The sequence below is a fragment of the Runella limosa DSM 17973 genome (assembly GCF_000482465.1).
Classification (GTDB): Bacteria; Bacteroidota; Bacteroidia; order Cytophagales; family Spirosomataceae; genus Runella; species Runella limosa.
The window spans coordinates 1-57531 of the sequence record NZ_AXVJ01000056.1 but is presented as its reverse complement, the minus strand read 5'-3'; the positions used below and the strand labels follow the sequence as shown (position 1 = coordinate 57531).

Sequence of the window (57531 nt, the reverse complement as noted above, 5' to 3'; positions counted from 1 at the left end):
GTGGCGCACGGTTGATTGATGACGTAGTCGGTGTTCGAGAAGACAAGCCGTTCAACAATCCTGTTATAAGAAACGAGCAAGATTTTGAAGATGAAGATGAAGGAAGCACCTACCAAGCTCAGGCTAACTATTCTCGCTCCACACGGTCGCGTTCCGATGATGAATTGCTACGCATGGCTAAAACCAATGGTGGCGTTCAATTCCTAATGATGAAGTCGGCCAGCGATATTGCCAAGGCGCTCATTAGCCGTATCCTTATCAATCGCTCCAGCGATGAAGAGACAATTGCGAGATTCGAGCGATTTAAGGACATGGCCAACGACGAGGGCGTCAGCGTATATCAGTTCCAACCTACTGAGCAACAACTGGAAGAACTAGGGATTGCCGACAAAACCGCTCTTGTGAATGAAGGTCGAAAAGCTGAGAAAAAGAACGACCTGTTGGAAAAGCTGGACAAAGAGCAACCTGATGTGGACGAAGTGTTCAAAGATGCCATCATCGAGGCGCTGTACCACAAGTACAAAGAGCAAGATGAACGTGGGGAGTTACAAGCTGACTCAGTGATGACCGTTGTAATGAACTACATGATGGTTCAAGTAGGGTCGGCTTTGACGGATTCGGGGTACTCTGTCGTAGATATGGTCATGGACTTGATTGGCAAAAAAAAACCAATAGGGCAAAAAATACCAATACCCAAGCCTTCGGTAAAAGATACCACTGACATTCCAATCCCTATTGTAACCGATGAAGAAAGAACCGACGATAAGCAAGAATTGGCTAGTAATTGGGGCGAAGAACACGGGTAAAACGCATCGGGCTATGTCAATAGCCCGAACTACCTTAAAAGGGACGCGACACCGCCGATTAATTGTCTATAACCATTCGCAAAACGATTCTTACAACGACCCGTCAAAGCGGGTAATGTACGTAAGTGAACGAGTTGATATTGCAGACTTTTTAGCGGGAGATTGGCCAGAAGTTCGGGAGTTCCAAGTCGAAGATTATCTGCGAAAAAGGTTTTCCGAATTTCTGGAATTGGCCATGCAGCTACGAAACACAGCACTTGTACTCGATGATGCAGGCGCTGCGTTCCATTCAAGTTGCACCGAATTGGAAGTAGATTTTATGGGAACGCCAAAAAACAACAATTGTGACATCTTTTACCAGATGCACCATTTTAACCAAGCGCCCCCGAAACTGCTCCTAGCAATGGACATGGTTGTTCTGAAAGAAACCGAAGATAACCTGCCGTTGCCAAAGAAAGTGCCCTACCAAGGCATTATGACAATGCTCCAGCGGGAAATTCGGGAGGAAAACGACCATTACCCCGATAACCAAAGATGGGCCGAACGTCTGATTGATTTGAAAAACAGCCGCGTTTATACCATTTCACCCAACGATGGTCATATCTCAGAAGTACGACAATTTAGAGAATTTTTACGCTAAACAACCACAATAATGGAATACCAAGCAAAGCCCCGCCTACGAATTGGACGGGTTATTTTAGGATTAACAATGGCCTTGTTGCTCATGTGTGTAGGCTACGTTGCAGGGAACTTCTTAGAAAAGTACCTAAAAAAGAAAATGGCCGAAAAACAAAATAAAGACGCCCCCCAAGAAATTGAAAGTCACGAAGATGAAGACGGAACAGACTGGGAAGAGCTGTTTAAAGATAAAGAAGATGTTGCCGTTGAGAAAGAGGAGGCAACAATGGGCTTTCAATTGACAGAAGAAGTCGAAGAAAAAAAGGAGGCCAAGATGCTCCCTTTAAAAGAGACTAAGAAGTTTACTAAAAAAGCGCCAAAACCTCAAAAATAGACCCCTATGACCCCGATTACTATGCCTACCCAACCTCAAAACAATGACCCTGTAGTTGAGACAAAATCATGGCCAGAGCTTGCACGTGAGTACAACGTAAGCACCCGAACGCTCCGAAGATGGCTCAGTCGCGAAGATTGGGTAAAATTGGTTGAGGCAGGGTATGTACCGTATTCGGGGCATCTTATCCCCCCAAATGTCCTAAAGAAGCTCTATCAAATTTTGGGCAGAGGAAATGACTAAATTGTTTAATCAAAATTTTACGCAAATGAGAAGTCTATCAAAATCGTTTTTCGTGTTGATTTGTTGCCTAGTCTTAAACCAAAAAGTTGTAGGCCAAGGAATAAATGCTGAAACCAGCAAAAAAGCAGAGAAAATTTTACTAGAAAGTGAAATTGAACGGGCGTTAATGAATGATAAAATAAGCAGGGATGATATTCAACACTGCTTTAAATTGATGCAAGCTTACGCTGATTTATCTGCGCCCCAAAATCGTGAACAACCAACACACCAACAAGTAATACCACTTGAGAAAGATTGGATTAATTGGGTGGAGTTTAATACGTTATTAGCAGCTTTTTTGGTTATTTTCCTGACATTAAAAGGCTTAGAGTCTATTGAGAAAAGAAAGAAACTTAAACGCCAAACATTTTCATTTGAACAGGAAATTGGGGAATCAGTTGATGAGTTATGGACAGCAGTAGTTCAAATCCAACACGACATAAGAGAAATAAAAGGAATCAAAGATTCGGACGATGATTAAACCTAATAGGAAAGGGATGCGGAATTGCATCCCTTTCCTGTTCTTAATACCCTATGAAAAAAAAACAGAAATATAGCCGCAAAGCTATTATAGAATTTTATGCGAAGCGCTTCAAACTTAAAGTTAGTTTAGTAAGGCAAAAAGCAAAATCACAAGCGTTTAATTGGTGGCGTAATAAAGCCTACAGGCGTGAATTAATAGCAAAGGATAAAGTGCGGGAAGTAAGAATTAAGAATAAATAAAACCCAATAATGCAAAACTGTGCAGAGCTATACAAGGTGGTGAAATGCTCAAAATAAAGAATTGTACCATTGTGAGTAATATCCTTTTTGGAAAGCATACGCACCATGAAAACAGCCCCTTTAAATATCGTTGAAATTCCTGCAACGGACTACAATAAAACGATTGAAACCATCTTGGCAATGGCTCATGCCTATGCCAAGCAAATGACACAAGTCGAGTTTAAGTACGACCGTAAACGCTTCAAAAACCTTGCTCAATACTGCGAATATCTGCACAATTGGTGCCGAACGCACATAAAATACACCCCTGACCCCTTCGGAATTGAGCGAATCCGCAGCCCTTACCAAACGCTACGCGACAAAAACCAAGGGGTTGATTGTGAAGACTACGTCATTCTACTGAGCTGCATCCTATCATCAAATCACGTCGCCCACAAACTACGCGTCACCGATTACGATGGAACGGGGTGGAGTCACATTTACATTGTTGTGACTGACAATATTGTGTTAGATGCCGTGTCTCCATTGTTCGGATTTGAAGAGCCATTCGTAAAGAAAAAAGACTATCCAATTCAAGTCGGATTAAGAGGGATAGAAGAAGGAGCAACCAAAGCCCAAATCAATCAAAAAATAGAACAATTGATTGATTTTAAAAATACATTCACAGAAGCCGACAAGGCATTAATGAGACTTTACACGGGCGCTGGCGGTAAAGCAAAAGAAGGAGCAACAGGCGAAGGGTTGTTGTATGAGTTCTACACGCCTGAGTGGTTGGCTGCCAAAATGTGGGAGTTAGCTCAGGCGCACGGTTATGACGGCGGGGCCGTGCTTGAGCCGTCGTGTGGAACTGGCGTGTTTTTTGAAACTGCCCCCGCCGACGTACCGTTGGTAGGATTTGAAAGCAGTCAGTATTCTAGCACCATTGCTAAAACATTGTATCCAGAAGCAGATATTTACCGTCAATATTTCGAGACGGCTTTTTTAGACCCCATGTACCGTCACCGCAAGAAACTATCTAAGGGCCTTACGTGGCTGACGGAATACCCATTTAGTCTCGTGATTGGCAATCCACCATACGGAATTTATCAAAATCAATACAGCACCTATTTCCCTGAACTCAAAAAGATGGGTTTTCGGCAAATCGAAACGGCCTTTATGTATTGGAGTTTGCTGTTGTTAAAACCCAAAGGACTTTTGGTGTTCGTCACAGCCTCGAATTTTATACGAACAGGCAACGCCTATCAAAAGGCGAAAGAAACCATTGGTAGCCTAGCAGATTTTGTAGATGGATACCGTCTCCCTGCGGTTTTTGAAAGTACACAAGCCCCTACTGACATTCTAATTTTTCGGAAAAAATGAGCAAGAAAAAACTGCCCTTAGAAGCAAGGCTACGCACCGCCATTGCCTCAGAACTAGCTAAAATCAACAAAAGTAGCTATCCCTATTTGTGGGAACAAACCCAAACGAAAGCGGGCTACGCAAAGGTAGAAGCCCAAGTCATTGAAATGATGATTCGTACAGGAGCTGGCCCCGCTGCGTGTATTCTAACCTTAGAAAGTGACAATGATAAATAATGGTTATTACCGTGCAAGGCTGGGAGTTTTGTATGACCTAATTGAAAAAGAAAAAGGGGAATCATCTAAAAAAAACACGAAAATTACCCCACGGGAGCTGCTCAAATTGGGGCACATTCCAACTGACTACCTATCAGTTGTAAATGCCCGAATTAAAGAACAAAAGGCCATACCCGACAACGCCCTAACCTTTGTTGAGCTGACCACCCTAAATACGTGGTTTGCGATGCACCCTGATAAAATTTTGGGTCAAGAAGTTGTCACCACTTCTTTAAACTTCCCATTGCAAATCAAAGGTAAACGGGAAGAAGTAGAACAACGCTTAACAGAAGCGATTGCACGAATAAAACAGCCAAACGACAAACAAAAACGGGCAAAACTGCTGAAGCTAAAAGCGAAGGCATTGTTGCTCTTAAAACTGTAAATTATGTCACAAAACAATCCACACTTTCTGAGAGGAATAGGCAAAAACCTGTCAGGATTAGGACGCCTGGGCGATGTTACTCAAAACAACATTACCCAAAATGCAAGCTTGATTGAAACCATTTTAAATCGAGAAGAAAGCAAAAAAGCGTATAAAGAAGGCGAACTCCTTTCTTTTGAGGAAATAGACCGTCTGTACAATTCAGGAATTTCAGATGATGAGAAACGAGCATGGGTTTGGTACAAACGTAGCTTAGGTATTACAATGGATGGCCGTTGGAGCAAGTACTACTTGACGCCAACAACAAAAAATCCAAGCTCATTTGAAGTGATTGTAACAACTGAGGATGTAGTCGTGAAAGACAATCGGTGGGAGGACATCACAACCGTTAAAAAAGGTACAATCCTTGGTAAACCTACAAAATACAAGCAAGAATACCGTGGTATTGTCTGGTGGGTATTCGTTGCTGAAGACGGGGCAAAACGATTTGTGGATGAAGCCAAAGTAAAAGTAGTCAAAGGGGGAAATGGTGTTAGCCAAAAAGAAGTCAATGAGCTTGTCAAAAAGCATTGCTTATTCTACATGAACGGCACCCTATTGCCATATCCAGTCTATGCTTACGGGAATATGTACGACAGGGAGTTAGCATTACGTCAAGATGAAGAATACATCAAAAGCGAATATGGCGAAACCGTGTTTGAGGTACAAAAAGCCATTATCCAACAGTCAAAGCCACGCTTCTTGAGTGTTCAAAACGTTGATGCAAAGGAGCGGCCTCGTATCCTTGCCATTTCTGATTTTGCGCGTAGTCGTATGAAGTCGGACAATTTTCGGATCACCAATCTGAGAGAAGAATCAGGGATTAATCTGCAAAAAATCATCAAAGATGCCCTAGAGGAACGCAAATTTAAGCGAAGCAAAGAAGCCGAGTCCTTTAAGAAGTACTGGGAATCACAACGAAGCGATGACGGTTACAGCTTTAGCCTTCAATCGGCCTTCCGCTTATGGATTAAGACCCTAGACCGTGACGACATTAGTGAGGTTTCGGCTGACCAAATCATTTATTATTACTTAGATGCAGGCCGTTACGGTGAAAAACTAACCGAGGCCGAGGTAGATACCCTACAAAAGTTTACGCCATTGGAAGGGGAGCGGTTATTTACGCGGTTTCTTCACGAGGCTTTGGCCTATGAAGACCAACAAAAGCTCGATTTTCTATGGAACCGTTTGTACAACGCTTACTCATCCATACCCTACCATAAAGTTCCAGTCGGGTTTGCTTGTTCTGCGTTCTTCAAAAAATCCTTGTTAGAGATTACACCCGCACAACGAGAAGCTATTGCCTTCATGGAAGTAGCTGGGTCAGGGATTATCGCCTATGATGTGGGCGTAGGAAAAACCATGTCTGCAATTGTCACCCTTGCCAACGTGCTATACAGCGGCAAGGCAAAACGAACCTTGGTTGTTGTACCCAATCCTACCTATAATAAGTGGAAACGGGAAATTTCGGGAGAAAAAGACCCCAAAACGGGCGTTTTTACGCATGGGGTTTTAAGCCATACCAAAGTGAAATTTTACGACTGGTACAACTTAGGTACTTCGGTCGTAAAGAACGGGCAAATCATGGGGCATGACCCCGAGCGAAGTGTCCAAGAAAATAGCGTTACGCTAATCACTTATGAAGGTTTAACGAAATTAGGGTACAGCCAAAAACTCATGGGAAAACTCTTTGAATCATTGGTGGATATTTTGGAACAAACCGAAGATAACAAAAAGTCAGCCCGTGACTTGGAAAAGCGTAACCAAAAGTACCGAGCCATGTTGGGAGCATCCAACAAAGGTTCAATGTTCGACATTGATTCACTTGGTTTTGATTACATCATCGTTGATGAAGCCCACAACTTCAAGAACATTTTCGATGGTGTTCCTGCCGATGACGATGGTAACAAGCGATACAAAATGGAGTCAAACACATCTGAGAGAGCTATCAAAGCTTTCTTCTTGTGTAACTATATCCAACGGACGTTCGGGAGTAATGTGTGCTTGCTAACGGCCACTCCGTTTACCAACTCACCGTTGGAAATTTTCTCTATGATGTCTCTGGTAGGGTATGATTCCATGAAAAAAATGGGGATATACAATCTCCAACAATTCATGCAAATGTTCATCCAACAGTCTTACGAGTTTGTGAACTCCTACGATGGCACCATCAAGCAAGCGCCCGTCGTAAAATCATTCAATAACCGTTTGATTTTGCAACGGCTATTGTACAACCACATTTCGTACAAAACAGGGGAAGAAGTGGGCGTAAAACGACCCATAAAAATTAACCTACCCAAAGTTAATGAAGTAAAAAATGGGGTAGTCGTTAGGCTTCCACAAAAAGACCAAGTACTTACCTACCTGCGGCCAACGGCAGTACAGCAAACGTGGCAAAAAAAGATTGAAAAATTGGCACAAGCAGGGGGACGCAAAGCCCTTGCAAACGTGGCTGAGGCATTGGGTAAAAATTTGGACAATGCACTTTCGCCCTACTTAATTGAGAAAGAGAAACCCGAATCAGCAGCAGACTTTATTGATTCTTCTCCAAAAATCTCTTATGTAATGGATTGCATTGCATCGGTGAAAGAGTGGCACGAAAAACGAGGGAAAGAATGTTCGGGCCAGGTTATCTATATGAACCGTGGGAAGGAGTTTTTCCCGTTGGTAAAAACATATTTGGAAGAAAACGTAGGGTTTCGACGCAACATAAAGTACAAAGGTCGAACCCTAGATGAAGTTGAGATTATTTCATCAGGCATTAGTCAAGAACGTAAAGAACTTATCAAGGATGCGTTTCTCGACAATGCAGTGAAGGTAATAATCGGAACGGCTACGATTCGGGAAGGAATTGACCTGCAAACTAACGGTACGTGCTTATATCTCTGTACCGTTGACTGGAATCCAACGGATATAAAACAATTAGAAGGGCGCATTTGGAGGCAAGGAAACCAATACGGGTATGTACGAGTGGTAATTCCGTTAGTCCAAGATTCAATGGATGTGTTCGTATTTCAGAAGCTGGAAGAAAAAACCGCACGAGTAAATGACATTTGGTACCGCTCTGACCGAGGGAACGTACTTGACCAAGAATCGCTAGACCCCGAAGAAATCAAGTTCGCATTGTTTTCTGACGTAGGCCAATTAGCACAAATCAAGTTTGATGCACGAATGAAGGAACTGACGAGACGTTCCGAAGTTTTGTCCGTAAGCATCGTTGTACTGGAAGAATTTAAAAGTACGCTCGACTACTTCAAACGCGTACAAACCACGACCATCAACGAGATTATTTTGAAAACGAAAGTGACTTTTGAGGACTTTGTAGCCCGACCCGATTACTATTACAAGAGTTATGAACTTTTGTATAAAATGAGTGAGGAAAAGCGAAAGACCTTCTACAATAATGTCATGGTACATTTAGACGCTGTTAACCTCATGTTACAACAATCCAACTATGACGACAAAGAGGTACTCAGACGTGGAGACAGAGCATTGGGGCTGTTATCACAAATAGGTGATTTGGGCAGTCAAAGATACTGGGGCGGTATTCTTAGTAATTACCGAGAGTTATTCTCAAAAGTTAGAAAAACGGAAAAGACGTTATTGAACCCAAAAGGTTTTTCAATCAATGACGATTTCAGTGGATTGGCGGCATCATACATCAACGAGCGAAATACCGTCAAGCGTGAGATAGCCTACTTAGAATCCAATGAAGGCAAGTCGGAACTTCTAAAAGAAGTAGCAGAAATTAAATCAAAACTTGCGGTATCTGGACGTACAGCAGCCGAGAGAGCGCAAGAATTTGCTAAGTTAAACTACTTGTTGGCTTACAAAGAAGGTCAAAACGAAGATAATTACACGCCTTATCGTGGAAATTTATTGCCACCATCCGAGTCAGCCAAACAGGCGCAACCGAAAAGTGATAAACAACGAAAAATCAAAATTTTGAAGCTAAAAGCAAAGGCATTATTGCTATTAAAACTGTAACCAAGCCATGAATACCGCACAAATTATCAAAGAGTTTCGGGGTTATCAAAAAGAAAACCCATCGGCTATCCAAAGCCTAATCAAAGCCGACAATGTTGCACGTCAATACTATGAAGGTATTTCCGAGGCAACTGAGGGCTTCACCGACTTCGATGAAGAAATCATTGAGGCCAGCGAGTTCAACAAAGTGATGGAACGATTCAACGCCAAGCTTAAAGCCACGCTAACAACCAAGGCTAAAAAATCGACCAAAGTGGCGAAAAAATTGGGGAAAAAAGATTTAAAACTCTCAAAAGCAAAAACTAGGAAAGTGAAACCGAGAGTCTTAAAGAAGAAAGAAGAAAAGCCCAAACAAGAAAAAAAGGCCAAGGCGACGCCACGCAAAACTAAGGCTAATCCCGAAACTAAAACCAAAAAAGTCGAGCTTGATAAAAATGTTGTTCGTACCCACATAGAAACGCCCGAACACAAACAAATCAGCCGTTTTTTAGCCATTCGTTCTAAAGAAACCTTGCAACTAGCCATGACGGCCTATAAATCGCTCCAGAAGGATATAACGGAGCGAAAAATACGAAAAACGTCTGAGCAAGCCGCGCTGATACAGGCAATTCAAAAGTCGTACTATGCCTATCTGACCCGAGAAACAACCTCGTTGGTATTGGGCGAGAAATGGCTAAAAGAGGCCAAAGAGTTTGTTGGTAGTCAAAAGCCGTTTGAATCGGTGGCGTTGGTTAAACGTTTTATCGGTTGGGGAGGCAAAGCCGTAAAAGAAAAGCAACTAGCCGACTTTACCAAAGACGCCGAAAAAGCGCTGAAAAGCGGAAAGGAATCAGACCCCTATGCGGATGAGCTGAAAGCCATCTTGTTAAAAATCAAAAAGGCAAAAGCAGGTGACAGCCTGTTAGCAGATGCCGTTGGGTTATCGGGTCTGAGAAAAAATACAATTAAGGTGCAAAAATAATTGTTAATAGGTTAGAGGGTTTAATGGAAAGGCGTAAAGCGGTTGCTTTACGCCTTTTTTGTGCTTGGGAATTATCAACAAACGTTTTGTAATGCGAAGTGGCGGTATGTTACGTAAGATAGTGCCTAGTGGTGCAATGTGGCGAAAGTATGTTTTGAAAGCGCTCCAACTTTGAGCGAAGCAACAGCAGAAAACTAACATTTTTTAAACTTAAACCACATTCCCAATGGCAGCGAATACAGCCACAGTGTCGGGTTTCCACGGAGATGGAGTTATCAAGGATGGTGACCCGCTATTTAGTTATTTGTTCAAAGACGCTAATGATGCGGATTATGAGCAATATAAAGTGATTGCCCGTAAGCATCCGTCATCGTCAAAAATTGCGATTGCAATTGTAAAATTAAAGGTAAACGGGGCCGCAGTAAGTGACAGTACTCAATACCTCAAAGGTGCTGAGTTCTTGAGAGATTTAAAACCCAAAATGGGAATCTCTGGCGTAAATGACGATGTTATTGAAAGCATTGCTGCATTGGCAATGACTTCGGCAGAATTGACGGCGGCGGGTACTCCTGTTGATAGCCAGCTACCTACAGTAGCCACAGGCATTGACATGAACTACGAGTCGTACACATCAAACACCAAAGCGGGTTTTGTTCGTGCAAAAACTGTAACCACAACGCTTGCACCTGCGGTTCTTACAGCGGCTGACCCTGAGACAACGACTGTGGATTGGAACAAAGTAATCCTTTATTTCGGTATCGGAACAGTTGTGACCATTGGCGGGATTTTGATTTTCAAAGCCTTCAAAAAAGGTCGTAAACGTAACGCGAAAGGCCAGTACAAAAAGTAGGCGTAGCTCTAAGATTTCACCAAATTAAAAAAAGCCGCAATCAGTCATTGTTGCGGCTTTTTTAAAACCTGACAAAAATGATTCAATTAACAGCAAATAACGCTAATTCGTATGTCGGGAAGTTGGTTAAAGTCACGGCAACTACCAAAGGATACGCGCACTTAAATACTGCCGTTACACCGCCCAATGTTCCATTCGTTGTAGGAACAGAAGTAGGAGTTTTGCAAAAAGTCGTGTTGGTTGGAAGTATCTACTGGGGTCTTGTAAAACTAAAATACCCCGCCGTGATTAAAACCACCGCAGGTACAACAACCTATTCTGACCTTTACATTGCAATCCCATCATTGGGGCATGACGAAGGGCAAGTCGTTCCACAAGCAACCAACATGACGCAGTCAGTATGGTGTAAGCAAGGCAGTGCGGTTTTTCTTCGTAAAAAGCCACAAGCCAGTGGTGACTATTACACCACCTACCGAGCTGGGCAGTACATTGGCAAAACGGATGCGGTCGCCCGTAAAGGAGGCAACTATGGGTACGGAGATACTTGGTACACTATACAATTGGCAGACGGGCGAATTGGTTACATGGCTACCTACTACTGTACATTAACTCAACCAGCGAGCCAAAGCACAACAAACCCAAGCCAAAAAGAACCCGCACCAACTGACACTAATCAGGGCAAGATACCGTCTTCTGGTTATAGCGACACCTTACGAAATGTCATACGTATAGGTGCTATCGTGGTACTAGGTATTGTGGCTGTAACCCTGTTTCGTAAAACCCGTAAACGTAATTAACGATGGTACCTATTACAGCAGCGGCAAAAGCAATGCGCGGCACCTCCGAGTTTGCGCAAACGGTGAAAACAGGGTTTACAAATGTTATCAGAAATCGGGTTTTTCAAGTCGTTTTTGTGGTGCTTTTAGTCTTGGGCGTTGTCTATTATCTAGGTGGCCAATCTCAACGAGAGAAAGCCAAGTACGATGAAGTTGATACATCAAAACTTCCGAGCAAAGATGACAAAATAGACAACATTACACGAGAGCAAGCCGATGAAGCGGTGAAACAGTGTAATTTCTACTTTGACTCATTTGGACTGATGGTCTATGATGCAGTTGGTAACAAAACGGCTTTTATGCGAAAACTATTAGCCCTGTCAGAGTACGAATTAGGCACTATCAACAACCTGTACAACGCGCGTTACGTCCCCGCTGGAGGTGAGAACCTGTACACCGAGATTGAGAATGATTGGGGTATTGGTGAGCTATCAAACCTTCAAGACCAACTCTTAGCCAAACTCCGCAAAATCGGCGCAGGCAAAAAAGCAAAATAATCATGGAGAAGATTCTGACGGATATTGTATCCGTGTTAAAAACAGCCCAAGATAAAGGGGGCTTGCCCGAAGTAAAAGTAAATACAAGCATCTCACTCGACAACCAAACGATTGTAAAAATAGCGGCGGGATTGTTCGTAGTTGGGGCGCTAACGGTTGGTGCATTGCTTTGGGGATTGAACGTGATTTTCAAAAACAAATAAAATGGACAGTCCGAACAATGACCTCCGACTTACGCGTATTGCTTCGCTCCTGAGCATAGGAAGCAGTATTCTTACCCTTGCTTGGGTGGGAGTAATGTTATATCGCTCTTGGGCCCGCAAAAATCAAACCTAAAGCAGCACAATGAAAAAGACAACCACAAAAAAAAAGACGGCGACCGCGAAAGCGAAACCCGCAAAAAAAACGGCGAAGAAAGCTGTTTCCAGTGCCAAAAGTGCAAGCGACAAAAAAAAGGTAACTGCGAAAAAAACAACAGCGAAAGCTAAAACGGCAGCCAAGACAAAGCCAAAAGCAAAAACAGCAACCAAGGCCACTGCGAAAACAAAAGCCAAAGCTGCTCCCAAAGCCAAAGCTCCTACAAAAGCTAAAGCGGTTTCCAAAGCAAAAGTGACCACAAAGGCAAAGCCAAAAGCCAAGGTGGCAACAAAAGCTTCCCCAAAAACTACTGCGGCCAAAAAAGGCAAAGTGATTGAAGTGGAATTGTTTACCGCCGAAAAGACGCGAAATGGAATCAAAGCCGCCGTTGCCTTTCACAGAAAAGGGAAAAGCTGGAAAGAAAGCCTTCGTCGTGGAATGAAAGCACAGTACAAAGGCGTGTAAAGTCGATCGATGAAACCGTGGATATATGCGGCTGTGGCCATAGTGGTAACAGCCGCAGGGTTTTGGTGGTACAAGACTTACCGAATACCCTCTGAAAAAACAACCAGAACGTTTAAAGTAGTTTGACCAATGGCAAAGAAAATTATTAAACGTCGCTACACCGATTTGTCTTATTATTCACCTCTTGAGATTAACGCTTTGTCGGAAAAAAGAGCTGAATTAAAAAGCCGTTTTGGCGCTTACATCACCCAAGCAGCAACACTTTCTAATTTGCCAGAATTTGTGATTGAGTCGGTGATTTTGATTGAAAACGGCCAGTTTCTCAATCCGTCGTTAGTAAATTCATCAGGAGCGGTTGGGTTAATGCAAATCAAAGCCGCAACTGTCACAGACGTGTTGATTCGAGAGAAAAAAACGCGATTGACGGGTACGGAGCGCAACGTTTTACGCCGTTTGGGCGTGGAAGTAACACGACTCGACGGCGCAGCGCCTAAGCTCAAAAATGGCAAAGCCCAAAAGTGGTACTCGTCGGCAGAAGGCTTGTTGGTATCTACGGAACAGCTCAAAAACCCTGAATTGAACATCCTACTAGGAACAATATACCTATCTCAACTTATCGACGAGTTTACGGAAGTAAGCGGCCTCGTAAGAATGGATAAAGTAATTGTGAAATACAATCAAGGTTATTTCTACAAAGCGCCACTTGGGCCAACTACGGCTATTTTTCTTAGGAATTTAAAAAGTACGGAGGCAAAAGCCTATGTGCTTAAAATTGGAGGTAAAAACGGACTACTTGAAGCCTTAGCATAATGAAAACATCACGACTCATAACAGGGATTTTTGTAGGAGCATTGTTCTTCTTGTTCTACTACCTGTGGAAAAACAAATACTTCGCTCTAAATGCACCCAATGCGGGTTCTTCGGCGAACACAGGGATTATCGCTACTGTAACAGGAAGTAGCTATACTCCTACGCCAGTGGGGCCAACGGGGAACGGTACAGGTAATGCCCCTAACTCAGTGACCAATGTAACGGCCAACTTCTCAAACAACCAAGTCGTTATTGGTTGGCTTGCACCCGTGGGCGGCACGGCTCAGACAGGCTATCGAATCTTACGCCGAACGGGGAGCAATGCGTATTCAGTACTCGCCACGGTTGCATCCAGTGGCCTAAGTTACACTGATACAACCGTAAGTGCAGGAGTAACTTATGATTACCAAGTGGTTGCTTATAACAATGTTGGCGACGCCGTGGCATCATCGACCGCAACGGTTGTAGTGCCTGCGTCAAACGCTTACAACATGATGTCAATTGATGTAGCCGAGTCGAGTTGGTCGCCGCAACGTTGGAGAATTACACCGACGGAGCAAAACCGTCCAGCAGGCGCACTTAATTACACGGTTCGTATCAAAGACAGCAATGGCAATCTTGTGTACGACTTTGGTAATCCTGCATCCCTTGATACCGCTCAGTATGCTTCTATTGACTTTACGCCAAACAATCAGTTGGCACCAGTGAACAGCCGCATTACGGTACCTGGGACATATCAAGTAGAATTGACCTGTGGAGCAATCACCCGTTCTAAAGTGGTGGTTTTTAACAGCAACCATTTAATTCTTGCGTAGTGAAAGCAAAAGAGACAAGGATAATAACCGCAAGTGGGGTTGGAGCTTTGGTGATAATTATCGTACTGATTCTGCTACGTTATTTGCGCCAACGCAACTCCCCCTCTATTACGGCCAATGCCGTAGAGGTTCTGACGGTCACGCCTACCAGTAGTAGTGCTTCGGGTTATCCAGTCTCGCCAGTCTTTCCCACAATGAGCGCTTATCTCGTACAATATAAGCCTCCAATACTTCAGAATGGGCAAACGCTTATTGAAGATATTGATTTAGAGGGCATAGTGTTTGGCAAACATTACGACATCAGAGTGATTGCGCCCCCTTGGGATAGCTATAATGGCGTATCAATCCAACTGAATCCAGTAGCGCAGAATTTGATTCGGATAGTTATTGTAAACGAAACTGGGGAAGCCTTAGAGTTGCCCGAATTGACTATATCAGCATTGAAACTTAATTAATTCTTTTTAAATTTTAACAAATCAAACAATGGGAGTAATCAGACACGAGAAGCAGCAGTATGCGACTCCACTTGCACTGACAAATGAAGTGCTTGCACCGACCAACAATGATACGGTGTATATTGAATCGTTGAAACGCACGTTCGATTGGATTGAAGGTAGCACAGCCACGGCTGACAACAATTACGTTATTAGCCAGACTTCTGAGGCGGCAAATGGACGTTGGATTGCGTCAACTGTTGCTTCTGTTTATACAGGAACAGGTAATACCGACGCGCTAGACAATGGTCAAAGTTCAGTTGTTGATATTACCATTGCGGACGTAACCCCGTCTAAAGCAAACCTTATTGTCGTTAGCAACTTCGCCACTTTCCCCTCGAATTTGTTCGTAGTTTCAAAAGAGGTTGTTGCAGACGATACAATCCGCGTTGTAGTCGAAAACCAATCAGGCGGTTCAGTGGCTTCATTTGCCGTGAACATCACTGTTCTTGAGTTTTAAAGCGTAACTGGTCACAAAAATGAGATAGGGGCAAATTTACCCCTATCTCGTTTAACCTTCATTAGACGTGGTAATCAGACATGAGAAAGGGCGATATTCTACAGCAGAAGAGCTAATCAATGAGATATTAGCGCCTACAAATAACGACTTTGTCTATGTTGAAGCGCTCAATAGGGAGTTTCATTGGGTTGCAGGGAATCAGCTCATTGCGGACAATATCTACTTAATTGAACAACTCTCAGTATCTCTATTAGGTAGATGGCAAGCCACAACAGTAGAAGGTAAATACTACGGGGTATCTTATGTAGCAAAGCTGGATGATGGCAATGTCTTCGTATTAGACCTAAGCGTAGAAGGCGTTCTAATTAGTTCAGGAAACATTGTTGCTATTACCAATGCCAATACACTACCCAATGGACTATTAATCACTTCAAAGGAAGTAATTGCAGACGGAATTGTTAGGATTGTTTTAAGAAACAACGCTGGTGTTACTATTAACGCGCTTACAATTAATGTAGCAGTCATCGAAGTAATTAGAGGTGAGTTTAGTACCGATTTCGGTATTGACTTTAACACTTAAAAAAATGAAAATAAGCAAAATCATATCAATACTGGTACTTGCGCTAAGTTATGTGCTTAACACAGAAGCCCAAGTCAGATGGACTATTCAAGATTATTCTACGGTATCCGCGCTACAAAATGAGACGTTAGTGCCACGAAGTACAGATAAGGTCTTTGTGAAAAGCCAAGGTTGCTTGTTTAATTGGAATGGTAGTAGTACAGAAGAAGAAGATACCCTAATTGGGGGAATAATTAAGCAAAACTCAATAACCGTTGGGCGCTGGCAGAAAATGTGCCCTAAATCAATTGCAATAAAATTACAAAACGACCAAAGCACTACCCTTCAAACTCGTACAGATATTGATGGGTTTGTATTTAACGCAATTGCCAATAAAAGGTATAAAATAGAGATTCTTGGTGAGTTTCAATCTGCGGTAGCTACAACAGGATTAATTGTCGCATTCCTGACCAATGGTACAGGCAAAATAATAGGCACCGTGTCTATTCCAATTAATAGAAGTATGATAGCAAGTGGGCTAACGGGGACGATTTATGACATAAGTGCTTCTGGAGGCATAGTAGGGGCCAATCTTGTAAGCACAGGGGTAAGCCCTGTAAATGCTCCGCATTGTTGGCAGGCTACTCTAATTTACGAAAGCACAACCACTGGGACGTTTAAAGTGCAGTTTGCTAGTGAAATAGGAGGAACGGCAGTTACAATGCTCAATAAAACAACGCTCTTTGTTACACAAATTTAACGCACCATGAAAGCCGATAAAAAGGAAAAAGACCGCAACGGTTTGATATGGGTTCTGCTATTATTATTGTTGTTGTTCGCACTAATATGGTGGTGGATAAGACGGTCAAAGAAAGCAACTCCCATTGTCACGGCAGCTTTGCCAATAGAACCCGTAGTAAGTTACAGCAGTTCGGGTAGTACGTATATTCCGCCTGTAACTGGTTCATTCTCCAGCGACTTCAATGATTTAGAATTTAATTAATAGCCATGAAACTACACCTTAGATTATTTGCCTTATTGCTACTGCTAAGTAGCTGCGCAATTGGCCAACAAGTTGTTACAAGAGCGCGAACCGAAACCTTGGTAGATAGCTTATTGCCTACCAATAATGCCAAACTTATCACAGCCGCAAGGTTACAGCTTGCTTTGCGAAAAATATTGGATTACTCAGGCGCGGCCAACATCGGAGCAGGTCAGCTAGGGTTGTCAACCCTAGCACAAGGAGGCGCGGCCACAGGGCAAGTGCTAAAATGGAATGGGACTGCTTGGGTGCCGTCAGCAGATGCCACGGGTGGGAGTCCTGCGTGGGGCGGCATTTCGGGTACACTTAGTACACAAACTGACCTACAAAATGCTTTAAACGCCAAAGAGCCGACAATTACAGCAGGAACAACGGCTCAGTACTGGCGCGGAGACAAAACGTGGACTGCGCTCGACAAAACTGCGGTGGGGCTTGGCAACGTTGACAATACCACCGACTTAAATAAGCCAATCAGTGCCGCTACACAGACCGCTTTAAATGGCAAAGAGCCAATAATTACAGCAGGAACGACAGCTCAGTACTGGCGCGGAGATAAAACGTGGACTGCGCTCGACAAAACCGCCGTGGGACTTGGCAACGTTGATAATACCAGTGATGCCAACAAGCCTATCAGTACTGCCGTAAGTTCTGCACTTTCAGGTAAAGCAAACGCAACACATAATCATCCACCTTCTGACATAACACAAGCAGGCGCGGCAACGGGTCAAGTGCTAAAATGGAACGGTACTACATGGACACCGTCGGCGGATGCCACGGGTGGGAGTCCGACATGGGGCGGCATTTCGGGGACACTCAGTACCCAAACTGACCTACAAAATGCTTTAAACGCCAAAGAGTCCACAATTACAGCAGGAACAACGGCTCAGTTCTGGCGCGGAGATAAAACGTGGAATACACTTGACAAAACCGCCGTGGGGCTTGGTAATGTTGATAATACCAGCGACTTAAATAAGCCAATTAGTACCGCTACACAGACCGCTTTAAATGGGAAAGAACCAACAATTACAGCAGGAACAACGGCTCAGTATAGACGTGGCGACAAAACGTGGCAAACCTTAGACAAAACCGCCGTCGGCCTTTCCAATGTGGATAATACGAGTGACGCCAATAAACCTATCAGTACCGCTGTGCAAACGGCTCTGAATGGCAAATACAGCTATCATTCGGTCGCTCAGGTGCGTGCGTTTGTTGCAGGGGATGTCACAGCAAAACCTAGAGTATTTATTACAGATGTTGGAAAAGAAGGCGAATGGTATTACGATGCTACAGATGTTTCGAGTACAGACAATACAGGTACGGTCTTAGTTACTGCATCGGGAGCAAGGTTTAAAAGAATTGTAACAGGGCCATTTAAACCAGAATGGTTCGGGGGAATGCCCAACGATGCCGTCAACGATGATGCCGCCATTCAAGCTTGTCTTAATTTAGGCAATACGTATATTGGAAAAGGTACGTATTTAATTGCTGGCAATTTGGTGCCGCCCTCAAATCGCATGATTTTTGGTAATGGCACTGAGAGCATATTGAAAGTTAATGCCGACAACTTAAAAGTATTTTATGTGTATAATTCGGGGCAATCCCTAAAAAATATTACAATTCGAGATTTGCAAATTGATGGAGGAGGGCAAACAACTGCGATTACAGCGGGTTTTAAATGGGCGTACGGGGTGTATGTAAGTAATGCGACTGACGTGCGGATAGAAGGATTATACATAAACAAATGTGGTGTAACGCACCCTTCTACACCTACATCAGACAATGGATATGGAGGATTTGGGATTGTTGTAGAAGAACGAAACGGTCATGTAGATAACATTCACATTGAAAACTGCAAAATAACCAACATAGCAGGCGGTGGAATGATAGCAGGTGATGGTATATATGTCGCAGGTTATTCAGCCACGGCATTAAAAGTCCCTCGTAACATTTATGTAAAAAACTGTAGTGTAGAGAATGTCGGTAGGCACTGTTTTACTGTAGCAGGTGAGCGCCCCGAAAGTTATGGTGAGAATGTACATTTCGATGACTGTAATTGTAGAAATGCCGCCTTGTCTGGGCTTGACCTTGAAGAAGGTAGCTATGTAAGTGTTAGAAACTTTAGCGTTGAGAACGCTGGGAACTACACAGTGTATTATAACCCAATAACAGTGTATGGGGCGAACTATCGGCTTTCCGCAGGAATTGCTTATGGGAATGAGTGTTATTACAACACATTTGAAAACGTAAAAATAAAGAAGTCGTACTATGGGATTACGATGGCAGCAGGCGACTTTAATAGTTTTACTAATGTTACTGTAGATAGTAGTACGGTAAAGGACTTAGCACTAGGATTAGCTAGAATTGGGAAAAGTACGGTACTTAAAGATTGCCAGTTTTTAACTCCAAATCTAACAGCCACGGATTTTTATTATGGTATTGGCGAGTGTTATTTACTTGTGCAAAATTGTGTATTCAGTAGCCCTGTAAGCTTTAACGGCATTCAATCGGGGAAATTTGAGAACTGTTTATTCAAAGATAAGGTAACGCTGGCGAGTGTTGAGAATAAAGCTGTTAATTTCCAGAAATGCAAATTTTTAAAAAAAGCCGAGTTTCAAAGTAGTGATTACGGTTTCCATACATTCAACAAGTGTGATTTCCAAACACCTGATTATGGTATCCAATTTAGTGCATTTAATACCTATTGTAGTGATATATTAGTTAGCGAATGTACATTCAATGGAGGGACTCATGGAATACACGCTGTTTGGAACTCACTTAGACATTTGACTATTGAGTCATGTAATTTCTTGGGCAATTCAACTGCGGGGATTTATCACGCAAATTCAGATAATCAAGTACCATTCGCAAAAATTGCGAACAACAACTTCGCAAATACAACAGATGGGATTTCTATTAACCAAGCCGTGAAGTACGCAAAAATCATGGATAATAGGTTTAAGAATATCTCAGGATGGTGCATCAAAAATACGACAATCCTTTCAGGTACAGCAACAACAGATTTGCAAATTCTAAATAACCAAGCCCTTTCAAGTTGTGTAAATGGGATACAAATTGAAGTAGCAACAGGTTCGCACGATTACAATATAATCAACCGAAACAATATGCGAATTTGTACAGGGACGAAGGCCAGTATAAGCGCTGGCAATGCGAATGGGTTTCAAACAGAAAACTTCTTCTAAAAATCACTCCACACCATGTTAGGCACTAAAACAACAACCCTACTTCAAGTAGGCGACATACTCTTTGCCCAAGCAACTGTGTCTGCCCTAGAAAATGGCGTCCCATCAAGGACATTTTTCTCAGGGCAAGAACTGGGCGTCGTTACCAACGCTGGGCGCTCAAGCGGGAACAACACGTTTGTTGACTTCACCGACGCCTACGGACGGGCACTGAGCATCGACAAGCAATTGACCATTCAGCCCCTTGCGTCGGTAGGGTACAAGTCCAATCCAAGCTATAACTACGGATTGACCGCAAACACAAGCCTTGTTTCAGGAGATACAACCCCCAAAGGAGCAAAGACGGGCAACGTAATTGACAAAATCTTGTCAGGCTTAGACTCCGTTGCCCGAATCATCACGGGCGTAAAATCAACAACAGGTAACAGCCAAGACGGAAGCCAATCCGATAGCTCAAGTCAAGGAGGGGTAGTAATTGACGGCGGCAAGCAATTGGATGAGCCAAAGAAAGACAACACCACGTTGTATCTTATTGTCGGAGGGGTCGCTATTGTGGGTGTGACCATTGCGGCTATTTCCTATTTCCGTAAAAAACGCAAAAAAAACCAATAATGAAGCCCGTTGTTGCCATCGTTTCCCAAACCCCGCTGATAGGCTTTGATGCCCTGAAACGTGCGGCCAATGCCGTCCAAATTCAGGTGAGCCGCGACCTAGCTCCGCACTGGGGCGTAGATGCGACAATCAAGGTCTATGAAACCGAATCGCAGGTACCAGCGGGTGAGTGGAAAACGCTCATTAAACCAGTATTGGACGTGGACGTGTACGGGTATCATACAGTTGATGCCAAGGGTGTGCCCATTACGTACTTGCGTTATCAACCCAACTGGACGGTGACGTTAAGCCACGAAATTGTGGAAATGTTGGTGAACCCGTACGGGAATAAAATCATGTCAGGGCACGAGTTCTTTGGCGAGCCAAGAGACAACGACCCGACCAATGACGTAGAATATCTGGTAGAAATAGCCGACCCTAGCCAAACCACAAACGACGGGTACGAAATAGAGGGTGTCAGGGTATCGGACTTCTTTCTACCAGCTTTCTACGACCTAACCTACACCGAAGGGAAACAGTACAGCTTTACAGGAGCCATTAAGCGCCCGTTAAGCTTATCATCGGGCGGGTACATTTCATTCAAACGCCTGGGCGAATGGTATCAAGCGTACAACACGTCGAACGGGATTGTTATCAAGCGTTTGGCTACGGGAGAAACCCTTACCACTGCCCAACAAGCCCGTTTTCAACGTGCCGTCCTGATTGCCTTTGGTGTCGTATCGTTAGGGTTACTCATTTGGAAAATTGTAAAATTCAGAAGACAAAACAATGGCTAGTTATCCACAAGAAGGAACGGTTTTAGTTGCGGCAAAAGACAATGTCCAATTGTACATTAATGCCTCGAAAACGTCCCCGCGTTCTGAGGAGCTTTTTAATACGGGCGAAGTAATTGGAGTTGCTACGGGAGAGCATATAAGCTCTACAGCAGGAAGCTGGATTAAAGTTGCAGTAACTGTTCAAGTACAAAAACGGAATCCTTGGCTGTTGGCCATCCCTGCCGCTGGGCCATTTTTATACGCGTCAACAACCCAAACGAAAGAGGCCACAAGTGAGTTTTGGATGCGCTTAGAAGATGGAGATTTCGTGATTCAAGAAGACGCGTTGACGGATGCAGCAAGTGCAGCCGCTGCGGCGGCGGCAAAAAAAGAAGCTCAAAAACAAGCCCTTATTGATGCGGTCACAAAAGACGGCTCAAACCCAAGCCTAACGGCCAATGGTGGCGGGGTAATGGGCAGTAGTTGGATGTGGTACCTAGTGGGTGGCGTATTGGTTTTTGTGGGGGGACTTGTGGTATGGAAGCTGGGACAAAACAAAAAGCGCCAATCTACGCAACCGTCTAATCCACCACGTCAATTATCTGGAATCAGAAAACCCAAAAGACTAAGAAAATGAACGAAGAAGCTACAGGATTGGCCACAGATGCCGCCATCAACGCCGCCACGGGAGGGACTGGAAGTATTGTTTCGGGGATTGCCCAAGGTTTAGGAGCTATCACATCGAGCGTATTCGGGTGGCTCTCCAACAAGCAAACCACCAAGCAAAAAGAACTTGAAATCCAAAGCCTTGAGCAACAAAAAGCATTACTAGAGGCGCAGGGAGAAATAGAGCAGACCAAACTACTCGCCGCAAAAATTGATGTAGAAAAGCAAGCCCTACTTACTGCCCAAAAAGAAGCAGCAGGCACTAACTACACCAAAGTAGCCATCGTCGGCGGGGTGTTGTTGTTGGCAGGATTTGTCGTCTATATGGTCTTTCGGACACCCAAGCAGCCCAAAGAATCGAAATCTATCCCTAAAGTTGAACCCTTAAAAGCCTAAAACGATGCTAAATGACGAAGGCCGCGCACAGGAAGGAGAAACCGTTCCAAGCGCGGAAGGAGAGGGAGGGAGTACCACCACAACAGGCACAACTACAACTACTACCACAACAGGCGGCAATACCACCAATGGGGCAGTTACGACAATCGTCAATGTTGCCAAAAGTATTTTTGGAAAAGCCGCCGACGCGGGGGCCTTGATTTTGGTCGTTGACCCTAACAATCCAGCTACGCCCAATACACGATATAATGAGGCGAACAATACGATTGAGGTCTATTCGCCGACGTTAGGAAAATGGATCGCTGTAACTGTTCAGCTCAAGAACTCTAACATAGATTTGAGTGACTTTTCGCTAAAAGAAATACAATCCTACCTTTCGTCAGGGACGCCATTTCCGAAATTCCCACTATTAAAAGACGTGGTAAAAAGTGCGGCAAAGGTGGAAACGGAATCACCTTCGACCAAATGGGTTTGGTGGGGGATTGGTAGCGTAGCTATTCTTGGTGGGTTGTTTGTCGTCTATCGCATAAGCCGTAAAAAAGCTAAAAACCAACAGCCATGATTATTGCATTTGAGAACTACAAAGCGTCTTCTAGTGCCATTGTGGGTCAGGTTATCCGCAAAGTGCAAGGCCACGATTATGTCCATGTAGAGTTGATTTTTGAGCAACACGGCTGGGCAACGCTGTCGGCAAGGCGGAAAGAAGACGGGGTGTATATCAAGCCCTATCAGGATGTCTATACCCATCCAGAATTATGGGTAGGGTATCGGCTTCCTATTCAATACGAAGCCGACCTGTATCAACGGGCTATGCAGGAAGTAGGCAAAGAGTTTAATTACCGTGGGATATTTGACAGCCAAGTTCTACGCAAAGCTACTTCTCATCCCGACAATCGGTTTTGCTCTGAAGTGGTCTATGCCCTGCTAAAAAGTGCAGCAATACCCTTTCCCGACGTGCAGCCAAACACCGTAACCCCAAAAATATTGCACCAATGGGTGCAGCAGTTGCAATACCCAACTGTCCAGCTCCCTGCCAATCCATTATAGTCTCATTATTTTACCCCCCACACCCAACACAAATGAAAAAAATCATTGAAGCTATCTCAGACCGTACCCCTCTGTTTTTTGCCAGATTGGCCGCTTTCTCAGTTGCGCTTGGGGTAATTAGCACAGGTCTTGCCAACGCGCCTGCCGATTTGCGTGACGCTTATCCCTCAGAAGTGACCCAAGCCGCTCAGTATTTTAGCTGGATGGCGTGGCTCTTAAACCTCCTTTGTATTTCCCAACGAGAATACCTAAGAGCAGATGATAAAGAAGATGACGAACAAGCCCCTGACAACAACTAGCCATGCAAGAATCAATCACACAAGTTCTAGTTGCGGTATGTTCGGGAGGGATTGTCGCACTTGGTTCACTCATGCTACGTATTCACAGTAGCATTACAGAACTTCAAACATGGAGACGAATTTTTGAAGAAAATCAACATCGTCAGTACGAACGTATTGAAGAGACGTTGATGGAAATCAAAAATGACATGAAGCAACTTACAGAACGTTTTCACTCCAAATAAAATGGAACTCATCTTACTCCGAACCTACTATCCAGAGGGGACAAACGGCCAGTTGATGGAAAATGAAAAACCAGTAAGCTGCACCATTGAACTCCCGTGGAAGAACAATGAAAAGCAGAAGTCTTGTATTCCAGAAGGCAGCTATTTGCTAAAGAAATTCCAATCAAAAAAACACGGGTTAGTACTGGAAGTGTGCAACGTGCCAAACCGAAGCGCCATTCTAATTCACAAAGCGAACGATGCTAAAAAACAGCTTCTTGGCTGTATTGGCCCCGTGACAACGCTGGATAAAAAGAGAATGGGCGTCGGATGGAATAGCGGCAAAGCCCTAGCCGCAATACTGTCAATTGCGATTCCAGCGATTGAGAAAGGTGAAGAAGTAGTATTAACGATAAAAAAAGCATGAACCGAAATTCCACCCTATTATTGGCTTTGCTGACAATGACCATCATAACAGTGATTGTGACGTATCTTCGGAGAAAGAGAACGTCCACCGTACAGCCATCCAACGAGAATGAAACGACACCCATCACCGTCAGCTCAGGAAGTAGTTACACGGGCGGGGGTAGTGTTGCACCTCCTGCCAACGGATTTACCATTACGGGAATCGGGCAAGTGGTGACGGGAGCCAACCCCAAACAGTCGTATCATACCGTGGCCGCTCCTGCCAGAGTTATCAATATTGATACCACGCCCGACGGCAGTTACCCTTGCAGTGTGACCATCAACGGCCACACCGAAACATTCACGTTGGATTTCCGCCCAACGGGCTACCCTGCCATCTATTTTAATCCAACCACGCCAGTGTGGGGAATTACAGCGGCGGGCACCTACCCCGTGAGCGTATCCATCACCATTTCGGGCGTTGTTTATACCAACACCACAAACACAGTCGTAACCAATAAAGACCTTGGGATAGTTGACGGTGGTGACGGCGGGCCAGTGGTGGATAACAATGAGGCAGTAGCCAGTACTTTTCGTACTGACCTGATTAACATTGAGAAGAACAACACGACGGGGCTGTGGTCAGATACCGTACCCGATTCGATTGGCGGATACGTGGCTTACTATTTCGTGAATGGTGTGCCATACCTAAACCCTGACGGAAGCCGTAAGAAGTTCGAGAACGAGACGTTACGTGCGGGTAGTTTGGTGCAGATTGCCAAAATGTTCCTTCACCCAAATTACTATTCAAGCTACGCCGATTGGTTGGCGAATGGTTGGAAAACCAAAATCAAAGTAGGGAACGATTACCCGAACGATTGGTGGGCGGGTAATTATGCCCAACAAGACCTGACAATTGGCCTTCCAAATAACTCTTAATTATCCACACCATGACACTCACACGCTTAAACATACCTAGTTGGTTTCGCTGTTCTTTCCCCCTTCAAATCGCCAATGCTCCCGTAATAGGGGCAGGTGGAACGGGTAAAATAGCTGCTATTCACGCCCTAGATGCCGAAATAGCACACTCCGTTAAGTTTGCCCGAGGTTATACCCATTTGCCCCTGATTTGGGAAAATGACTTAACACCTGAGCAAAGATGTTACGTTTTGCTTTCCGACATCTTTCCTGGAGTTGGGCACAGCGACAACCAAATCAATTCCGCCGCCGATGCGTTGGCAACTCGTATCAATGCCCAATCGTGTTTTGGCGACCAATTTGCGGAGGGGGGAAGTAACGTCGTACCGCACGATAATTATTTTGTCGTAGCCGAGAAGTTTTACCGTCGCCTGTGCCAGAACAAAGGATTGGCAGGGGCCGCCGCTCATAATTGGATGTGTACCTACGATACCAAAAACGCGAACTTTGCGGAGTACTTTAAGGTGTTCAACGGTAGTGGCAATTCTGAACCTTTGCACCCCTATTTCACGGGGGCATTGGCAAGCCAAGCGGGTGCCCGTAAAAAAGGCTTTATCGAAAACGGCGTTCAAAAAGACGACCCCTTCTTTACTTCGGGGTTACACCAGTGGACAAACGCGTTCACAATGGCTTTGTGGGCCAATGATTTGGACGTAAAACATTGGCTGTTCAGTTGGATATTTGAAGCCCAACGTAAATACGCCTCAAAAGCCGATTTCCGTACCGTGGTTTATACGTCGCCGTGGGCGCAAAGTTTGGCAACGCCCGTCAACGAACACCACAAAAACCCGGGTTGGATTCGGGAGCGAAACGGTGGGTATTGGAAAAGCCCCAACTGGCACGTATTGCCAATGGAAATGATGCTTTGGTGTGGCTTCTTTGGTTGTTTGCTCACCGAAGGAGTATATATGTGGGATGCGGGGTTGAACTTCAGTAGCAACATTGCCAATGACCGTATTGACCCGTATGCTCCTGCCGAAACGTGGGTAAGCACTGGTGGCAACGAACCAGCGCGGCAACCCAACGGTGAGCCATACTACCCCAAGTTCCCGCGCACGGGAGCCGATGCCATCATGGTGGGTGTGCATTGGTGGAATCAAATAAAAGGAATCGTCAATGCGTCCACGGGGATTGCTTACGCGCCCTACACATCCAACGGCAGCGCGGTGAGCGTTCGACCGGGCGACCCCCGACTATTCAGACGAGGTTTCCAAAACTTTGGTCAGGACACTATTTTGCATCTTGCCAATGCGCAAAAAGGCTTGGCGCTCGCCTGCCAAGGCGCTGGCAAAACGTTCTTGTGCTACGTAAATCCGTACGTGCCTTCGACAATAAAGGAGAATATCACGGTAACGTTCAACGGCATAAACTACCCCCTTGGAAACTTAGAAGGAGCAACGCTGCACCCTTTCGTATTCGAGTAATGAAAACAAATAATCATGGGCTACTTGCATCAGTAGCCCTTACATTTCTCTCCCTCACATGGCTACTACTAATACTGCTCCAAAACTTACGCTAGTTGGAATCATCTTGTCTTCGGTATTTGCCGCCGCCACCTGTGTATGTGGGATAGGTTGGCATAATCAAATCAAGAAAGCCCAAACGGCAGAACAACGCTGTAAAGCACTTACTGATTCCCTTATCTACTGCCAAAATGAAGCCGTTCAAAAGTGCATTGAATCCAACCGCCAATTACAAGATTGGTACCAGGAGCAACAGCAGCAGACTAAGCGCGAAATGGAGGCTATTCGTAACAATAAGCCTTCTTGGCTTCGCTAAATTTCTACTTGCTATGGCAGCTCTTACCTATGCCGACTACTTAAATGCGGCGAAGAAACTCAATGTTGAAGTTGCGGCCATCAGGGCCGTTGCGGATGTCGAATCGTCAGGGGATGGGTTCGACGTGATGGGAAACCTTAAAAAACGTTTTGAACCCTCGTGGTTTCAGCGTTTAGCGGGTCGTTCGGCTAGTTCTTATTCCGAAGCCTACGCCATCAATCCGACAATGGCCATGCAGGCAACCTCGTGGGGGAAGTTTCAAGTAATGGGCTTCAACTACAAAGAAGCTGGATACAGCAGCGTAGCGGCAATGGTGAACAGCTATTCCAAAAGTGAGAAGAATCAGTTAGATAGCTTTGTGACGCTTATAAAATCGTGGGGGTTGGAAGATGAACTACGTAGTCGCAACTGGAGCGCGTTCGCCTACCGTTACAATGGCCCCAACTATGCTCAGGGTGGATACCATACCAAAATGGCTGACCGCTACGCCAAATACGCCGCTGACCCAAGCCAAAACCTGATTTTCGGTTACACGGCCAGTAGTCTTGGGCTGGGCTTCGCACTATTGATTTTAATAGGTGGAAGCGGCTATTTGGCCTATGAAAAAGGACTTTTAAAACAATTCAAATTTCTGAGAAAATGAGACGCTTACCGCCTTGGTTGCAAATTCTACTGACGCTCTTTGTCGTAGGGAGCGCAGTGATGAGCCTGTTGGCAAATTACCTGACTGTGAAACAGTACTACGAAGAAAAACAAAATCAAAAACAGCCATGAAAATCTTGTTACCCTTATTGCTCCTAACCATTGGCGCGGCACACGCCCAATCAGTGCCGATGGTGCAGGGGCAACCATTCCCTTTTCGAGAAGGGATTGCAATGAGTAAAGCCACTGCCGACAGTACCCGTGGCTATGTGGGCATATTGGAGGATAGCTTACTCGCTATAAAACGGGAGCGAGTGGATTTGAGATTCCAACTGTCCTCATTAGCAAAAGAACGAGGAGAGTATAGTAAAGCGCTCGCTCTATGCCAAACCCAATTTGACAATCAGTGGAAGGAGCAAGCGCGATTGACCAAAGAAATAGAGAAGCAAACGACAAAAGTAAAAAGCCGATTCTGGATAGGCACCACCGCAGGCATTGCAATAGCGTTTGTGGTCAGCTCAATATTGAAAAAGTGAAGTATATTACAATTAGTTAATTGTTTGATAGGGTATTGGCGTTGCCGATACCCTATTTTTTTGTTAATGTTAGTAAACGGTTTGGAGCGATTAATATAAAGGGAGTAGATTTGAGGCAAAATTTAAAAGCATAAATAACCATGAAGAAAAGTTACATTTTAGCAATTGTTGTCCTATTTATTTTTACAGGATGTAAGAAAGAGGTTGACCCTTTAGAGAAGTTTATAGGGATTTGGGGCAAAACCGCAACCCTAGACGAATCGGTGTTTAAAGGACAGCAAAATATTAGTTATACAATAAAGAGGACATCCACTAAAACGGTTAGTGTAGATTACTCTGCAAGGTTCACAGGTACATATTCTGGTTATCCAGCCACAACCGTTGCGGATGGCTCTTTAGGATTATTTACATTAGAAGGTAGTGGATTATTTAGCTACAATCCTACTTACACGATTGTTACGACCACGACCTACCAAAAAAATGGGGCACCAATAGTAATAAAGGAAAGCCCAAGCCTACAATACCAAATGATACAGTTATTGTTGAACAATTCTGGTCAGTTAGAGTACACAACTGTTTTAATAGGCGGCAAGACAAATTCGCCTATTGTTTTCCAAAAGCAATAGGTTTGTACGCAGTAGGTTTCCAAAGGCAGTCTCATAAAACAGCCCCGCCGATGAAGCAGGGCTGTTTGCATTTTAAATCAATCCAGTTCGTTTCAACTCATTGCTTACACTTGATGTAAGTAGCTCAACGTAGTAACGTTCAGTAGTTTTGATTGACTTATGACCAAGGATGGCGCTTACGACTTCCATCCTTACCCCTGCATTAAGCAGATAACAGCCACACGTTTTACGGCCTACGTGAGTGGTGATGATGCTCCAACGTTCTAGCTCTGCCTGTTTAGCGGCTTTCTTTATCAACTTGTTCATTCTATCATTCCTGACTTTTGGTAGCTTATAGTTGTATTTCTCAAGTAATACTTTCGCAGGAGCTAAAAGAGGGATTTTACAGATTTCAAGGGTTTTCCCCCTGTAAATCACAATCATGTCAATTCCTCCATTATTGACAATGTTACTCTTGTTGAGTGCTATCAGTTCGTTATAGGCCATTCCCGTATAGCACTGAATAAGAAACATATCTACAACTACCTTTACCCCTTTTTTGTAGCCTTGGTAATTGCTCAATGCCTGTACCTCATGTTCTGAAAGGTATTTCATTGGCTTTTTAGGCGAGTATATAAGTTTTAAGGACGAAGTTGGATTATAAGGCAAAACTTCTTCAATCACCGCATAATCTAGCACGGCTCTAATGGTTTGAATCATGTAAGTAGCTGAGGTTTGTGAATATTTTCTTTTTGCCTTAGTGGTCAGGTAGTTTCGTAGGCGAGTGAGAAACTTAGGGGTTATCTCACTAAGCCCTATGTCTTTTACTTTTAGTTCTTGAGTGATGTACTCTTTAACCTTATTATAGCGAGTTTTCCAAATCGTTATAGTTGAACTTCTACATCTACCCATTTTTTCTTGTTCAACGTATTTGGTATAATACGCCAAAAGCGTTTGTGGTGTAAATTGTTCTTTATCAACGTACAATGATTTCAATTTATCAGGAGTAACGTGTTTACCCTGTTTTCTACAATCATTGTACAGGCCCATAATATCATCGCGAATCTGGTTTAATTGTTCGTTTTGTAGTCGAACCTTTTCGTCATACCCTTTAATTAGTTGTCGTTTTGAATCCCAACTGCTCTTGGTTGTAGCAATAGAAGTAGTGAACGGTGAGCATTGTACGCCATCAACCCTAATTGTACAATATAGGTAATGTAAGGTCTGTGCGTTAGCGCCACGTTTTTGGCGCATCTTAAATCGAATCCCGATTTTCATTCTTTTTTGTTAATCAGCATAAATAGGAAATTTAGTTTGAGGAAATGGGGGCAATCCTCACAACAATTATTCCAGTGTTAAGAAAATAGTAGGGAAGCTGTTAAAAACTTATTAAACGGTATTGTACCCAAAGTGTACCTAAATGTACATGGCTGACATGATGCACAATACGTTGTGAAGCAAACGGAGCGGACATAAAAATAGGTGTGAGGCTTGCTAATTAGGGCTTTTAGAGGCTAATATCAGTTATTCCGAGAAAATGTCAGCTAAATTGACAACAAACAAACGCTAAATTCTGCATTTTTGCCTGTCGAACCAAGCGTTTGCGTTTTATGTTCTGTAAACACAAAATAAACATATAAAGTTAAGTTACCATGAATCACGGACAAGAATTTAGAAAGTACGCAGTAAAACACCTTGGCATGAATGGCCTTACGGTAGATGGATACATGAACCACTCCGTTGAAAATATGACCCGCGCTATCATCGAAGAGCGCCCCATGAACTTCCGTGAAGTAGATGTATTTTCGCGTTTGATGGCCGATCGTATCATTTTCTTTGGAATGCCAGTGGACGATCAAATTGCCAACATCGTAGTAGCTCAGTTGTTGTTTTTGGAATCGGCTGATCCTAAGAAAGATATTTTGATGTACCTCAATAGCCCAGGTGGTTCGGTGTATGCTGGTTTGGGTATTTATGACACGATGCAGTACGTGCGTCCCGACGTAGCCACGGTATGTACGAGCTTGGCCGCGTCGATGGGAGCGGTATTGTTGGCGGGTGGTGCAGCAGGTAAGCGTGCCGCACTTCCACACGCTCGTATCATGATTCACCAGCCGTCGGGTGGAGCACAAGGCCAATCGGTTGACATCGAAATCACAGCCCGCGAAATTGTGAAATTGCGTGGTGAGTTGTACGAAATTTTGGCCAACCACACAGGACAAACGATTGAAACCATCGAAAGAGACTCTGATCGCGACAAGTGGATGCGCGCCGAAGAAGCAAAAGCTTATGGTCTTATCGACGAAGTTTTGGTAAGAGAGAAATAAGCAACGAAAGTTAGCCCAATGCTTTAGAATTGACGCCAGTTTGTTTAGACAGACTGGCGTCTTTTTGTTTCCTGACGAAAACATCGTTGCCTAAGTTGACCCTTTGGCTGTAAACTGCCAACTCCTCATTACCTTTGCAGCATGTATCAGAATTATCATTTTTTGCGGCAGTTAAGCCAGGCGTTGCGGCCGTTGGTGGTTGGGTTGAAGTTCATGGAATGTTTCAGCCAAGAGAAAGATGAATTGGTGATTGTCTTGGCGCACGCCCGAGGCAAAAACAATTATTATCGCCCGTTTTTTCTCCGTGCTACCCTGCGTCCCGACTTTGCCTGCTTGCATTTTCCCGAAGATTTTAGCCGCGCTCGCCACAACAGCGTTGATTTGTTTGAGAAATTGTATGATTTGGAAGTGGTTGACGTTCGGCAGTTTAAAAACGAACGAGCGTTTGGGTTGGTGCTGGAAAATAATTACACCTTGGTTTTTAAACTCTTTGGAAATCGCTCCAATGCGGTGTTATTTCAAGAAGAGGTCGTGATTGATGTGTTTCATAACAAACTCGTATCGGATAATACCCTTCAATTATCAAAACTCGACCGCGAACTCGACCAATCTTGGGAGGCATTTGAAGCGGCAGGGCACGACCATCGGAAGCTCTTCCCGACTTTTGGAAAGGAAGTAAACGCGTATTTAGTCCCCTTACCTCAGGCAGGGGAATTGGTTTGGCAAGCAATTCAAGATGTTCTTCAAAGGTTGGAGAACCCAACGTATTACATTTCTACGTGGCAGTACCAAATTACGTTTTCTTTAGTGCCGCTGGGCGAGGTCATCCGCAGTCACACCAATCCGATTGATGCCCTCAACGATTTTTATACTACTTACAATCGGATTGGGGTCATTTCCAAAGAAAAATCGGAGGCAGTTCGGGTGCTTCAAAAGCGGATTCAACGTACCGAAAATTATTTGGAAGAAGCCTTTCAAAAACTGGTAGTGGTGGACGGAGACGTAAAAAATGAGGAAATTGGGCATATTTTGATGGCCAATCTTCACCAAATTCCCGAGCGTGCCGAACGAGTTACCTTATTTGATTTTTATCGAGATAGAGACATAGACATCAAACTCAAGTCTGATCTTTCGCCCCAGCGAAACGCCGAGACTTATTATCGAAAGGCAAAAAACGAACGGATTGAAATAGATAAACTGCAAGAAAACATTGCTTTGCGTGAGGGTGAGTTGGAAGACTTAAAGAACCATTTGCAAGAAATAGAGGCGTTTGAGTCGTTGAAGTTGTTGCGTAAATATTTGAAAAACAATAGCCTGCTAACCGACGCCCCAATTCTTTCTCCAACCCAGTTATTTAAACATACTGAATACGAAGGCTACGTGATTTTGATTGGAAAAAATGCCAAAAACAATGATTTATTGACCAAAAAATACGCTTACAAAGAAGATTTGTGGTTGCACGCCCGCGACGTATCGGGCTCGCACGTAGTCATCAAGTACAAGGCTGGGCGTAAAATTCCGAATAGTGTCATCGAACGGGCTGCTCAAATCGCGGCTTGGTATTCCAAACGCCGCAACGAAACGCTTTGTCCTGTGATTGTTACTCCCAAAAAGTTTGTGCGTAAGCCCAAAGGGCTGCCAGAAGGCGAAGTAGTGCTTGACAAAGAGGAGGTTGTCATGGTAGAGCCGAGGGGTTTATAACCGCATCGACGATTGTCTAATGCGCAATTCTCCTCGCATTTTTTTGGTAATAGGGCTAAATGTGTGTCGGTGAATGATGTTGTCAATCAGCAGGGAAGCAGCTGTTTCGCCCATTTCAAACGGAAAAAGGTGAAAGACCGTCAATGAAGGCTCAATGAGTTCGGCAATAAGCTCGTCCCCAAAACCTACAATGGCGATTTCGGCGGGAATTTGAATTTTACGATGTTTGAGTTCTACCAAAAGCTCAATGGCATTGCCGTAATGAACGGCAAAAATGCCGTCGGGAGGTTCTGGAAGTGAAAGCCAATGGTTAAGCGCCGTCAACGACTCGCTTTGCTTAAATTCAGTGTGATAAATCAGGGTGTCATCTAGAGCAAGTCCGTAGTGGCGCAGTGCGGCTTTGTAGCCTTCCAAACGCGTTTGGCTGATTAATAATTGAGGCGGTCCTGCACAGACCGCAATGCGACGACAACCCTGCTGAATAAGGTGCTCCACCAGCGCAAAACTTCCTTCAAAATCTTCTTGAACCACTTTAGCCGTTTCTACTTCCGAACAAACGCGGTCGAAGTGGACAATCGGAAGCCCTTTTTTGAGCTGTAAACGAATGTGTTCAAACGAGGTCGTTTCTTTAGAATGACTGATCAACAAACCATCTACCCGACTGGCGATTAACGCTTGTACGTTGAGGGTTTCGGTCGAATGTGATTCGTTCGACTGACAAATCATCACGCGATAGCCAGCTTCCGTCGCTACGTTTTGAATCCCTGCCAGCACTCCCGCAAAAAAAGGTCGTTCGATGTTGGGAATCACTACCCCAATCGTGTGCGTTTCGCCACGGTGAAGGCTCTGAGCTAGTAAGTTAGGGCGGTAGTCCATTTCATTGGCAACCCGCAAAATCTCTTGTCGCGTCAAAGAATTGATGTCGGTGCTCCCATTCAAAGCCCGCGAGACGGTAGAAGGAGCCACTCCGAGCGACTTTGCAATGTCGATAATGGTGGTTTGGCGAGCCGTTTTTTGGGGCAAAGCTGCGGGTAATTCCACCGTAAAATGTAATTGACAGGTTTTGCAATAAAATCGCTGACGCCCTCTCAAAAAGCCAGCTTTTACTACTTCCGAAGTAGATAGGCATTGTTTGCACTCTACCATAGAATTGTCTTTTTTTTAGTTAGCTCCAAAACGAGCGTAGCGACTACGTTATCATTGAGATTGGAAGTGAATACTTTAATTGCACAAAAATATATAAATTTAGTAATAAAAAAATACCTATCGGTAGCGTTTTCGGAAACGTTTTCGATAGGTATTTCAGGCTTTTTTTCAAAACAACACAGTAAATAACTTGGTGAAATGGGCTTGTTGTAGTAACATTAGCATTAGAATTAAACGAGAGCAATTTGTAATAAGTGTTTCTTTCTCAGTGCTTTTCTGTATAGAATTGTACTTTTTCAGGAAGTCGATTTAGAAAATACCTTTATATCCCAAGCCTTTTTATGTCAACCACATCTCAATCCTCTGTTTCAAGAAGAAAATTTCTTGAACTGACTGCCAAAGGAGCGGCAGCATCAACGGTCATTGGCGTGCCAACGATTGTACCTGCTTCGGTTTTTGGTAAAAATGCCCCAAGTAACAAAATCAACATTGGCCAAATTGGTTGTGGGCGTATCGGTCGGGACCACGACATGGTCGGCACGATGCAGCACGATGCCGCACGGATGATTGCGGTGTGCGATTTGGACAAAAACCGTTTGGTGGATGGTAAAAAATTGGTGGAAAGTTATTATGCCAAAAAAACGGGTAATGCCAACTACGTGGATGCTAAAATGTACGACGATTACCGTGAAATGTTGCTTAACAAAGACATTGATGCGGTGATTATCAGTACGCCCGACCACTGGCACTCGCAACCTGCGATTGAGGCGGCTTTAGCAGGAAAAGATGTGTATTTGCAAAAACCGACGTCGTTGACCATTGCGGAAGGACGAATGTTGAGCGATATTATTCAGAAAAAAGGTACAGTGCTTCAGGTGGGTACGCAACAACGTTCGTCACCACAGTTTCGGATTGCGGCGGAGTTGGTTCGGAATGGTCGTATCGGAAAACTTCACACTGTAAAAGTGGGACTTCCAGGCGACCCGTCGGGGCCAGCAGCACCTGCGATGCCTGTGCCTGCGGGCTTCAATTATGACATGTGGCTCGGCTCTACTCCCGAAGTCCCTTATACCGAAATAGGAGTGCATCCTCAAAAAGGCTACGGACGTCCAGGTTGGTTGCGTCTTGAGCAGTACGGCGCGGGAATGATTACGGGCTGGGGACAACACCATTTCGACTCGGCAGCGTGGGGAATGAATACTGAACTTACTGGGCCTATTTCAGTACAGGCCGTGGCGGAGTTCCCAAAATCAGGCTTGTGGAACGTTCACGGTGACTTTATGGTGAAAGCTGAATATGCCAATGGCATTACGATGTACACCAGTGGAGGTTTTCCTAATGGTATTCGATACGAAGGAACCGAAGGCTGGATTTGGGTATCGCGTGGCGACTATGTAGCTTCGGCAAGTGACCCAGTATCAGCGGCTAAAAGTAGCAAAGCCCTTGATGCCAGCGATCCGAAAATTCTTACGTCGGTCATTGGCGAAAACGAAATTCACCTTTACAAAAGCGATGAACAACATGGCAACTGGCTCGAATGTATCAAAACCCGCAAAGCCCCGATTTCGCCCGTAGAAATTGGCCACCGTGCTTGTTCGGTGTGCCTCATTAGCCACATTGCGATGAAATTGCCACGCAAATTGCAGTGGGATCCTAAAACCGAACGTTTTGTGAACGACAAAGAAGCCAATGCGATGTTGAGTCGCCCTCAGCGTAAACCATACGGAACTACCAATATCAAAATGTAACGTGTGTCGGGTTTCTCAAAACCCGACTTTTTAAGCATAAAAAATATGAAAAAGAAACCCAACCAACGCCGTACCTTTTTGAAGGAATCTATTGCCTCAGCCGCAGGAATGATGGCCTTACCAATGCTTCCTTCGATGGCTTATGGGAATATAATCACAGAGACTGTTGCGCCCCTAGCTGTACCACAATATGATAGTCCGCGCATCAAATTTTCGGTGATTGGAATGAATCACGGCCACATTTATGGGCAAGTAGAGGCGGTTGTCCGTGGAGGCGGAGAATTGGTTTCGTTTTATGCCAAAGAACCTGATTTGGTAGCGGCGTTTGCGAAACGTTTTCCTAAAGCAAAACTGGCGTCTAGCGAAAAAGAAATCTTGGACGACAAATCCATTCAGTTGGTACTAAGTTCAATCATTGCCAACGAACGCGCCCCGTTGGGGATTCGGGTGATGAAAAGCGGAAAAGATTATATGTCGGATAAACCTGGAATAACGACGCTTGAGCAGTTGGCAGAAGTACGTAAAGTACAAAAGCAAACGGGGCGTATTTATTCAATTATGTATAGCGAACGTCTTGAAAATCGAGCAACCGTAAAAGCAGGAGAACTGGTAAAGGCAGGGGCAATCGGCAAAGTCATTCAAACCATTGGCATGGGGCCACACCGCATGAATCCAAAAACGCGTCCTGAATGGTTCTTTAACAAAGAACAGTTTGGCGGAATTATTTGCGACATTGCCTCTCACCAGTTTGACCAGTTTTTGTTTTTTACGGATTCTACCCAAGGTGAAATTGTTGCTTCGCAAATTGGCAATACTAATCACCCTCAATATCCTAATTTTGAGGATTTTGGCGATGTGATGTTGCGTGGGAATGGCGGGATGGGCTATATCCGCGTGGACTGGTTTACGCCCGACGGACTCAATACGTGGGGCGATGGCCGCTTGACGATTTTGGGAACAGAAGGTTTTATCGAAATTCGTAAAAATACCGACATTGGTGGTCGCTCGGGAGGAAATCACCTGTTTTTGGTGGATCAAAAAGAGACGCGCTATATAGATTGCACCCAGCAAGATTTACCCTATGGTCGCTTGTTGGTGGACGACGTTTTGAATCGTACCGAAACGGCCATGCCGCAGGCGCATTGCCTTTTGGCGATGGAATTGGCCATCAAAGCGCAAAAAAATGCGCAAAAAATTACTTTAAAGAAGTAAGTTCAACTAACCCAAGTCCCGTAAAGCTATAAGGTTTTAGAAACCTTATAGCTTTGTACGTGTCTCTATCCAATGAAAAACACCTTTCTCTCTCACCTGTTAATAGCGTTTTTGCTAGTCAGTAGCGTATCGTTTGCCCAAACAAAAATCGTGGCTACGAAGTACAATTCGAAGATTGACGTTACTATTAATAATAACTTTTTCACGAGCTATATCTTTTCGCAGGATGAAAAATACCCTTTTTTCTTTCCCGTCAATGGCCCTTCAAATGCCAGCGTGACGTCGATGCGAAATGGAAATTATCCGCACCATAGCTCGTTGTTTTTTGGGTGCGACCGCGTCAACGATGGTAATTATTGGCAAGAAGGGTTAGAAAAAGGACAAATTATCGCCCTCCGTACTGACATCGTGCAGTCGGGTGGAGAAAAAGTAGTAATTGAAAATGAATGTATTTGGCGACGCCCCAATGCCAATGCGCCCGTAAAAGACTTTAGAACCATTACCATTACGGCACCCTCGAAAGATTTGTACCAAATTGATTTCGACGTAACGATGGAAATGCTCATGGACGTCACGATTTTGAAAACGAATCACTCGCTCTTTAGCGGACGAATGGACCCAGATTTGGCCGTCATCAACGGCGGAACGATGATTAACGCCGAAGGTAATACGGGAGAAAAGGGGACATTTGGTGTGAAATCACCGTGGATAGACTGCTCAGGAAAAAGAGGGGACAAATTAGAAGGAATGACCATTATGCAGCATCCTTCTAATCCTTGGTATCCGTCGCCTTGGTTTACGCGCGACTACGGATTCTTTTCTCCAACACCCATGTATTGGCCGCAAGATGACAAAGCTACGGTGTTGAAAAAAGGGGAAAAGTTAGCGTTGCGTTACCGCGTTTTGGTACATGCTGGCGACCATAAAGCGGCCAACGTTGCTCAGTTATTTGAAAAATATAAAAGTGAATAATTAGAAATGGCATTTATTCAAACTATGCGTTGGTTTGGCCCCAACGACCCCGTTTCGTTGATGGATATTCGGCAGGCAGGGTGTACGGGTGTGGTGTCGGCGCTTCACCAAATCCCCGTGGGAGAAGTGTGGAGTGTGGAAGAAATCAAGCAACGCATTCAACTCATCGAAGCAGATAATCATCGCTATACCCGTCTTACGTGGGACGTAGTAGAAAGCTTGCCCGTACACGAAGACATCAAAAAAGGACTTCCCAGTCGAGAAAAGTACATCGAAAATTACAAGACGTCGTTGCGAAACTTGGCTGCTTGTGGCATCACAACGGTGTGTTACAATTTTATGCCAGTACTCGATTGGTCGCGCACAAATTTGAATTATCGAATGCCAGACGGCTCATTGGCATTGCGTTTTGTGTGGGAAGACTTTGCGGCGTTTGATTTATGTATTCTAAAACGTCCTAATGCGGAAGCCGATTATTCGGAAGCGATTCAGGAAAAAGCCCGTGCTAAGTTTGCCCAAATGAGTCCAGCAGAAATCGCGACGCTCCAAAATACGGTTTTGCTGGGCTTACCAGGTTCGAACGAAGCCTTTGAATTAGCTACTTTTCAAGGGTTATTAAATAATTACAAACACATAGGCGACAAAGAGTTACGCCAAAATCTTTACTATTTTATTCAACAAGTGGCGCCCGTTGCTCAAGAGGTGGGAGTCAACCTCTGCATTCACCCCGACGACCCCCCAATGCCCTTGCTAGGGTTGCCGCGTGTAGTGAGTACCGAAAGTGATTTGGCGCAACTCATGAATGCGTGCGACGTTCAAGCCAACGGGATTACGTTTTGTACGGGCTCTTTGGGAGTGCGTGCCGACAACGACCTACCAGGAATCGCGGAGAGATTTGGAAACCGAATTCATTTTGTGCATTTGAGGGCAACAAAACGAGAAGAATCGCCTGATAATCAATTGATTTTTCACGAAGCCGACCACCTCACAGGCGATGTAGATATGTATGCCGTAGTGAAGGCATTTGTGATGGAAAGCAAAAAACGAAATGAACTAGGACGGCCTGATGTCCACATTCCGATGCGCCCCGATCATGGGCATCAAATGTTGGATGATTTGAATAAAACGGGGAAAGATAAATCATACCCAGGCTACTCGGCAATTGGACGCTTGAAAGGGTTAGCGGAATTAAGGGGCTTGGAGATGGCGATAGAGAGAAGCCTCTAGCTTTATGAATTGCCTCCAGCTTTATGAATTGCCTCCAGCTTTAGCTGGAGATAACCAAAAATCATTACAATATGCCCTATGTAAAAGTTTGGATTCATTTTGTATGGTCAACTAAGCGCCGAATTCCTTTTATGAAAACGCGCGAAATGCGGCAAACGATTTTTAATCATATCCGAGAAAATGCCAAAGAGAAGGGAATTTATATTGATTTTATCAATGGTTACACAGACCATGTTCACTGTTTGGTATCGCTTGGTATTGACCAAAGTATGAGCAAGATTATGCAACTCATCAAAGGAGAGTCGGCTTTTTGGATTAACAAAAACAAAATATGTGATGAAAAACTTGAGTGGCAAGATGAATACTTTGCAGTTTCGGTTTCGGAATCAATGGTAAATCAAGTGAGGGAATATATAAAAAAGCAAGAGGAGCATCATCAGAAAAGGACTTTTGCTCAAGAATATGAGGAGTTTATTGCGAAGTTTGGATTTGAGCAATTTAAGGATAGATAAGGCTTTGGCTAAAGCCAAATGGATAGGAATATTTGTTATCTCCAGCTAAAGCTGGAGGCAAGGCATAAAATTTAAAAATTGAATAGACTCCTGCTTTAGCTGGAGATAACCAAATAAAATCAATGATAAAATATTTGTTCCTATTTCTGCTATTAGTCTCAACAGCAGTCTTCGCCGACGATGGTTCGCGGCTGTGGCTCAAGTATGACCTGTTACCTGACGGACAGCAGCGGGAAGCTTACACAAAAATGACGCAATTTGTAGCGGCCAATTCATCGCATCCGACCATCAAGGTAGCGGTTCAGGAATTAGAAATGGGCTTGAAAGGTTTGTTGGGAAAAGCACCTGTTCTTGTGCAAACTGCAACCAAATCGGGGGGAATTATCTTGAATGTTGCCCCCAATTCTCCTTCCAATTTACCCCAAGATGGTTTTGAGTTGTTTTCGGAAAAAGGAAATATCGTCATTTCGTCTAAATCGGAAGCGGGTGTGTTATATGGTGCGTTTGAGCTACTTCGGTACCTTCAAACGGGGAAATCGTTGGTAAATCTTTCCGTGAAAAGTAGCCCTAAAATAAAATTACGGATGCTCAATCACTGGGATAATGCCAACGGAACCGTCGAGCGCGGCTACGCAGGTTCGTCGATGTGGAAATGGACTGAACTTCCGTTTCGGATTGGCCCGCGTTACATTACCTACGCCCGCGCCAATGCTTCGTTGGGTATCAATGCGACATCTATCAACAACGTTAATGCAAGTTCACGCTTTTTGACCGAAGAATACCTCGAAAAAATCAAAGCCGTGGCCGATCTACTTCGTCCCTATGGCATCAAAGTATTTATTTCGGTAAACTTCCGTTCGCCGCGCACCTTGGGAGGACTTAAAACCTCCGACCCCCTCGACCCCGAAGTGCGCAAGTGGTGGAATGAAAAGACCAAAGAAATACACCGATATATCCCCGATTTTGGCGGTTATTTGGTCAAAGCAAACTCCGAAGGAGAGCCAGGGCCGCAAGATTATGGACGCACCCATGCTGATGGGGCCAATATGCTGGCCGAAGCCATGCGGCCTTACAGTGGTATCGTTATTTGGCGGGCGTTTGTCTATAATGCCGATCCCAAAGGCGACCGTTTCAAAGAAGGTTATGCCCAATTTAAGCCGTTGGATGGCACATTTGACCCCAAAGTGATTGTCCAAGTAAAAAATGGCCCCATTGATTTTATGCCTCGTGAGCCATTTCACCCGATGTTTGGGGCTTTTCCCAAGACAACCTTGGGCATGGAGTTTCAGATTACGCAAGAATATTTGGGGCAATCAACGCACTTGACCTACCTCGCTCCCATGTTCAAGGAATGTTTGGATACGGATACCTATGCCAAAGGAAAAGGAACGACCGTGGCTAAAATTGTGGATGGAAGTGCGGAAAACCATTCACTTTCGCTCATGGCTGGGGTAGCCAACACAGGTTCGGACGCCAATTGGTGTGGACATCCCTTTAACCAAAGCAACTGGTACGCTTTTGGCCGTTTGGCGTGGGATTATACACTGTCGTCGGAACAAATTGCGACAGAATGGACCCGTATGACGTTGACCCAAAAGCCTCAATCGGTACAAAAAATTACGGACATCATGCTCAAGTCACACCCGATATACGTGAGTTACACGTATCCGTTGGGGACGTCGCATATGATGGGAGAGGGGCACCACTACGGCCCCGAGCCGTGGCTTACCAAAGCCGCTCGCCCCGACTGGACTTCGATTTATTATCATCGCGCCGATTCCATTGGTTTGGGCTTTGACCGTACGGGGAAAGTAAGCAATGCACTTCAGTTGTACAGCCCTGAAGTTCAGCAACTTTGGGGAAATGCTGAAAAATGTCCACTCGACTACCTGCTTTGGTTTCATCACGTACCTTGGACTCAAAAACTAAGCACTGGTCGTAGTCTTTGGGATGAACTTTGCCACCGTTATTATGATGGTATCGGGCAAGTTGGGAAGCTGCAATCGGCGTGGGAAAGTGTGAAGTCAGATATTGATAAAGAGACGTTTGAGGATGTGAAAGGGCGTTTGAAAATCCAAGAAAAAGAGGCGTTGTGGTGGCGTGATGCTTGCGTGCTGTATTTTGGTGAATTTTCAAAACTACCGATTCCAAAACCGCTTGTGCCTCCTACTCGAACCTTAGATGAGGTGAAGAAGTTGACCGAGATTTATCATTTAAGATAACGTCAGAGACGTTAAACCATGCCCGTCCCGACAAGATGTCGAGACGAGATTGGTAATCTGTGTGAAAAAAAAGCAATCCAAAAAATTACCAAATAAATGAATCCGATTTTTTCGTTAGAGGGCAAAATCGCCCTCATTACTGGCGGTGGTAGTGGTATTGGCAACGCCATCGCAAAATGTATGATTGCCGCAGGAGGAACCGTCGTAATAACTGGTCGCCGCGAAACCCCACTTCAAGAAGCCGTGGCAGAATTGGGCGAAAAAGCGCATTACGTGGTAAACGACGTTACTGATTTGTCACAATTAGAGGCGTTAGTAGAACACATCGAAACCACGATTGGCCCCATTGATGTATTGGTCAACAATGCGGGTATCAACATGAAAAAACCAGCACTGGAGGTTTCTGACGAAGATTTCCATCGAATTATTCATACTAATTTAAGCGCCGTATTTTCCCTCACTCGGGCTTGTGCCAAACGCATGGTGGCGCGTCAAAGTGGGGCTATTTTGATGATTTCATCCATGGCGGCCTATTACGGCATCGACCGTGTGGTGGCGTATGGAGCTTCAAAGTCGGGCGTAGAAGGGATGGTACAGGTACTTACCTCCGAATTTTCGAAGTTCAACGTTCGCGTCAATGCCATTGCCCCTGGGTTTATCGAAACCGCCATGATGAAAACCGCCATGAGCAGCGACCCCGACCGTATGAACAAAGCCCTCGACCGTACCCCAATGGGTTATTTTGGTAAGCCCGAAGACATTGGTTGGGCGGCAGTCTATTTGTCGTCGGATGCGGCTAAGTACGTGACGGGCGTCTCATTGCCTGTGGATGGAGGCAATTCGATTGGTTTTTAGGCGCTTCCGCACTTCTGGTACGAAAAATGCGTTTAGGTGGGTAAAGTCACTTTTACAACCATTTACCATCTTATGAGAATTGGATTATTACTATCGGTTTTGTTACTGTGGGCGCAAACGCTTTTGGCGCAAGCTACGGTAGCCGTCGCGGCCAAAGATTCGTTGGATATTTTTAAGGAAGGCGCGCCTGCGTCGGTCTTGGAGGCGTACAACGCGCTCTGGAATGATGCCACTCACAAATCATTTTGGAACGAGTTTCAACAGAAATTTGCCGCTGATTTTGACACTAAAAAACAATACGAATTACTCTTTTCTCAAAACATCGACGTTCGAGAAATCGACCTTTTCAACCAACGCCGCAAGCAGCAAGATTTTCTAAAAAATTACCCCGACGCGGCCAAGCTTTCAGAACCGTTCAAACGCTATGTCGAAAACACAATTCGTTGGAACTACTGGTATTGGGTGCTCAATCACGCTGTGGCACGGAGCAATGCCGATACCAAAAACTTGAAAATGTCGTCGTTGCCCGCCGTCATGACCGAAGCATTGGACCCTAAAAAAATCGCGAACGAAGAAGCCTTCCTAACGGCTCCGTACCGTGATTTTTTGGTCGTTTTTGTGACGTATTTCAACTCTCGTGACCATGCTTTTAACAAATATTCCGACATGGGAGCGGCGATGAACGATAAAGCAGCTTTTGCCAAAAAATACTTTGCGGGTTCGCAAGCATTGCCCTATTATTTGTGCCGATTGATGCGTGAAACGTGCCTAAATACACCCAAAGATGCGGTAGTGAGTACGTTGGATTTGTTGAAAACAACGCCACAATCGGAAAAATACACCCGTTTGGCGACCGAGAAATGCAACGAAGTCCTCACGCGCAAAGAGGAAAAGAAACCTGCCGAGGTGGCTTCAAAGGCAGGAAAGGAAGACGAACTTATCATGCAAAATGCCGAAGGAAAAACGTTTCGTTTGTCTGATTTTAAGGGAAAGGTCGTTTATCTTGATTTTTGGGCGAGCTGGTGCGGGCCTTGCCGTGCCGAGTTCCCTCATTCCAAAGCCATGCAAGAGAAGTTGACCGATAAGCAGAAAAAGAAAATTGTGTTTTTGTACGCCTCCATTGACGAAAAAGAAGAGGCGTGGAAAAAAGCATTGGAGCAACTTCAATTGCAGGGTGAAAATGGCCACGTAAAACCCGCTGACAACGCCGCCATGTTGCGTAAATTGATGGTGACGAGCATTCCGCGCTACGTGATTATTGATAAAAATGGTAAAATAATTGCCCCCGACGCGCCACGCCCAAGTTCCCCCGATACGTTGAACGAATTGTTGAAACTGATTGACAACTAACCCTTTTGCTATAAATAATGCAACTCAAGTACGTTGGAATTTCGCTGCTTTTGGCGGCTGCTCTTACTGGACAAGCGCAGAAAAAAACGCCGATTTCGCAGCCTTTGGTATCGCATATTTTCACAGCTGACCCTTCGGCGCACGTTTTTAACGGTAAAATATACATTTACCCATCGCACGATATTGAATCGGATACCAAACGCGACGATGACGGTGGGCATTTTGACATGAAAGACTACCACGTGTTTTCGATGGATGCCATTGATGGAAAAGTAACGGACCACGGTGTAGCGCTTGATATGAAAGATGTTCCGTGGGTGAGCCGTCAGCTTTGGGCGCCTGATGCGGAGTTTAAAAATGGGACATATTACCTCTATTTTCCTGCCAAAGACAAAGAAGATATTTTTCGTATCGGGGTAGCGACGAGCAAAAAACCTGACGGGCCTTTTGTGGCCGAAAAAGAGCCAATCAAAGGAAGTTATAGCATCGACCCGTCGGTTTTTAAGGATACGAACGGTAGTTACTACCTCTATTTTGGCGGAATTTGGGGCGGTCAACTGCAACGTTGGAAAGGAAATACGTATTTGGGAAAAACGGATTATCCCAAAAAAGGGGAGACGGCCTTGCTGCCACGGGTAGCGAAGCTGTCGGCCGATATGAAGAGCTTTGCCGAAGAAGTAAAAGAGGTGAAAGTTTTGGATGAAAATGGCAAACTGCTCATGGAAGATGATAAAGATAAACGTTTTTTTGAGGCAGCTTGGGTACACAAGTACAACGGTAAATACTACTTCTCCTATTCTACAGGCGACACGCACAACATTGCGTATGCCGTCGGGGATAATCCTTATGGCCCTTTTACGTACCAAGGAATTGTCTTAAAACCCGTGCAAGGTTGGACAAATCACCATTCGATTGTGGAATTTAAAGGAAAATGGTACTTGTATTATCACGATGTGCAACTTACGGGAAAAACGCACCTGCGCAACATCAAAGTCACTGAATTAAAGCACAATTCGGATGGCTCTATTCAGACGATTGAGCCTTATAAATAACCTTGCTTTCGTTTCTTTAACCTATCGTTAACAGCCTTTTGCAAGTCATCAACTTGTGAGAGGCTATTGTACTATTCAAACCATGAGGATTCTAAAAACTGTCCTTGGAATTTTGCTGTTGAGCCATGCCCTGTGCGTGGCTCAAATTCGTTTGCCTCGCCTCATTAGCGATGGCATGGTGCTTCAGCGTGACCAATCGCTGCGACTGTGGGGCTGGGCATCTCCCCAAGAGAAAGTGAGCCTTCTGTTTAAAAATGAGCAATACAAAACCCAAGCCGATGCCACGGGCAAATGGGAAATGAAGCTGTCTGCCCAGCCCACAGGAGGGCCCTTTGAATTAGTGTTTCGGGGAACAAATCAAATCAAAGTCAGTAATGTGATGTTTGGAGACGTTTGGATTTGTGCGGGGCAGTCGAACATGGTGATACCGATGGAACGCGTAAAAGAAAAATATCCCGACGATATTGCCTCGGCTAATTATCCTGAAATTCGATTGTTTTTTGTAGCTACTTTGACTGATTTGCAAAAAAAACGCGACGATTTTCCATCAGGAAGCTGGAAAGTGGCCAATCCCAAAGACGTGCTTCAATTTTCGGCTGTTGCGTATTTTTTTGCAAGAAATTTATACGAAAAATACCACGTTCCCATTGGTTTGATCAACGCTAGCGTAGGCGGAACTCCCATCGAGGCGTGGATTGGCGAGGAGGGCTTGGCTAAGTTTCCAGAACTGACCGCCACTTTACAGAAAAATAAAGATAGTCTGTACGTAAAGTCATTGTTGAAACAAATGGCCGCGGCCAATACCCCCCGAAAATCGCAAGACAAAGGCATGAGCGAAACAGTTCCTTGGTATTCAGCAGACTACATTCCGAAAGGATGGCGGCGAATGAACGTGCCTGGTTATTGGGAAGACCAAGGCATCAAAGACTTCAACGGAGTAGTGTGGTACCGTAAAGAAATCGACGTCCCTGCTTCAATGACGGGAGTGTCGGCTAAATTGTTTTTGGGCCGAATTGTGGACGCTGATATTGCCTACATTAACGGCAAACAAGTGGGAAACATTACCTACCAATACCCGCCCCGCCGTTACGAAATTCCAGCGGGAGTATTGAAAGAAGGCAAAAATACCCTCGTCGTGCGGGTGGTCAACCAAGCGGGAAAAGGGGGATTTGTTCCTGATAAAAACTATTCATTGGTTGCCAATGGTCAAGTGCTTGATATTAAGGGAGATTGGTGGTGTAAAGTGGGCGAGGTTTTTCCTCTCGCCAAAGACAATGGAGTGAGTTTTTCTGCCCAAAACCAACCTTCGGCCTTATTCAACGCCATGATAGCGCCGCTGGTATCGACCGCCGCCAAGGGTTTTTTGTGGTATCAAGGGGAGTCTAATACTGGAAATCCCGAGCCTTACCGTGACTTACTTCCTGCCTTGGTGCAGGATTGGCGGAGCCGTTGGGGGCAGGGTGATTTACCTTTCTTTGGGGTACAATTGGCCAATTTTATGGAGGTCGATTATTTACCGTCCGAAAGTCAATGGGCGGTTTTACGTGAGGGGCAGTTAAAACTATTATCGGTTCCCAATACAGCTTTGGTCGTCACGATTGACCTCGGTGAATGGAATGATATTCACCCGTTAAACAAAAAAGACATTGGGTATCGCTTATCATTCGCGGCCCAAAAACTAGCCTACGGCGACCAAAACGTGGTGCATTCAGGGCCACTTTTGGCCTCAGTCACGCCCGAAAACGGTAAAATTCGACTACGTTTTGCTCAAGCAGGTAGTGGCATTATTTCCAAAGACGACGAAGAACTGCGCTGGTTTGCCGTAGCGGGCGCTGATAAAAAGTTTGTGTGGGCGCAAGCGCGTATTGAAGGAAAAAACGAAATTGTCGTTTGGAATGACGCTGTTTCTGCACCTTTGTATGTACGTTATGCGTGGGCAGATAACCCCGAAAATGTCAACTTTTACAACAAAGAAGGTTTGCCCGCTTCGCCCTTCCGAACCGACGAACCTGCAAAACGCTAATGTAGGCGAGACTTGGCAAGTTTTCAAAACTTGCCAAGTCTTTACAAAATACGGCGAGGCGGGTTGTGAGCAACCCTTTGCACGGTCGGGTTTTAAGAAACCCTCAACACCCGACCCCTCAACACCCCCTCCTCATCACTTAACTCTCATAACTCATCGCTAACAATACTCATCTCCAATAATCATGAATTCAATCCGCTTACTTTGTTTTTTTCTAGGCGTATCACTTGCGAGTTTTGCCCAAAAGCAACCTTGGAACGGGAAAAAATGTGCCGTTGTGCTTACGTACGACGATGCCCTGAATGTTCACCTCAACAATGCCATTCCTGCCTTAGATTCGGCGGGTTTTAAAGGTACATTTTATATTTCGGGCTCATTTCCAGGCTTTACCCAGCGCTTGCAAGATTGGCGAAAGGCGGCTCAACGCGGCCACGAGCTTGGAAATCATACCCTGTACCATCCTTGCGATGCGTCCTTGCCTGGACGTCAGTGGGTTAACCCCGAAAACGATTTGAGTAAATACACCCTCAAACGCATCACCGAAGAAATCAAAGTGACCAATGTACTGTTAGAAGCCATCGATGGGAAAAAAAGTCGGACGTTTGCTTATACCTGTGGCGATGCTAAAGTGGGCACGCAGTTTTTTATGGATGGCCTCAAGGGGGAATTGATGGCGGCACGCGGTGTACGGGGCGAAATGCACCCCATTGACCAAATTGATTTGTATAACACCGATGGTTATATTGTCAACAACGATTCAGGGGAAAAAATGATAGCTTTAGTCAAAAAGGCCATTGAAACCAATACCTTACTCGTTTTTGTATTCCACGGGGTGGGAGGAGAGCACTCGCTCGATGTTTCCCTGGCCGCGCACCGAGAGTTGGTTCACTTTTTGAAACAACACGAAAAAGAGATTTATGTAGATACACTCCTTGGCGTCTCTGAATATATCAAGTCAGTCAGAAAGTAATGTGAAACGGTAGATTGCTTTAAATAAATAAAACAACCTCTAAAGAATATATCCATGGTAAAGCTGCTACTTCCGTTACTTTTTGTTAGCCGAGTGATTTTGGCTCAAACTCTCGAACCCGTTGCTTCTAAGGTCTATCAATGGTCAGCTTTAGAGGTAAAACAAAGACCTAAAGGAGAGTTTCGTAGTATTTTGGAAGGCGCCACTCCCCACTTCAAGTTATTCAAAGTACACGCTACAACGGTCAATCCCAAGAGCCGTATGCGAGATACAGAATATACCCAAGAGAACGAAGAATTGATTATTGTCAAAGAAGGGGTATTGACGGTAACGGTCGAAGGAAAGACGAAAGATTTAAAGCCTAGAGGAATTGCCTTGTTGATGTCGGGCGATAAAAGAAGTTTAGTCAATAACAGCGACCAACCCGTTACGTACTATGTATTTCAGCTCAATTCGGTTGAACCGCTTGACATTGAACGAGGAAAAAAAGCGGGTGGCTCATTGCTGCTCAATTGGGATGAGACTGAATTTAAAGGTCATGATAAAGGTGGGCGACGGAATTTTTTTGATCGCCCGACAAGTATGAGCAAGCGATTTGAAATGCACGTAACTACCCTTTCTGGTAACTGGATGAGCCATCCAGCCCATCGTCATCCCGCTGCTGAGATTTTATTGTTGGTCAATAGCCAAGAAGGAGAAGCAGATAGCCAAGCCAAAGAAACCATTGATGGCGTATGGCATGAATCAAAAGTGGGAGATATTATTTTTCTTAATTCAAACGTTCCGCACGGTCTTCAAAATACGAGTAAAGGTTCATGTACTTACTTTGCCTTTCAGTTTGAGTAATTTGCTTTGTGGCTATTTTCAAGGCAATCTACTCATTCCCAAAAAATTAGAAACTTACAGTTGTACTAACTGCGAGAAAAAACCGTTTGTTATGCGTAAAAATTGTACATTTCGGATGTAATTTTACACCTGCCCAATAATAAACGTGTAACAACTAACCTTAAAAAACTATGATGAATCGCAGAGACGCAATTGCGCGCGTGGCACTTCTCATGGGAGGAACTCTTTCAGCGCCTTCGTTGATGGCTTTTGGAGAAGGAACTTCCACCAAACAAGCCCTAGGCGCAGCTTTCAGTCTTACAAGTGCGCAGCGAAGCCTTGTGGCCGAAATAGCGGAGCACATTATTCCTAAAACCAGTACGCCAGGTGCCAAAGAAGCAGGCGTAGGGCCTTTTATTGAAATGATGTTGGCAGATTGCTATAAAGCGCAAGAGCAACAAAACTTTTTGGACGGCTTGGCAGACCTCGACGAGAGAGCAACCAAAGCCCACAGTAAGAAATTTTTGGAAACCTCATCGGCCGAGCAAGTCGCTATTTTGAAGCAAGTCGAAAAAGATACGATTGAATTGATGAAGAGCGCCAACGTACAGCAAGTGAAAGTAGGCGACAACGTGGACAAAGAAGTGATAAGTTCTAAAAAACTCAAAGGAACACCGTTTTGGCGTTTGTTGAAAGAATTGACGCTATTTGGCTACTTCACATCCGAACAAGGTGCGACGCAAGCCCTTGAATATGTGCCTATTCCTGGGCGTTATGATGCGTGTATTCCGCTCAAACCAGGCCAAAAGGCCTACGCGCTTTAATTTTTAAATTCTCCAAATTTCAATTCAAGAGTCCAATGTATTTGAATATAGATGCACAAAAAGAAATGACTTACGATGCTATTGTCGTAGGGTCAGGAATAAGTGGCGGCTGGGCTGCCAAAGAATTAACTGAGCGTGGCTTGCGCGTGCTTTGTATTGAGCGCGGTCGCGACATTAAGCACGTTGAAGGTTATGAAACGGCCATGAAAGCGCCGTGGGAGTTGGCTCACCGTGGCCGCCCCGACAACATGGCTGCCGAAGAATATTGGGCAGGGATGCGTACGGGCTATACGGCCAACGAAGAGCACCGCTACTTGTTTGAAAACGACAGCAAAAACCCTTACCTCGAAACCCGCCCGTTTGACTGGATTCGTGCCTACCACACGGGAGGTCGTTCGTTGTTGTGGGGACGTCAAAGCTACCGTTTCAACGAAGAAGATTTCATGGCCAACGGAAAAGAAGGTGTTGGGGTTGATTGGCCAGTACGTTACAAAGAAATTGCCCCTTGGTACGACTACGCCGAGCGTTTTGCGGGTATCAGTGGTTCGAAAGATGGCCTTTCGGTACTTCCTGACGGACAGTTTTTGCCAGCAATGGAGCTTAACTGCCTCGAAAAACACGTAAAATCGGAAGTAATGAAGAAAATGGGTCGTACAATTACGATTGGACGCGTGGCCCACCTTTCAAAACCTCAAAGCTGGCATACCGCCCTTGGACGTGCCGCTTGTCAGTACCGCAATATGTGTATGCGCGGCTGTCCGTTTGGGGCTTATTTCAGTACGCAAGCGGCGACGTTGCCAGCGGCGATGAAAACCAAACGTTTGACGCTAGTTAATAATAAGATTGTATCAGAAGTAATTTACGACGAGAAAAAAGGCCGTGCGACGGGCGTTCGTACCATCGACCAAAATACCCTCGAAGTAAAAGAATACTACGCAAAAATTATCTTCTTAAACGCTTCGGCGATTCCGTCGGCGTCTATTTTGCTTAATTCTAAATCGAGTCGCTTCCCCAACGGATTGGGCAACGACAGCGATCAAGTAGGCCGCAACATCATGGATCACCACCTTGGAGTAGGTGCTTCGGGAGAGTTTGATGGTTTCCAAGATCAATACTACTTCGGGCGTCGTCCAAACGGGGTGTACATTCCACGCTACCGCAACTGGGGCAATGATAAGCGCGATTACCTTCGTGGATTTGGATACCAAGGTGGTGCAAGCCGCAGTGGCTGGGGCCGTGGCGTAGGTATGGAAGGTTTTGGTGCGTCGTTCAAAGACGATTTGAGTAAAGTCGGCGGCTGGTCGATGGGTATCGGTGGTTTTGGCGAAGTATTGCCAAACGAAAACAACCGCTTCACACTTCACCCTACCAAAAAAGACAAATGGGGAATGCCAATTGTGGTGTTTGACGCCGCTTACGGCGAAAACGAACGCAAGATGCGTAAAGACATGGCCAACGACGCAGCTGAAATGCTCGAAGCGTCAGGTCTTAAAAATGTTCGTTCGTACGATGACACCAGCAAAAACCTCGGAATCGGTATCCACGAAATGGGAACGGCTCGTATGGGTAAAGATCCTAAGACGTCGGTATTGAACAAAAATAACCAGTTGCACGATTGTAAAAACGTCTTTATGACCGATGGTGCATTCATGACTTCAGCGTCTTGTGTGAACCCATCATTGACTTACATGGCATTTACGGCACGTGCTTCTAAGTTTGCGGTAGATGAGTTGAAGAAGAAAAACCTCTAGTTTTCGAGCGTTTTAACGCCTTTTGGTGGCCCAGTTACTTCGGTAGCTGGGCTTTTTTGTGTTTTGGTATATCTATCTCTTATGTGTTTAGTGTGGGTGAAATATAATTATTTGAATGTTTTGTTGATTTTGTGGTTGTGGTATTGAGAAAGAAAATTTTGATAAATTGGCCAAAAGCAGAATAAAATAAAAAATATAACAATTTTCATATATTCTTAAATAATTCAACGTAAATAAACTTAAAAATCAAAAATTTGCAGTTTTTTACTAATAAATACTCAAAAATTATACTAAAAATTTGGATGTTTACAAAAATAGCTCCATGTTTGTATCGGAAAACAAAACCACGTATCGCCCACCTTAAACAAAATAATATTATGCAAAAGCTACAATTACTTGTTTTATGTTTGTTTTCGACGTTTTTGGCTTTTCCTAAGGGAATTGAGGAGAAAAAGTCGGACGCCAAAACAGAAACTAAGACCGAAGCTAAAGTAGAAGCCAAAACGGAGGCTAAAACTGAAGGAGAAGAAGAGAAGAAAGGATCGTTTACATTTTCGGGTTATATCGACTCCTACTATAGCGCCAATTTCAACAAACCAGCTTCACGTTCAAACTTAGGTGCATACTATGCCCGCGTGTTTGATCAGAAGTCAGGACAAATTTCGTTGGGTTTGGTACAAACAAAAATGCAATACAGCAACGAAAAGTCAGATGTAGTTATTGATTTGGCTTTCGGTCCAAACGCTGACCTTGGAAACTACGGAAACTTGCTCGGGCCACTCGGTTCAGGAAGCACAGCGTTGGCCATCAAGCAAGCGTACTTCAATTGGAAAGCATCAAGCAAATTGACGTTCACAGCGGGTCAGTTTGGTACCCACATCGGTTACGAAGTAATTGATGCCCCAGTAAACTTCAACTATTCGTTGTCAAACCTCTTCAACAACGGCCCATTCTATCACGTTGGGGTGAAAGGTACGTACGCTTTCTCTGACAAAGTGTCTTTGATGCTTGGTTTGGTAAACAACGTAGATAATTTGAACGATAACAACCGCAAAAAAGGCTTTATTTCTCAGTTGTTTGTGAATCCTGCTAAAGGCTGGAATGTATATCTTAACTTCATCAACAGCAACGAAGCAAGTACTGACGACCAAGGAAATACGCCAGATGCGCACTATCGTGTAGTTGATTTTGTAACAACACTTCAGGCGACTGACAAACTTTTGATTGGTGCAAACGCAGCATTTGGTTCACAAAAAGGCTCTTACCAAGGTGGCGCTGTTTTGACAGAGTCAACTCCTTGGGGTGGTGCAGCGGGTTACTTGAGCTATGCCGCTTCTGACTTGTTTAGCATCGGTGCGCGTTACGAATACTTCGACAACACAGCAGGTGCTCGTGCGCTTCTCAACCGTCTTGGCAACGGAACATCGGTAAATTCATTGACCCTTACTGGAAACTTTACCGTAGCAGATGGCCACTTGTTGATCAAGCCTGAGTTCCGTATGGATTCATACAAAAAATTGACAGGTGCTGGTGAAAGCGGACAACAACAATTTGAAGATTCAAAAGGTGCTTTCACTAAAAACGCACAGTCAACGCTTGGTCTAGCACTCATTTACAAGTTCTAATAATTGATTTCTATTTTAAGTGGAGCCTTCAACGCCTCCACTTAAAATCCTTGATAACTATTAAAGTACAACCAAAACCAGTCAAGTAAATCTATGAAAAATTTAATCCCACTCGTGATTTTGCTGGTAGTTAGCCTCTTAGGAGTCTTAATGCCAGCTATCCCAACCCAAATTGTAACCGAAGGGTTAAATTCAGGCGATATGGCCTGGATGCTTGTTGCTACGGCGTTCGTATTGTTGATGACACCTGGCTTGGCCTACTTCTACGGAGGTATGGTAAACCACAAAAACGTTATCTCAACAATGCTTCAGAGCTTTATTGCAATGGGCGTAATCAGTATCGTTTGGGTTGTCGTTGGTTTTAGTTTGGCTTTCGGTGATTCAATCGGTGGCTGGGTAGGAAACCCTATGACATTCTTTATGTTCAATGGTGTATTAGACGGAAAGCCTTGGTCATTGGCGCCTACTATTCCATTGGCATTGTTTGCATTCTTTCAATTGAAATTTGCGGTAATCACGCCTGCGCTTGTTACAGGTTCTTTGGCAGAGCGTATCAAATTCCGTTCTTATATTTTGTTCATGGTGTTGTTCAGCATTTTCGTATATGCTCCTTTGGCACACTGGACTTGGCACCCAGAAGGTTTCTTGTTTAAGCTTGGTGTACTTGACTTTGCGGGTGGTACTGTAGTACACATGTCGGCAGGTTGGGCAGCGTTGGCGGGTGCGTTGTACTTGAAGCGTCGTCGCTCACACGAAGAAGCGAACTTTTTGCCACCAGCCAATATCCCTTACGTATTGTTAGGAACAGGTTTGTTGTGGTTCGGATGGTTTGGATTTAACGCAGGTTCGGCCGTAGGTGCAGGTCCATTGGCAGTTTCAGCCTTGGCAGCTACCAACACCGCCGCTGCTGCTGCAGGTTTGGCGTGGGTATTGTTTGATACAGCAAAAGGCAAAAAGCCATCAGCACTTGGTTTCTCAATTGGAGCCGTTGTAGGTTTGGTTGCGATTACACCTGCTTGCGGATTTGTGACTATTCCACAATCAATCTTCATCGGTACTATTTCATCAATGGTATCAAATTACTTGGCACACCTTCGTACTAAAACTACTTTGGACGATACGCTTGACGTATTCCCTTGCCACGGTGTAGGTGGTATGATGGGTATGATCATGACGGGTATCTTTGCTTCAAAAGGCGTAAACGGAGCGGTTGTTGACGAAGGGTTGGCGTACGGAACATTTACCCTTTTCAAAAACCACATGATTGCCCTTGTGTTGGTGTCGGTATTCGCTTTTGTAATGTCTTATGTTATTTTAATGATTACAGACTTCATCGAGCCACTTCGTGTATCAGAAGAAGACGAGAAAGTTGGGTTGGATATTAGCCAACACGATGAATTCTTGGTAGAAGCTTAAAAACCAAATAGAAAAGTTACAACGAGACCACAGAGGGCATGCCCTATTTACTGTGGTTTTGTTGTACTCGTTGAAGCTACTGGCATTGCTGGTAGCTTCATTTTTTTTGTAGCATAGAATAGAGTAAAGCCAACAATAGAGCTTTCTGTTTGAAGAGCTCTATTTTTTGTAAAAAACATGAATTTTTAATTAAAATGTGTTTATTTTGGAATACAAATGCCGAAAAACTGAGTTATTTTTATATCCAAAATGGCTGACGCTACACAAAAATGGGAGCAATCATCATCAATATCGGACTGTGTTTGTGGGCGAGTGTGCTTTGCTTTCGCTTTAAAAAAGACAGCTACCCCTACTATTTAGGGGCTATTTTTGTGATTTTAGGCATTCACCAAGCGTTTGAGTTGCTCCCAATCGGTATGATTAAAGGCTTTATGCGCTGGATTCCCGAAACACTGTTATTATTGATTCCCGTGGCCCTTGTACAGTCGGTTCGGACTGCTTTGGGTCACACAGAGGCGTTTTCGGCCAAGTGGTTGCTGGTGCCAGCGGGCTTGTATGTGAAGGCGTTTTCTTACATGTATGCTGCTGGAATGGTTCAACATGATAATTTTTACCAAAGCACGTTCTTCTTTACGGCACTCGGAGGTGCTTTTCTGTTTAATGTCGGTACGGCAATATACCTTGAGACTTTAGTATTTAAACATTACGAAATAGCTACCAAAGATAAACTTTTTTATAGTATCCAAGGGTTGATTGGTGGTATATTGACATGTATTTTAATCATGGGAATTGAGGTCTTCTTCGTTTTACCCCAATATGTCTCTTTAACCGTAGTAGGTTTAATTAGCGCACTGACTATTTTAGCCGTGACAATGGAATGGTTTCAAGCGGGCGTTCCTGCGGTATCGTTGCCTATTGAAGTCAAAGATGAGCGATTTCACGCCGTTCGCATTGCAAGTGCGACCAATACCCTTAGTCCGAAAAAAGAATTAGCGCCAGAGTTGAGAGAAGAATACGTACAGCGCGTAAAAGAAGCCCTTGAAACCAAAGAATTATATCTAAATGTTAAGTTGTCTCTTAGCGAGTTTGCCAAAGAAATTGGCATGAATCCGCACCACTTATCCTACATCATTAACCGCGAATGGGAGCTTAATTTTAATGAACTTCTAAATGTATATCGTATCAACCGTGCCAAGCAGCTGTTGTTGGAACCTGGCAACGAAACAGCCACTATGTTTGCCATTGCGATCGACTCAGGCTTTAATTCGGAGTCGTCGTTCTACACCGTTTTCAAAAGAAACACGGGTCTTTCTCCCAAAAAATTCAAAGATTCCATAAAATCTACTTCAGAATTATAATTTTAGAGTGTTTGTTGCGCATTTGTATGTTCATTTGTACTACATGCTTTACCCGAACTTTGGTCAAAAAAATATGCCATAAAGCAAGTTTGTTTCATAGACCAATGAGTATGTACTAAAATGAAAATCAATTTTAATATCCAACCATCCGAAAAATGGCTGGATGATCTCGCAAGGCAGTTAGGTACAACCCCCGAAACTGCGACAACATTTACAATGCGTTATGAAGACTCTTTTTTGAGGGTCAACACGGTGCCTTATAACAAAAACTTCATTCCATTTGTTGGAAAATTGGTGACTCAGCAACCATTGGGTTTTTGTAAGGAGAATTTTGGGACAAATGAGTATTGGACGCTCCAATTAATCAAGTCGTCTCGAAAACACAAGTTGGAATTAAGAAACGACTCAGGAGAAGTAAGGTTATTTGAATCATATACCTCTGGCGTGTTTTTTAGTTCAAGTATGATAGTCGATTTGGAGTTAGAAGCTAACCAAGAAACTACTGTACTGTCGGTAAACTTACACAGAGATTGGCTGTGCGAGCAACTGGGGGTTAACGAGTCGGCGGCTGAACCTGATGAAGTTAAGTTACGGGAGTTATTGATGTCAGAATCGGCGAATTTTTTGTGTATTAGTAGTTATCCCGACTGGATTGACGATTTGGCTGAACACGTAGAGGCATTCAACTGGAAATTGGTGTTGCAAGCAAGGTGTATGCAGTTGATTGCGGATTTAAGTTCGCAGTTGAAAGGAAAAAAGTCGGTTGCCTGCCAGTTGAATGAGCAGGATTTACAGAAAATTGAGGCTATTGAAGCGCAATTTTTTGGACTAAACATGATTTTGCCCTCTATTGATTTTTTGGCAAAGGAGGCGGGTATGAGTGTCTCAAAATTTAAGAAATGTTTCAAAGTTCGTTTTGGTGCTTCCCCGTATGAGTACTACTTGAACCTGAAACTTGTGCTAACCGCTAATTATTGGACACGTAAATGATAGAAAGTTAGAGACTTCAAGCACAGATTTTTGTCTTATTTTGAGTTAAATTTTTCATGTCAATGTTATGTTTGAGCAAATACTTGTAAGGGCTTTGAAAGTTGATTCCTCCATGTATTCTCTCGAAATTATAAAAACTTCTAAATTCCTCCAATGTTTCTCGAGCTTGCTTCAAATCGTCAAATTCAAACCTCTGACATACAGAGCTTTCCATGATGGAATGGTAGGCTTCGATGTGCGCATCTTGTTGGGGTGTTGCAGGTTTTGTGAATTCTTGTTTGACTTGTTTATCTCGAAAATATTGTTGGA

General features: G+C 44.3%; 64 protein-coding genes (1 of these 64 only partly in view). 60 read left to right on the top strand and 4 right to left on the bottom strand.

Annotated features, from left to right (window positions below; all coding sequences use genetic code 11):
* From K339_RS0105910 to K339_RS32695, 15 genes are all read left to right on the top strand, one after another.
* Positions 1-806, top strand: the 3' portion of a protein-coding gene (locus K339_RS0105910) for a hypothetical protein (RefSeq protein WP_028522787.1). The gene continues 67 nt to the left of window position 1, outside the view; 806 of the gene's 873 nt are visible here — the last part of the coding sequence; its start codon lies off the left edge, out of view; the stop codon is at positions 804-806.
* 13 nt (positions 807-819) lie between these two features.
* Complete coding sequence (locus K339_RS0105905; protein WP_028522786.1) at positions 820-1446, top strand: hypothetical protein; 627 nt, start codon at positions 820-822, stop codon at positions 1444-1446.
* A 69-nt stretch (positions 1447-1515) separates the two neighbouring features.
* Positions 1516-1818 (top strand): hypothetical protein, encoded by a 303-nt coding sequence (locus K339_RS0105900; protein ID WP_157607486.1) that lies wholly within the window; start codon positions 1516-1518, stop codon positions 1816-1818.
* Between the two features lie 6 nt (positions 1819-1824).
* Positions 1825-2061 carry a helix-turn-helix domain-containing protein gene (locus K339_RS0105895; protein WP_028522784.1) on the top strand — a complete coding sequence of 79 codons (237 nt, stop codon included), beginning with the start codon at positions 1825-1827 and terminating at the stop codon, positions 2059-2061.
* Entirely contained in the window at positions 2054-2581 is a 528-nt protein-coding gene (locus K339_RS0105890) for a hypothetical protein (RefSeq protein WP_028522783.1), read from the top strand. The genes K339_RS0105895 and K339_RS0105890 overlap by 8 nt, the downstream gene beginning before the upstream one ends.
* A 53-nt stretch (positions 2582-2634) precedes the next feature.
* A complete protein-coding gene (locus tag K339_RS0105885) occupies positions 2635-2823 on the top strand; it encodes a hypothetical protein (RefSeq protein WP_028522782.1) in 189 nt (62 codons plus the stop codon).
* A gap of 105 nt (positions 2824-2928) precedes the next feature.
* Positions 2929-4182 (top strand): Eco57I restriction-modification methylase domain-containing protein, encoded by a 1254-nt coding sequence (locus tag K339_RS37820; RefSeq protein ID WP_229598699.1) that lies wholly within the window; start codon positions 2929-2931, stop codon positions 4180-4182.
* Positions 4179-4397, top strand: coding sequence for a hypothetical protein (locus tag K339_RS0105875; RefSeq protein ID WP_028522780.1), 219 nt, complete (start codon positions 4179-4181; stop codon positions 4395-4397). The genes K339_RS37820 and K339_RS0105875 overlap by 4 nt, the downstream gene beginning before the upstream one ends.
* Positions 4387-4821 carry a hypothetical protein gene (locus K339_RS35775; RefSeq protein ID WP_051397831.1) on the top strand — a complete coding sequence of 145 codons (435 nt, stop codon included), beginning with the start codon at positions 4387-4389 and terminating at the stop codon, positions 4819-4821. The genes K339_RS0105875 and K339_RS35775 overlap by 11 nt, the downstream gene beginning before the upstream one ends.
* A 3-nt stretch (positions 4822-4824) precedes the next feature.
* Positions 4825-8847 carry an SNF2-related protein gene (locus K339_RS32700; RefSeq protein WP_051397830.1) on the top strand — a complete coding sequence of 1341 codons (4023 nt, stop codon included), beginning with the start codon at positions 4825-4827 and terminating at the stop codon, positions 8845-8847.
* 7 nt (positions 8848-8854) lie between these two features.
* Entirely contained in the window at positions 8855-9808 is a 954-nt protein-coding gene (locus K339_RS0105865; protein ID WP_028522779.1) for a hypothetical protein, read from the top strand.
* Positions 9809-10034: 226 nt separating this feature from the next.
* A complete protein-coding gene (locus tag K339_RS0105860) occupies positions 10035-10658 on the top strand; it encodes a hypothetical protein (protein WP_028522778.1) in 624 nt (207 codons plus the stop codon).
* A gap of 77 nt (positions 10659-10735) precedes the next feature.
* Complete coding sequence (locus tag K339_RS0105855) at positions 10736-11455, top strand: hypothetical protein (protein ID WP_028522777.1); 720 nt, start codon at positions 10736-10738, stop codon at positions 11453-11455.
* A gap of 2 nt (positions 11456-11457) precedes the next feature.
* On the top strand, positions 11458-11991 hold the full coding sequence (locus K339_RS0105850) for a hypothetical protein (protein WP_028522776.1): 534 nt from the start codon (positions 11458-11460) through the stop codon (positions 11989-11991).
* A 2-nt stretch (positions 11992-11993) separates the two neighbouring features.
* A complete protein-coding gene (locus K339_RS32695) occupies positions 11994-12194 on the top strand; it encodes a hypothetical protein (RefSeq protein ID WP_037299349.1) in 201 nt (66 codons plus the stop codon).
* Positions 12195-12323: 129 nt separating this feature from the next.
* Here K339_RS32695 and K339_RS36975 read toward each other — a convergent pair whose 3' ends face one another.
* Positions 12324-12668, bottom strand: a complete 345-nt coding sequence (locus tag K339_RS36975; RefSeq protein ID WP_157607484.1) for a hypothetical protein — start codon at positions 12666-12668, stop codon at positions 12324-12326.
* Positions 12669-12678: 10 nt separating this feature from the next.
* Here K339_RS36975 and K339_RS37990 point away from each other — a divergent pair, with 10 nt between their 5' ends.
* The 25 genes from K339_RS37990 (at position 12679) to K339_RS0105715 (ending at position 29137) form a co-directional block, all read left to right on the top strand.
* Complete coding sequence (locus K339_RS37990; RefSeq protein WP_262505811.1) at positions 12679-12813, top strand: hypothetical protein; 135 nt, start codon at positions 12679-12681, stop codon at positions 12811-12813.
* 129 nt (positions 12814-12942) lie between these two features.
* Entirely contained in the window at positions 12943-13623 is a 681-nt protein-coding gene (locus K339_RS0105830) for a hypothetical protein (protein ID WP_028522775.1), read from the top strand.
* On the top strand, positions 13623-14438 hold the full coding sequence (locus tag K339_RS0105825) for a fibronectin type III domain-containing protein (protein ID WP_028522774.1): 816 nt from the start codon (positions 13623-13625) through the stop codon (positions 14436-14438). Before K339_RS0105830 ends, K339_RS0105825 begins: the two co-directional genes overlap by 1 nt.
* The gene (locus K339_RS0105820; RefSeq protein WP_028522773.1) at positions 14438-14893 is read left to right on the top strand and encodes a hypothetical protein; all 456 of its coding nucleotides are present in this window, start codon (positions 14438-14440) and stop codon (positions 14891-14893) included. The genes K339_RS0105825 and K339_RS0105820 overlap by 1 nt, the downstream gene beginning before the upstream one ends.
* A 28-nt stretch (positions 14894-14921) precedes the next feature.
* Positions 14922-15392 (top strand): hypothetical protein, encoded by a 471-nt coding sequence (locus K339_RS0105815; protein ID WP_028522772.1) that lies wholly within the window; start codon positions 14922-14924, stop codon positions 15390-15392.
* 67 nt (positions 15393-15459) lie between these two features.
* On the top strand, positions 15460-15972 hold the full coding sequence (locus K339_RS0105810; RefSeq protein WP_028522771.1) for a hypothetical protein: 513 nt from the start codon (positions 15460-15462) through the stop codon (positions 15970-15972).
* 4 nt (positions 15973-15976) lie between these two features.
* Positions 15977-16711, top strand: a complete 735-nt coding sequence (locus tag K339_RS0105805; RefSeq protein WP_028522770.1) for a hypothetical protein — start codon at positions 15977-15979, stop codon at positions 16709-16711.
* Between the two features lie 6 nt (positions 16712-16717).
* Complete coding sequence (locus K339_RS0105800) at positions 16718-16954, top strand: hypothetical protein (RefSeq protein WP_028522769.1); 237 nt, start codon at positions 16718-16720, stop codon at positions 16952-16954.
* A 5-nt stretch (positions 16955-16959) separates the two neighbouring features.
* On the top strand, positions 16960-20193 hold the full coding sequence (locus tag K339_RS35765) for a putative phage tail protein (RefSeq protein WP_051397828.1): 3234 nt from the start codon (positions 16960-16962) through the stop codon (positions 20191-20193).
* Between the two features lie 15 nt (positions 20194-20208).
* Positions 20209-20805, top strand: a complete 597-nt coding sequence (locus K339_RS0105790; RefSeq protein ID WP_028522768.1) for a hypothetical protein — start codon at positions 20209-20211, stop codon at positions 20803-20805.
* Entirely contained in the window at positions 20805-21581 is a 777-nt protein-coding gene (locus K339_RS32675) for a hypothetical protein (protein ID WP_028522767.1), read from the top strand. The genes K339_RS0105790 and K339_RS32675 overlap by 1 nt, the downstream gene beginning before the upstream one ends.
* A complete protein-coding gene (locus K339_RS0105780) occupies positions 21574-22197 on the top strand; it encodes a hypothetical protein (RefSeq protein WP_028522766.1) in 624 nt (207 codons plus the stop codon). Before K339_RS32675 ends, K339_RS0105780 begins: the two co-directional genes overlap by 8 nt.
* Positions 22194-22622 carry a hypothetical protein gene (locus K339_RS0105775; protein ID WP_028522765.1) on the top strand — a complete coding sequence of 143 codons (429 nt, stop codon included), beginning with the start codon at positions 22194-22196 and terminating at the stop codon, positions 22620-22622. The genes K339_RS0105780 and K339_RS0105775 overlap by 4 nt, the downstream gene beginning before the upstream one ends.
* Before the next feature lie 4 nt (positions 22623-22626).
* Entirely contained in the window at positions 22627-23184 is a 558-nt protein-coding gene (locus K339_RS0105770; protein ID WP_028522764.1) for a hypothetical protein, read from the top strand.
* Positions 23181-23669 (top strand): hypothetical protein, encoded by a 489-nt coding sequence (locus K339_RS0105765; RefSeq protein ID WP_028522763.1) that lies wholly within the window; start codon positions 23181-23183, stop codon positions 23667-23669. The genes K339_RS0105770 and K339_RS0105765 overlap by 4 nt, the downstream gene beginning before the upstream one ends.
* A gap of 32 nt (positions 23670-23701) precedes the next feature.
* A complete protein-coding gene (locus K339_RS0105760; protein ID WP_028522762.1) occupies positions 23702-23968 on the top strand; it encodes a hypothetical protein in 267 nt (88 codons plus the stop codon).
* A gap of 2 nt (positions 23969-23970) precedes the next feature.
* Positions 23971-24192 carry a hypothetical protein gene (locus tag K339_RS36970; RefSeq protein ID WP_157607483.1) on the top strand — a complete coding sequence of 74 codons (222 nt, stop codon included), beginning with the start codon at positions 23971-23973 and terminating at the stop codon, positions 24190-24192.
* Position 24193: 1 nt separating this feature from the next.
* Positions 24194-24598 (top strand): DUF5675 family protein, encoded by a 405-nt coding sequence (locus K339_RS0105750; RefSeq protein WP_028522761.1) that lies wholly within the window; start codon positions 24194-24196, stop codon positions 24596-24598.
* Positions 24595-25515: a hypothetical protein gene (locus tag K339_RS0105745; protein ID WP_157607482.1), complete on the top strand. Its 921-nt coding sequence runs from the start codon at positions 24595-24597 to the stop codon at positions 25513-25515. Before K339_RS0105750 ends, K339_RS0105745 begins: the two co-directional genes overlap by 4 nt.
* An 11-nt stretch (positions 25516-25526) precedes the next feature.
* Positions 25527-26978 carry a hypothetical protein gene (locus K339_RS0105740; RefSeq protein WP_028522759.1) on the top strand — a complete coding sequence of 484 codons (1452 nt, stop codon included), beginning with the start codon at positions 25527-25529 and terminating at the stop codon, positions 26976-26978.
* A gap of 58 nt (positions 26979-27036) precedes the next feature.
* Positions 27037-27333, top strand: coding sequence for a hypothetical protein (locus K339_RS37450; RefSeq protein WP_028522758.1), 297 nt, complete (start codon positions 27037-27039; stop codon positions 27331-27333).
* Positions 27334-27346: 13 nt separating this feature from the next.
* Positions 27347-27976, top strand: coding sequence for an N-acetylmuramidase family protein (locus K339_RS32670; RefSeq protein WP_051397827.1), 630 nt, complete (start codon positions 27347-27349; stop codon positions 27974-27976).
* Positions 27973-28107: a hypothetical protein gene (locus tag K339_RS37985; RefSeq protein WP_262505805.1), complete on the top strand. Its 135-nt coding sequence runs from the start codon at positions 27973-27975 to the stop codon at positions 28105-28107. Before K339_RS32670 ends, K339_RS37985 begins: the two co-directional genes overlap by 4 nt.
* Positions 28104-28511: a hypothetical protein gene (locus tag K339_RS0105720; protein WP_157607481.1), complete on the top strand. Its 408-nt coding sequence runs from the start codon at positions 28104-28106 to the stop codon at positions 28509-28511. Before K339_RS37985 ends, K339_RS0105720 begins: the two co-directional genes overlap by 4 nt.
* A 140-nt stretch (positions 28512-28651) precedes the next feature.
* A complete protein-coding gene (locus K339_RS0105715) occupies positions 28652-29137 on the top strand; it encodes a hypothetical protein (RefSeq protein WP_028522756.1) in 486 nt (161 codons plus the stop codon).
* A 72-nt stretch (positions 29138-29209) separates the two neighbouring features.
* Here K339_RS0105715 and K339_RS0105710 read toward each other — a convergent pair whose 3' ends face one another.
* Positions 29210-30394, bottom strand: coding sequence for a tyrosine-type recombinase/integrase (locus tag K339_RS0105710; protein ID WP_028522755.1), 1185 nt, complete (start codon positions 30392-30394; stop codon positions 29210-29212).
* A 374-nt stretch (positions 30395-30768) separates the two neighbouring features.
* Between K339_RS0105710 and K339_RS0105705 the strand changes: the two genes are divergently transcribed.
* Positions 30769-31443 (top strand): ClpP family protease, encoded by a 675-nt coding sequence (locus tag K339_RS0105705; RefSeq protein WP_028522754.1) that lies wholly within the window; start codon positions 30769-30771, stop codon positions 31441-31443.
* A gap of 141 nt (positions 31444-31584) precedes the next feature.
* Positions 31585-33144 carry an NFACT RNA binding domain-containing protein gene (locus K339_RS0105700; RefSeq protein ID WP_028522753.1) on the top strand — a complete coding sequence of 520 codons (1560 nt, stop codon included), beginning with the start codon at positions 31585-31587 and terminating at the stop codon, positions 33142-33144.
* On the opposite strand, the gene K339_RS0105695 is transcribed toward K339_RS0105700, so the two are convergent.
* Positions 33139-34290 (bottom strand): LacI family DNA-binding transcriptional regulator, encoded by a 1152-nt coding sequence (locus K339_RS0105695; RefSeq protein ID WP_028522752.1) that lies wholly within the window; start codon positions 34288-34290, stop codon positions 33139-33141. The two genes, K339_RS0105700 and K339_RS0105695, sit on opposite strands and share 6 nt — an antisense overlap.
* A 341-nt stretch (positions 34291-34631) precedes the next feature.
* Between K339_RS0105695 and K339_RS0105690 the strand changes: the two genes are divergently transcribed.
* The 18 genes from K339_RS0105690 to K339_RS0105600 all read left to right on the top strand — a co-directional run bounded on the left by K339_RS0105690 (position 34632) and on the right by K339_RS0105600 (position 57222).
* Positions 34632-36038, top strand: a complete 1407-nt coding sequence (locus K339_RS0105690) for a Gfo/Idh/MocA family protein (protein ID WP_028522751.1) — start codon at positions 34632-34634, stop codon at positions 36036-36038.
* Positions 36039-36083: 45 nt separating this feature from the next.
* A complete protein-coding gene (locus tag K339_RS0105685; RefSeq protein WP_028522750.1) occupies positions 36084-37250 on the top strand; it encodes a Gfo/Idh/MocA family protein in 1167 nt (388 codons plus the stop codon).
* Positions 37251-37322: 72 nt separating this feature from the next.
* Positions 37323-38222 (top strand): DUF6807 domain-containing protein, encoded by a 900-nt coding sequence (locus tag K339_RS0105680; protein WP_028522749.1) that lies wholly within the window; start codon positions 37323-37325, stop codon positions 38220-38222.
* Positions 38223-38228: 6 nt separating this feature from the next.
* Positions 38229-39449, top strand: coding sequence for a mannonate dehydratase (gene uxuA / locus K339_RS0105675; protein WP_028522748.1), 1221 nt, complete (start codon positions 38229-38231; stop codon positions 39447-39449).
* A gap of 71 nt (positions 39450-39520) precedes the next feature.
* Complete coding sequence (gene tnpA, locus K339_RS0105670; RefSeq protein WP_028522747.1) at positions 39521-39961, top strand: IS200/IS605 family transposase; 441 nt, start codon at positions 39521-39523, stop codon at positions 39959-39961.
* 122 nt (positions 39962-40083) lie between these two features.
* Positions 40084-42183, top strand: a complete 2100-nt coding sequence (locus K339_RS0105665) for an alpha-glucuronidase family glycosyl hydrolase (protein ID WP_028522746.1) — start codon at positions 40084-40086, stop codon at positions 42181-42183.
* Between the two features lie 96 nt (positions 42184-42279).
* Positions 42280-43038: an SDR family NAD(P)-dependent oxidoreductase gene (locus K339_RS0105660; RefSeq protein ID WP_028522745.1), complete on the top strand. Its 759-nt coding sequence runs from the start codon at positions 42280-42282 to the stop codon at positions 43036-43038.
* A gap of 72 nt (positions 43039-43110) precedes the next feature.
* On the top strand, positions 43111-44388 hold the full coding sequence (locus K339_RS35760) for a TlpA family protein disulfide reductase (RefSeq protein ID WP_051397826.1): 1278 nt from the start codon (positions 43111-43113) through the stop codon (positions 44386-44388).
* A 17-nt stretch (positions 44389-44405) separates the two neighbouring features.
* Entirely contained in the window at positions 44406-45440 is a 1035-nt protein-coding gene (locus K339_RS0105650; RefSeq protein ID WP_028522744.1) for a glycoside hydrolase family 43 protein, read from the top strand.
* 82 nt (positions 45441-45522) lie between these two features.
* Positions 45523-47463, top strand: a complete 1941-nt coding sequence (locus K339_RS0105645) for a sialate O-acetylesterase (protein ID WP_028522743.1) — start codon at positions 45523-45525, stop codon at positions 47461-47463.
* Between the two features lie 184 nt (positions 47464-47647).
* A complete protein-coding gene (locus tag K339_RS0105640) occupies positions 47648-48433 on the top strand; it encodes a polysaccharide deacetylase family protein (protein WP_028522742.1) in 786 nt (261 codons plus the stop codon).
* Positions 48434-48487: 54 nt separating this feature from the next.
* The gene (locus tag K339_RS0105635) at positions 48488-49279 is read left to right on the top strand and encodes a cupin domain-containing protein (RefSeq protein WP_028522741.1); all 792 of its coding nucleotides are present in this window, start codon (positions 48488-48490) and stop codon (positions 49277-49279) included.
* A gap of 170 nt (positions 49280-49449) precedes the next feature.
* On the top strand, positions 49450-50082 hold the full coding sequence (locus K339_RS0105630) for a gluconate 2-dehydrogenase subunit 3 family protein (protein WP_310586597.1): 633 nt from the start codon (positions 49450-49452) through the stop codon (positions 50080-50082).
* 35 nt (positions 50083-50117) lie between these two features.
* Positions 50118-51833, top strand: a complete 1716-nt coding sequence (locus tag K339_RS0105625) for a GMC oxidoreductase (RefSeq protein WP_028522739.1) — start codon at positions 50118-50120, stop codon at positions 51831-51833.
* Between the two features lie 377 nt (positions 51834-52210).
* A complete protein-coding gene (locus K339_RS0105615; protein WP_028522738.1) occupies positions 52211-53458 on the top strand; it encodes a porin in 1248 nt (415 codons plus the stop codon).
* A gap of 93 nt (positions 53459-53551) precedes the next feature.
* Complete coding sequence (locus K339_RS0105610) at positions 53552-54874, top strand: ammonium transporter (protein ID WP_028522737.1); 1323 nt, start codon at positions 53552-53554, stop codon at positions 54872-54874.
* A gap of 269 nt (positions 54875-55143) precedes the next feature.
* The gene (locus K339_RS0105605) at positions 55144-56232 is read left to right on the top strand and encodes a helix-turn-helix domain-containing protein (RefSeq protein WP_028522736.1); all 1089 of its coding nucleotides are present in this window, start codon (positions 55144-55146) and stop codon (positions 56230-56232) included.
* A 120-nt stretch (positions 56233-56352) separates the two neighbouring features.
* Positions 56353-57222: a helix-turn-helix domain-containing protein gene (locus K339_RS0105600; protein ID WP_028522735.1), complete on the top strand. Its 870-nt coding sequence runs from the start codon at positions 56353-56355 to the stop codon at positions 57220-57222.
* A 16-nt stretch (positions 57223-57238) separates the two neighbouring features.
* On the opposite strand, the gene K339_RS32660 is transcribed toward K339_RS0105600, so the two are convergent.
* On the bottom strand, positions 57239-57531 hold a 293-nt coding region (locus K339_RS32660; RefSeq protein WP_037299342.1), incomplete at its 5' end, for an integrase core domain-containing protein.

Coding starts and splice junctions, on each gene's coding strand:
- K339_RS0105905 (WP_028522786.1), top strand. CDS start 820: ATGTCAATAGCCCGAACTACCTTAAAAGGGACGCGACACCGCCGATTA.
- K339_RS0105900 (WP_157607486.1), top strand. CDS start 1,516: ATGGCCTTGTTGCTCATGTGTGTAGGCTACGTTGCAGGGAACTTCTTA.
- K339_RS0105895 (WP_028522784.1), top strand. CDS start 1,825: ATGACCCCGATTACTATGCCTACCCAACCTCAAAACAATGACCCTGTA.
- K339_RS0105890 (WP_028522783.1), top strand. CDS start 2,054: ATGACTAAATTGTTTAATCAAAATTTTACGCAAATGAGAAGTCTATCA.
- K339_RS0105885 (WP_028522782.1), top strand. CDS start 2,635: ATGAAAAAAAAACAGAAATATAGCCGCAAAGCTATTATAGAATTTTAT.
- K339_RS37820 (WP_229598699.1), top strand. CDS start 2,929: ATGAAAACAGCCCCTTTAAATATCGTTGAAATTCCTGCAACGGACTAC.
- K339_RS0105875 (WP_028522780.1), top strand. CDS start 4,179: ATGAGCAAGAAAAAACTGCCCTTAGAAGCAAGGCTACGCACCGCCATT.
- K339_RS35775 (WP_051397831.1), top strand. CDS start 4,387: ATGATAAATAATGGTTATTACCGTGCAAGGCTGGGAGTTTTGTATGAC.
- K339_RS32700 (WP_051397830.1), top strand. CDS start 4,825: ATGTCACAAAACAATCCACACTTTCTGAGAGGAATAGGCAAAAACCTG.
- K339_RS0105865 (WP_028522779.1), top strand. CDS start 8,855: ATGAATACCGCACAAATTATCAAAGAGTTTCGGGGTTATCAAAAAGAA.
- K339_RS0105860 (WP_028522778.1), top strand. CDS start 10,035: ATGGCAGCGAATACAGCCACAGTGTCGGGTTTCCACGGAGATGGAGTT.
- K339_RS0105855 (WP_028522777.1), top strand. CDS start 10,736: ATGATTCAATTAACAGCAAATAACGCTAATTCGTATGTCGGGAAGTTG.
- K339_RS0105850 (WP_028522776.1), top strand. CDS start 11,458: ATGGTACCTATTACAGCAGCGGCAAAAGCAATGCGCGGCACCTCCGAG.
- K339_RS32695 (WP_037299349.1), top strand. CDS start 11,994: ATGGAGAAGATTCTGACGGATATTGTATCCGTGTTAAAAACAGCCCAA.
- K339_RS0105830 (WP_028522775.1), top strand. CDS start 12,943: ATGGCAAAGAAAATTATTAAACGTCGCTACACCGATTTGTCTTATTAT.
- K339_RS0105825 (WP_028522774.1), top strand. CDS start 13,623: ATGAAAACATCACGACTCATAACAGGGATTTTTGTAGGAGCATTGTTC.
- K339_RS0105815 (WP_028522772.1), top strand. CDS start 14,922: ATGGGAGTAATCAGACACGAGAAGCAGCAGTATGCGACTCCACTTGCA.
- K339_RS0105805 (WP_028522770.1), top strand. CDS start 15,977: ATGAAAATAAGCAAAATCATATCAATACTGGTACTTGCGCTAAGTTAT.
- K339_RS0105800 (WP_028522769.1), top strand. CDS start 16,718: ATGAAAGCCGATAAAAAGGAAAAAGACCGCAACGGTTTGATATGGGTT.
- K339_RS35765 (WP_051397828.1), top strand. CDS start 16,960: ATGAAACTACACCTTAGATTATTTGCCTTATTGCTACTGCTAAGTAGC.
- K339_RS0105790 (WP_028522768.1), top strand. CDS start 20,209: ATGTTAGGCACTAAAACAACAACCCTACTTCAAGTAGGCGACATACTC.
- K339_RS32675 (WP_028522767.1), top strand. CDS start 20,805: ATGAAGCCCGTTGTTGCCATCGTTTCCCAAACCCCGCTGATAGGCTTT.
- K339_RS0105780 (WP_028522766.1), top strand. CDS start 21,574: ATGGCTAGTTATCCACAAGAAGGAACGGTTTTAGTTGCGGCAAAAGAC.
- K339_RS0105775 (WP_028522765.1), top strand. CDS start 22,194: ATGAACGAAGAAGCTACAGGATTGGCCACAGATGCCGCCATCAACGCC.
- K339_RS0105770 (WP_028522764.1), top strand. CDS start 22,627: ATGCTAAATGACGAAGGCCGCGCACAGGAAGGAGAAACCGTTCCAAGC.
- K339_RS0105765 (WP_028522763.1), top strand. CDS start 23,181: ATGATTATTGCATTTGAGAACTACAAAGCGTCTTCTAGTGCCATTGTG.
- K339_RS0105760 (WP_028522762.1), top strand. CDS start 23,702: ATGAAAAAAATCATTGAAGCTATCTCAGACCGTACCCCTCTGTTTTTT.
- K339_RS36970 (WP_157607483.1), top strand. CDS start 23,971: ATGCAAGAATCAATCACACAAGTTCTAGTTGCGGTATGTTCGGGAGGG.
- K339_RS0105750 (WP_028522761.1), top strand. CDS start 24,194: ATGGAACTCATCTTACTCCGAACCTACTATCCAGAGGGGACAAACGGC.
- K339_RS0105745 (WP_157607482.1), top strand. CDS start 24,595: ATGAACCGAAATTCCACCCTATTATTGGCTTTGCTGACAATGACCATC.
- K339_RS0105740 (WP_028522759.1), top strand. CDS start 25,527: ATGACACTCACACGCTTAAACATACCTAGTTGGTTTCGCTGTTCTTTC.
- K339_RS37450 (WP_028522758.1), top strand. CDS start 27,037: ATGGCTACTACTAATACTGCTCCAAAACTTACGCTAGTTGGAATCATC.
- K339_RS32670 (WP_051397827.1), top strand. CDS start 27,347: ATGGCAGCTCTTACCTATGCCGACTACTTAAATGCGGCGAAGAAACTC.
- K339_RS37985 (WP_262505805.1), top strand. CDS start 27,973: ATGAGACGCTTACCGCCTTGGTTGCAAATTCTACTGACGCTCTTTGTC.
- K339_RS0105720 (WP_157607481.1), top strand. CDS start 28,104: ATGAAAATCTTGTTACCCTTATTGCTCCTAACCATTGGCGCGGCACAC.
- K339_RS0105715 (WP_028522756.1), top strand. CDS start 28,652: ATGAAGAAAAGTTACATTTTAGCAATTGTTGTCCTATTTATTTTTACA.
- K339_RS0105710 (WP_028522755.1), bottom strand. CDS start 30,394: ATGAAAATCGGGATTCGATTTAAGATGCGCCAAAAACGTGGCGCTAAC.
- K339_RS0105705 (WP_028522754.1), top strand. CDS start 30,769: ATGAATCACGGACAAGAATTTAGAAAGTACGCAGTAAAACACCTTGGC.
- K339_RS0105700 (WP_028522753.1), top strand. CDS start 31,585: ATGTATCAGAATTATCATTTTTTGCGGCAGTTAAGCCAGGCGTTGCGG.
- K339_RS0105695 (WP_028522752.1), bottom strand. CDS start 34,290: ATGGTAGAGTGCAAACAATGCCTATCTACTTCGGAAGTAGTAAAAGCT.
- K339_RS0105690 (WP_028522751.1), top strand. CDS start 34,632: ATGTCAACCACATCTCAATCCTCTGTTTCAAGAAGAAAATTTCTTGAA.
- K339_RS0105685 (WP_028522750.1), top strand. CDS start 36,084: ATGAAAAAGAAACCCAACCAACGCCGTACCTTTTTGAAGGAATCTATT.
- K339_RS0105680 (WP_028522749.1), top strand. CDS start 37,323: ATGAAAAACACCTTTCTCTCTCACCTGTTAATAGCGTTTTTGCTAGTC.
- uxuA (WP_028522748.1), top strand. CDS start 38,229: ATGGCATTTATTCAAACTATGCGTTGGTTTGGCCCCAACGACCCCGTT.
- tnpA (WP_028522747.1), top strand. CDS start 39,521: ATGCCCTATGTAAAAGTTTGGATTCATTTTGTATGGTCAACTAAGCGC.
- K339_RS0105665 (WP_028522746.1), top strand. CDS start 40,084: ATGATAAAATATTTGTTCCTATTTCTGCTATTAGTCTCAACAGCAGTC.
- K339_RS0105660 (WP_028522745.1), top strand. CDS start 42,280: ATGAATCCGATTTTTTCGTTAGAGGGCAAAATCGCCCTCATTACTGGC.
- K339_RS35760 (WP_051397826.1), top strand. CDS start 43,111: ATGAGAATTGGATTATTACTATCGGTTTTGTTACTGTGGGCGCAAACG.
- K339_RS0105650 (WP_028522744.1), top strand. CDS start 44,406: ATGCAACTCAAGTACGTTGGAATTTCGCTGCTTTTGGCGGCTGCTCTT.
- K339_RS0105645 (WP_028522743.1), top strand. CDS start 45,523: ATGAGGATTCTAAAAACTGTCCTTGGAATTTTGCTGTTGAGCCATGCC.
- K339_RS0105640 (WP_028522742.1), top strand. CDS start 47,648: ATGAATTCAATCCGCTTACTTTGTTTTTTTCTAGGCGTATCACTTGCG.
- K339_RS0105635 (WP_028522741.1), top strand. CDS start 48,488: ATGGTAAAGCTGCTACTTCCGTTACTTTTTGTTAGCCGAGTGATTTTG.
- K339_RS0105630 (WP_310586597.1), top strand. CDS start 49,450: ATGATGAATCGCAGAGACGCAATTGCGCGCGTGGCACTTCTCATGGGA.
- K339_RS0105625 (WP_028522739.1), top strand. CDS start 50,118: ATGTATTTGAATATAGATGCACAAAAAGAAATGACTTACGATGCTATT.
- K339_RS0105615 (WP_028522738.1), top strand. CDS start 52,211: ATGCAAAAGCTACAATTACTTGTTTTATGTTTGTTTTCGACGTTTTTG.
- K339_RS0105610 (WP_028522737.1), top strand. CDS start 53,552: ATGAAAAATTTAATCCCACTCGTGATTTTGCTGGTAGTTAGCCTCTTA.
- K339_RS0105605 (WP_028522736.1), top strand. CDS start 55,144: ATGGGAGCAATCATCATCAATATCGGACTGTGTTTGTGGGCGAGTGTG.
- K339_RS0105600 (WP_028522735.1), top strand. CDS start 56,353: ATGAAAATCAATTTTAATATCCAACCATCCGAAAAATGGCTGGATGAT.